The sequence below is a fragment of the [Chlorobium] sp. 445 genome (assembly GCA_002763895.1).
Classification (GTDB): Bacteria; Bacteroidota; Chlorobiia; order Chlorobiales; family Thermochlorobacteraceae; genus Thermochlorobacter.
In genome coordinates, this window is record NSLH01000024.1 from 1 (window position 1) to 40565 (window position 40565).

Genomic DNA, 40565 nt, shown 5'->3' on the forward strand with positions numbered 1-40565 from the left:
TCGGTGTAAGACCCGTGCAAGACAAACAGCGGTGGATTATTTGGGTTGCCGAACGTTTCTAAATGCACTGCGCGCGTCTTTCCTGCCACCGTGATGGAAATCTGAGGTAATTGCCGGTCCTGGTCAGCAGTAGGGGGCACAAGCGCACCTTGTTCGTCAATTTCGCGGCAGGAATACAGTAGCAGCGACCAAAGCCAGATATACCACTTTGGCCATTTTGAGATGTTCATAATTACTCCTTTCTCAATTAGATTAAAAAAACAACTTACATCTGCACGCGTGCCCTGTTCAGGATTTTCCAAGCAGTGCGATGCAGAGCATCAAGAGACTGATTATTCCCATCGATGCGAAAAAAGTGTTGCGATGCCCTTCAGTGTCGCTGCAAGTCTGCCATGCACGATAACTCTGCGCAAGTGTTATCGCAAGCGCTGCAACACCTAGATGCATCCACGAGGCGAGTCCAAGTTCAACGCCTTGCGAAAAGAAGCACACCAAATACACAGTTCCTGAAAGACCTTGCAGAAGTAACACCCACCCAAACATAGACAAAAGCCAATGTGCAAATCGTGTGTAAGTCGACTTTCCTATCCACGCAATAGCAAATTTGAGCGAAACTGTAATTCCTAAAAGAAGCGTCAAACTGCCCAGCAAGCCATGTATGAGCCGCGCGTCGTTCATTTTAATTTCACTTTTTTAGAGAACAGCGTTCGCTATAAATATACGAACAAAAAAGAGAACAGTGTTCTCTTTTTTAGAAAAAATTATTGTCTCAGTCCACTCAGCAAATTGTTGAAGGAGTAAAAGTAAAATGTGGAAAATTCGTCGTTATTCTGTGGGGCAAGGCCCGTTAGGCGCAAAGCAACCGCACCGTGTGCATGTGTCCAAATTGTGTAGGCAATCCCGGTTGCATTTCCCGGCTTGAACAGCCCTGCATCCAGACATATTTGCACCACATTTTCCAAAATTTGAAATGTCGTACGTGAGTGTGCGCGCACACTCTCAGGTATTGTTGAACTCTGGAAATACTGATGTGGATTGAGAAAAATCACTTCGTAATACTTAGGCTGCTCTATTGCAAAGGAAAGATATTCAGAGATGGTGCGATGCAGTTTTGCCTCAGGTGTGGGTTCTGTTAGCGCACGCTGCAAATACGATGTAAACACACTGTAGCCTTCCGTAATGATTGCCCAAACCAGTGCATCTTTGTTCTCATAATGCTTGTAGAGCGACGAGGGCACTACCCCTAACTTGCGTGCAATGCGCCGCATTGATAGCGATTCAATTCCTTCTTTCAGATAGAGCTCGAGACTGACTTTCAAAATGCGCTCGCGTGGGGCAAGCGGTGTGCGAGAGTGCCGTTTCTTTTGCTTTGGCTGCGAGACTTTCATCGTGAGCGGTCTTCACTGAGCACAGTATCTTGAAGAATCAGCAGGCAACTGATGCAGAGTGCTTACCATCCCAGTTCATAGGGTGCACTTCCGCCATTCAGATTTGTTCGCCACGGTTGTAGCGCTCACCTTGCGCTTTGTTTGGGGCTCTTTTGTCAAATTCAGGCAAAGGAATGCTACCCGGCACGCCAATGAGCGGAAAATCTTTACGCAGCGGATAGTATTCAAAATCTTCGGGCATATACATGCGTCGCAAGTCAGGATGCCCTTCAAAGCGAACACCGTACATGTCGTAAGTTTCGCGCTCATGCCAATTTGCGCCGCGCCAAACACTGGTAACGCTGGGCACAACAGGATTATCTTCTTCGACGCGCACCTTCAAGCGAATGCGCCAATGCTTGTCGAGATTGGTAAGGTTGTAAATCACTTCGAAGCGTTCTTCTTCGGTGAATCGGTCGGCACCGCAAATCTCTACGCAGTAGTTAAAGCCATGATCGTCTTTGAGCGTGCGGCAGATTTCGACAATCGACTTTGTTTCAACCAGCAGTGTGGTTTCACCTCTGAACTCTGTAACTTCTTTAATCGCCCCGTTAAATTTGGCTTGCAGGGCTTGGACAATCTCTTTCATACTGGTTGCTTTTTAGTTCGTTTTCGCACTATGGTTTTTGGGCAATCATTACCATCTCATCACCAATCCTGAGCCACTCAGATAGCTTAATGACTGCGCTGTGAGCATTTGCTATCACTGCCGTCTTGAACTTGCCACCCTTAGTAATCGCATTAAAGGCGCGCTGCGCATCAGCATTTGTGTAAGTGGGCTGTGCAGTTCGCCTCTTGAAACCATGATGCAGATTATTTCTGCAAGGTAAGTTGGTTTTGTTCTGCTTCAGTTAGCCGCTCAAGTTTAGCTAATCCTTCTTCCGAGAGCAAGGCATCGCGGAAAGAATGACGCTGGTGCTTGATTTTCTCTTGAATATCCATTAAAGCGTGCAGCACTGCGTCTGGTCGGGGCGGACAGCCGGGCACATAGACATCGACGGGAATAAATTGATCGACACCTTGTACCACAGGATAGGAGCGAAACATGCCACCTGATGAACTGCATGCGCCCATTGCAATGCACCACTTGGGTTCAGGCATCTGGTCCCAGATTTTTTTGACCACATGTGCCATCTTATAGGTAACTGTGCCAGCGACAATCATTAGATCGCTTTGACGTGGCGACATACGAAAGACCTCTGAGCCGAAACGTGCGACATCATACTTTGGTCCTGCCATCGCCATCATTTCAATTGCGCAGCATGAAAGCCCCATTGGCATGGGCCAAAGCGCATTGGAGCGTGCCCAGTTGGTAATTGCATCCATCGTGGTCGTCAAAAAACCATCGCCGAAAGGATTGTTTTGCGTCATACTTCTCAAGATTTAGTTTATAGAGACTCGCTCTTTGAAAACGCTAAGGCGAAATTAGCCGTTTTAATCCCACTCGAGTGCGCCCTTTTTCACAATGTAGAGATAGCCTGCCAGCAGCAGCAGTGCAAAGGTCAGCATCGGAATAAACCCAGCGAGTCCAAGCTCACGAAAACTTGTCGCCCAAGGATACATAAAGACAACCTCTATATCAAAGACAATAAAGAGCATGGCGACAAGGTAATACTTGATGGAAATGCGTTGCTTACCTGTGCCCACAGGTTCCATGCCTGATTCATAGGTTGTGAGTTTTTGTGCGGTTTTACGTTTAGGTCCAATAGCGATGCCTAGTGCCGAGAGTGCAATGCCTGCAGTTACCGCAAGGCTAATCATCGCAAAAATCGGTAGGTAGGCTTCAATCATACTGTGCTTCTTTTTGATGTGAGATGTAAAGATACAGCACTGTATGCGCTCTCTCAAATCTCCAGTGCTGCCGAGCATGTTGTCAAAGTTGCTGCATGGCTTGCGGTTCTTTTCGTATCTTTGCCGCTTCATTTATTTTGTCAGCTCAAAAATCGCTATGAAAATTCTCAAATTCGGTGGCAGTTCCGTTGGCGTGCCGCAACATATCGAGCAAGTTGTACAAATCGTCTTGAATGAACGCAAGCAGAGCAAAGTGGCTGTTGTTGTCTCTGCTTTTAGCGGTGTAACCGATACGCTCTTGGAAGTAAGTCACATTGCTGCGCAAGGTGATGAAAACTACCGCATGCTGCTGCAAGCACTTGAATTGCGGCATCTCGATGCCGTCAAAGCCTTGGTTGATGTGCATCGCCAAAGCGGAATTTTGGCAGGTGTTAAAAAGATGCTCAATGAACTTGAGGATGTGCTCAATGGCGTTTTCCTTATCAAAGAATACACGCCACGCACACTAGATTTCATTTTGAGTTTCGGCGAGCGTCTTTCCGCTTACATTGTGAGCGAAGCCTTTCGTGAACAAGGTATTGATGCCGAGTATCTTGACGCACGATTGCTTGTGAAAACAGATGAACATTTTGGCGCTGCCCATGTGGATCTTGAGACGACTTATCAAACATTCGTTCCTATTTCGGCTTGCGCCCTGCATTGCAAATTATCACAGGGTTCATTGGCTCTACACAGCATGGACAGACAACCACACTCGGACGCGGCGGCTCGGATTATACAGCTGCACTTTTCGCTGCAGCACTTAGCGCCTCAGAAATTCAAATCTGGACTGATGTCAATGGCTTCATGACCGCTGATCCACGCAAAGTGCCCGATGCCTTTTCTATCCCACAGATGACTTATGACGAAGCCTTAGAGATGTCGAACTCTGGTGCAAAAGTGCTTTATGCGCCTACCATTCAACCTGCCATGACCGCAGGCATTCCTATCCGAGTGCGCAACACATTTAATCCGACATTTGAAGGCACACTCATTTCAAGCAATCTGCCTGCACGCCGATTCCCTGTCTGTGGAATTTCTTCACTGGATGATGTTGCACTTCTTCGCGTTGAAGGCACTGGGCTTGTACGGACAATGGGCTCAGCTAAACGCCTCTTTAGTGCTCTGGCGGAGGCAAAAATTAATGTCATTTTTATCTCACAGGCTTCATCAGAGCACTCGATTTGTGTTGCCGTCTCACCAAAAGAAGCCAAACTTGCCAAGCAGGCTATTCACAAAGAGTTTGCACTGGAAATCAATGCTGGCAAGCTCAATGAAGTTGAGGTTGAGACGAATCTCTCCATCATTGCAGCGGTCGGTGAAAACATGCGCCATCGCACCGGCATTGCAGGCTGGTTTTTTCAGACGCTCGGCAAAAATGGCATCAACATTGTCGCAATTGCTCAAGGCTCATCGGAGCTTAATATCTCGGTTGTCATCGACAAGCGCGATGAATCTAAAGCACTCAACGCCCTGCACGAAGCCTTCTTTCTTTCAGAGAAAAAAACGCTCAATGTGTTCTTGGTTGGGACTGGGCTTATCGGTGGTACATTTCTGCGCCAACTGAGAGAGCATCGTGAAAACTTGCTTAAAGAAAAGTCGCTTGATATTCGCGTCATTGCCTTAGCGCGTCGCTCACAGATGCTCTTTCAGGAACGCGGCATTGACCTTGCACATTGGCAAACACATCTCAAAGAATGTGGCGAGAGCACGAACCTTAAAAAGTTCGTCGCTAAGATGAAAGACTTGAACTTACCGAACAGCATCTTTATTGATTGCACTGCAAGCGATGAAGTTATTGAGCACTACGAAGAAATTCTCTCAGCAAGCATTTCTATCGTTACGCCAAACAAGCGTGCTAATTCAGGCAAATATGAGGCGTATCGCAACCTGAAACTGCTTGCCATCAAAAATGATGTGAAGTTTCTCTATGAAACTAATGTTGGAGCAGGCTTGCCTGTCATCAATACGCTACAAGATCTGCTCAACAGCGGCGATAAAATTTTGAAAATCGAAGCAGTGCTATCAGGTTCACTTAGCTACATTTTCAACAATTTCGTTGGCACCCGCAAGTTCAGTGACGTGGTGCGCGAAGCCAAAGAAAAAGGTTATACTGAACCTGACCCGCGCGATGATTTGAGTGGTATGGATGTAGCTCGCAAAATTCTGATTCTTGCACGCGAAGTTGGCTTGCCGCTGGAATTGCATCATGTTGAAGTTGAGAACCTCTTGCCACAAGCCTGCCTTGATGCGCCATCGGTTGAGGATTTCTTCAAGGAGCTCGAGAAAGCTAACCCTATCTTCGAGGAAAAAAAGCGACATGCCGAACAGCACAAACGCAAGCTCTGCTTCATTGCTTGTCTTGAAGGCACAAAAGCGCAAGTCAAGTTGCAAGAAGTCGATGCACATCATCCTTTCTACACACTCTCAGGCAGCGATAACATTATTTCTTACACCACTGAGCGCTACTGCGAGCGTCCGCTTGTTGTTAAGGGTCCCGGTGCAGGTGCAGAGGTTACGGCTGCTGGAGTGTTTGCAAACGTGGTGTGGATTTCAAATTATTTGTCGTAGTGCTCTTTGTCTTTTGAATAGACGCAAAATCTGGTCATACATTTATGAAAGATGACTGTTTTGTTGCATTTGCGCCTGCTACAGTAGCTAATGTTGGCGCAGGCTTTGATATTCTCGCTTTGCCCTGCATGCGCCCGGCGATGAAGTCGTGGCACGATTCAATGAAAGCAGCAAAGTTAGGATAACGCGCATCATAGGAGACAATGGCAAACTGCCGACCGATGCAGCACTTAACACCGCAGGCATTGCGGTGATGAAACTGCTTGAGCATTTACATCTTGAGCAAGGCATTGATCTCGAAGTACACAAAAAAATGCCGTTAGGCAGCGGATTAGGTTCAAGTGCTGCAAGTGCAGTTGCTGCTGTTGTCGCCGCAAATGCCTTACTCGGCTCGCCGCTCAAAAAAAGTGAACTTTTGCCCTTTGCACTTGAAGGCGAACGCGTAGCATGCGGCACTGCACATGCTGATAATGCTGCGCCCTCTCTTCTCGGTGGATTTATTTTAATTCGCAGCTACGCTCCACTGGATATTGTTGAACTCAATACACCTGCGCATTTGCACGCCGTTGTCGTGCACCCACACATTGAAGTCAAAACCAAAGATGCACGTGAGATTCTAAAAAAAACGATTTCACTCAAAGATGCTATCGTACAGTGGGGCAATATCGCTGGCTTAGTTGCCGGTCTAATGAAATCTGACTACGACCTCATCAGTCGCTCACTGAACGATGTCATCATTGAACCCATACGCTCTATTTTGATTCCGGGCTTCAACCAAGTGAAAACCGCTGCAATGCGCCATGGCGCACTGGGCTGCAGCATTTCAGGTTCTGGACCTTCTATCTTCGCACTGACTGTCAATGCAGATGTGGCAATGCGTGTTGCTCAAGCCATGCAGGAGGCTTTTGCAGAACAAGGTATCGTAAGCGACAAGTTTATCTCTAAAATCAATCCAGAAGGCGCACGGCTTGTGCCAAGTTCTCTGTATGCGACTTTATAGCTCTCATCGTCGGGCATCAGAAGTTGGTCTACGCGAAGCGGTCTTGCAAGGTCTGGCGCAGGACGGCGGTCTTTTCATGCCAACATCTATTCCTTTATTGCCATCAGATGTCTTCCGCCGACTGCCACATCTTTCCATACAAGAATTGGCTTTTGAAGTTGCTAAAGTCTTGCTGCAAGAGGCCGTGCCTGAAAAGGACTTACGCTGCATTATTGACGCTGCTATTACCTTCGATGCCCCACTTGTGAAACTTGATACACATCTTTACGCACTGGAACTTTTCTTAGGTCCTACACTTGCCTTCAAAGATTTTGGCGCACGCTTTCTTGCACAGTTGCTTAGCTACTTTTTGCAAGATGAGCCTCGTGATTTGCTTGTTTTAGTTGCCACATCCGGAGATACTGGCAGCGCAGTCGGTTACGGATTTTTGAACCTTCCCAGAACACGCGTGGTGTTGCTTTATCCAAGCGGTCAGGTAAGCCATATTCAAGAGCAGCAACTGACAACGATTGGCGGCAATGTCATTGCACTTGAAGTGCAAGGCACCTTCGATGATTGCCAGCGGCTCGTAAAGTCTGCTTTTTTAGATGAGGACATCCGCACACGCTGGACACTCTCATCAGCAAATTCTATCAACATTGCGCGACTGCTGCCACAAACCTTCTACTACTTTCGTGCTGTAGCACAACTTCCACAAACTGACTTACCGATTGTCTTCTCTGTGCCCAGCGGTAACTTTGGCAACCTAACTGCAGGCTTACTTGCTAAAAAGATGGGTCTTGCTGTTCAGAAATTTGTTGCTGCCACAAATACAAATGATATTGTGCCTAAGTACTTGCATACAGGTCTCTTTGAGCCGAAGCCCTCGCAGCGTACACTCTCAAATGCCATGGATGTCGGCAACCCGAGTAACTTTGCACGCATGCAAGAACTCTATCCTACACACTTGCAAATGCAGCAAGATATTTTTGGTATCAGTTTCTCTGACACAGAGACTGCTGCCGCAATTCAGCACATTTATCAAAAATATGCTTACATCACGGAACCGCACGGTGCAATTGGCTATTTAGGTCTGCACGCTTATCAGCAAACGCAATCAGAGCCAACCCATGGTATCTTTTTGGCAACAGCTCATCCTGCCAAATTTGCAGATATCGTTGAGCCGCTATTGCCTGTCCCTATTGAGATGCCAGAGCGTCTGCGCCATGCCATCAGCAAACCTAAGATGTCGATTTTGATGCAAAACAACTTTGAGCACCTTAAAGCCTTCCTGCTTGAACTTTCATAGGGTTATCATTTCTCAACTCCTTTTCCTAAAAGAACTTACAAGCACTTCCTGCACTTTGAAATCTTGCTAAAAAAGCACGGTTTCAAGCCGCAATTTTCGTATATTTAAAATCTCGAGCAGTAATTTTTTAGCTAACGCAAATTCCATCTTCAATGGTAGAGAAGAGTCTCGATTACGCTAGCGCGCCCACAAAGGAGTATAGTGCAGAGAGTATTCAAGTTCTGAGCGGCATTGAGCATGTACGCAAGCGCCCTGCAATGTATATCGGCGATGTTGGAATTCGCGGTCTGCATCACCTTGTCTATGAAATCGTCGATAACTCCGTCGATGAAGCTCTTGCAGGCTATAACGATTTCATCTATGTCTCTATCAATGCTGACGGCTCGGTTACGGTCTCAGATAGAGGACGCGGCATTCCTACGGCTATCAAGAAAGACACTGGCAAATCTGCATTAGAACTTGTCATGACTGTGATTGGCGCAGGCGGCAAGTTTGACAAAAATTCTTACAAGGTCTCTGGTGGTCTGCATGGCGTTGGGGCATCGGTTGTCAATGCGCTCTCGGAGTGGTGCGAAGTTACCGTCAAGCGCGAAGGTAAAATTTTCTATCAAAAGTATCACCGCGGTGTGCCTGAAGCACCTGTAAAAGAAATCGGCAAAACCCGAGAAAAAGATACGGGCACGAAAACAACCTTTATGCCCGACCCGCTTATCTTCAAGAATCGAGAGTTCCGCTATGAGACACTTGCAGACCGCATGCGTGAGCTTGCGTATTTGAACCGTAACCTTCACATCGTTATTGAAGACCTGCGCGAGAAAGAACCACGACGCGATGAATTCCACTTCAAAGGCGGTATCGTGGAGTTCGTCTCGTTTGTTGATGCCAATCGACTCGCGCTGATGAAAAAACCCATCTACATCGAGGGCGAGCGTGATGGCACATTCGTCGAAATCGCTTTCCAATACAACGACTCCTACCAAGAGAACACACTGTCGTATGTCAATAACATTAACACGGTAGAAGGCGGCACACATCTGACTGGCTTTCGCAAAGCCTTGACACGCACGATGAATCAATATGCTACTAAAAACGATTTGCTCAAATCTGCCAAGAATCTTCAACTGACTGGTGATGACTACCGTGAAGGACTAACGGCGATTGTTTCTGTCAAAGTGCCAGAGCCACAGTTTGAAGGTCAAACCAAAACGAAACTTGGCAATAGTGAGACGCAGACGATTGTTGAAACCATTGTCAATGAAAAGCTCAGCGAGTTTATTGAGCAAAATCCGGGCACAGCGAAAATCATCATTGAAAAAGCCCTGAATGCGGCACAAGCACGTGAAGCGGCGCGCAAAGCTAAAGAAATGACACGGCGCAAAAATGCGCTTGACGGCGCAGGCTTGCCAGGCAAACTTGCTGACTGCTCTATCAACGACCCTGAACTGTGTGAATTGTACATTGTCGAAGGTGATAGTGCGGGTGGCTCTGCCAAACAAGGTCGCGACCGACGCTTCCAAGCTATCTTGCCTCTCAAAGGCAAAATTCTCAACGTCGAAAAAGCGCGCCTCAACAAGATGCTCGAAAATGAAGAAATCCGCACGATCATTATGGCACTTGGCACAGGAATTGGCGATGATGAATTTAACGCTGAGAAATTGCGCTACGGCAAAATTATCTTGATGACTGACGCAGATGTCGACGGCTCACACATTCGCACATTGCTCTTGACCTTTCTCTTCCGCTATATGCGCGGTCTAATTGAAAGCGGTAGGGTCTATATTGCGCAGCCGCCACTTTACCTTGTCAAATCAGGTAAAGAATCAGTCTATGCATGGGACGATGAAGAGCGTGACGCTGCCATCAAACGCTTTGAAGAGAAAGGCAAGGAAGTTACGGTGCAGCGCTACAAAGGACTGGGCGAGATGAACCCTGAACAACTCTGGGAAACCACAATGAACCCAGAGAACCGCACACTCTTGCAAGTTGGCATTGAAAGTGCCATGGAAGCTGATAAAATTTTCTCGACCTTAATGGGCGATGCAGTTGAGCCACGCCGTGAGTTTATTGAGATGAATGCAAAGTATGTGCGCCGTTTAGATATCTGATGCGTTGTTGATTTCTCAAAACCGTTTATCCAAAAAACTGTATCATGCGATTTATTTTTATCTCTTTGTTTGCACTCTTTTTCTTTGCAGCAAGCGCGTTCGCACAGAAGCCGGACAGCAATTACATTCGTTCTCTGGCGCCGCGTCAAAGTCCCATGGCGGTCGCTAAAGTCAATATCGGCGATGCATACATCAAGGTTGTCTACTCGCGTCCGTTCAAGAAAGGGCGATTGATTTTCGGCTCAAAAGAAGAGAAAGCTCTTGTGCCCTATGGTGAGGTCTGGCGTACAGGTGCCAACGAAGCCACAGAAATCACACTGACAAAGGACATTAAAATTGCAGGGAAGCCTCTCAAAGCGGGCACGTATTCACTTTTCACGATTCCACAGAAAGATAAATTCACCGTGCTCATCAATAGCGAGCTGGGACTTTGGGGACAGTTCCGCATGAATGAGAAAAAAGAAGTGTTGCGCTTTGATGTTCCAACAGGCGAGACCGAAGGAGAGTTTGAAGCCTTCACGATTTTCTTCAAAGTACCAGAAGCAAATACGACCGAAATGATGCTGGTGTGGGATAGAACTAAGGTAGTTATTCCGATTACAGTAGATTAGATTGGCTGCGCGTTGGTAGGCTGAGCACTGGTGGATTGAGCTTCAGAGCCGCACCTGAGTTGGGTTTTCGATGTGTGGCACTCGTCGCTTCTCGCGCGTGAGATTGAGTTTTGTTGCCGCCTCACGTGCCGCACATTGTTCAGCTTCTTTCTTGCTGCGCCCTACGCCTTGTCCCATCACTTCATCGCCTAACTTCACAGCAACAGTAAAAATTTTGTTGTGCGGCGGGCCTTCCTCATTTGTAATCGTATAGACAGGCAGTGGGATGCGCTGTGCTTGTGCATATTCCAACAGCACACTCTTATAGTTCTGCTCTGTGCTCAGCAGTGTGTCAAAGTTGGTTTTACTCAGCACATTTGCGTAGAGAAATTCTTTTGCGCGCATGTAACCTCCATCGAGATAAATGGCGCCAATTAACGCCTCAATCGCATCGGAGAGTGCCATGTCGCTGTTACGTACGCCCATTGATGCGGCTGACTCACTGATGATGAGCAACTTGCCAATTTGAATTGCACGCGCATAGCCTGCAAGTGTTTTCGCATTCACAACCAGTGAGCGCAATTTTGTGAGTTCTCCCTCGTCAAAATCAGGATAGGATGTGTAGAGATACTCGGCTACAATCAAATCTAACACAGCATCACCTAAAAATTCCAAGCGTTCATTTGAGACGAAAGTTACCTTGTTAGAAAAATCAATTGCAGAACGATGCGTTAGTGCAACCTTGAAGAGATTTAAACTTTTTATAGGATATTGTACGAGTTCTTCGAGATGTTCTTTGAGGCGGCGGTCTTCCTCTGAGAGGGCAGGTGTAGATGCGGCGTGCTGTCTACGAAAAAGTTTCTCTAGTAGCGTGTTCCAAAACAACATCGATCGCCTCAGGTTTAGGTTGCAATCAAATCATCCTTGCTACTTCTTGCTGCTGCGGTAGGTTGCCATAAATTGTTACAAGATACTATTTTGTCGTGTATTTCTTAAAAATCAGTGTGCAATTGTGTCCACCAAAACCGAACCCGTTGTTTAGCACATAGTTAATTTCGCGTGGCTTAGGTTTGTTTGGCGTTACATCCACATCTACAGCAGGGTCTAAGTTGAAAATGTTGATTGTCGGCGGCACGCACTGATGCTGAATTGCGAGGAGACAGGCTACCGATTCCACGGCACCTGCTGCACCAAGCAGATGCCCAATCATAGACTTTGTTGAGCTGATGCTCACGCCTTGGACATCCTCACCGAAGACTTTCTTGATTGCCACGATTTCAGCGATATCGCCCAGTGGTGTGGAAGTGCCGTGAGCGTTAATGTACTCAATGTGCTTGGGCGAAATTCCCGCTTCATCAATTGCACGCTGCATGGAGAGCATAGCACCTGCGCCTTCAGGGTGCGGTGCAGTAAGATGATAGGCGTCTGCACTCATTCCAACGCCAGCTAGTTCAGCATAAATGTGTGCCCCGCGTCTCTCGGCTGATTCTACAGTTTCTAGCACCAGCGCCGCTGCCCCTTCGCCCATCACGAAGCCATCCCGATCTTTGTCATACGGTCGTGAGGCATGTTCAGGGTCGTCGTTGCGCGTAGAGAGCGCGCGTGCAGCATTGAAACCTGCAACAGCCAGCGGTGTAATTACAGCTTCGGAGCCACCGCAAATCATCATGTCTGCATAGCCCATCTGAATCATCATATAGGCATCAATAATCGCATTGAGCGACGTAGCGCAGGCAGAGACCGTCGCATAGTTTGGACCATGCAGCTTGTGCTTGATGGAAATGTGCCCAGCAGCAATGTCGGGAATCATCATAGGGATAAAGAACGGGCTGATACGGTCGGCACCGCTTTGCATATAGGTGCGGAATTGTTGATCGTAGGTAATCATACCGCCAATGCCTGTGCCAAAAATGACCCCTACACGGGTGCGGTCAATGTTCAGACGCTCAAGCTGTGCATCTGCAATCGCCATTTCTGCAGCAGAGACACCCAGTTGGCAGTATCTGTCCATACGCAGCGCGGCCTTGCGGTCGATGTAGGTGTTTGGGTCAAAATCTTTGACTTCGCAAGCAAATTTGGTTTCAGTCTGCGTGGCATCATACTGGGTGATGGGTCCTGCGCCGCTTTTGCCTGCCATCATCGCCCCCCAAAATGCTTGCAGTCCAATGCCAATTGGCGTAATTACACCCACGCCCGTAATTGCGACACGCTGCCGTTGTGGTCTCATATACACTTCAAAGTTAAACCCAACTCTGTCAGCGTGTGAGAACTTTTGCTGTGCAAAGTTGGGCTTTTTGCCAAAACTGGTTTAGAGGGAAATTAGACTTATTTCTTTTTGCTTAAAATGTAATCAATCGCATTCTTTACCGTCGAGATGTTTTGTGCATCTTCATCAGGAATTTGAATGCCGAATTGATTTTCAAACTCCATCACAAGCTCGACATTATCGAGCGAATCGGCGCCTAGGTCGTCTGTGAATTTGGCGTCATCTTTAATTTGGTCGCGGCTGACGCCCATTTTTGTGACGATGATGTTGTAGACTTTATCTCTCACTTCATCTACGGTCATTTGTTCCTCCATGAAAGGTGGTTTTGGTTAAAGAGAATCCAAAAGATTTTTATCAGATTTTTGATATTTTGAACAAAACGGGGCGAATATACAACGGGCTTTTGCCTCTCCCAAATAGCTTACATGGCTAAGCCGCCATCCACGCGTAGCACTTCACCCGAGATATATCCTGCAAGTGCACTGCACAAGAAGAGTACAGCATCGGCAACTTCTTTAGCAGAACCTGTCCGTCTCATTGGAATCATGCTCTCAATGGCTTTGCGCTGTTCTTCGGAAAGCGCACTTGTCATTTCTGTATCAATGAAACCGGGCGCTACGGCATTGACCAGCACATTGCGCGAAGCCACTTCTTTTGCTACCGACTTTGTAAAACCAATGATACCAGCTTTCGAAGCCGCATAGTTAGCTTGTCCAGCGTTTCCTGTTAGCCCAATCACTGAAGTAATGTTGACAATGCGCCCATTGCGCTGCGACATCATCGGTCTCAGTGCCACTTTCGTGTAGTTAAACACACTCTTTAGGTTGCTGGCGATGACCTCATCCCACTGTGCTTCGCTCATGCGCATCAATAGTGTATCGCGCGTAATGCCTGCGTTGTTGACGAGAATATGCAAATTCCCAAATGCTTGTAGCACATCTTGCACGACTTTTTCAGCTTGTGCAAATTGTTCAGCGTCTGCTTGCATCGCTATTGCTTTACGCCCTATCGCTTCAATTTCTTGTCGAAGCGACTCGGCTTTATCGGCTGAAGATTTGTATGTAAATACTACTGATGCACCCGCCTCAGCCAGACGGAGGCAAATCGCCCTGCCAATGCCTCGTGTGCCGCCCGTTACCAGCGCGATTTGCCCGCTTAAGTCTAACGTCATTGATGAGATGAATTATGCTACTTGCTCCACACCAACAGGAACACGCAGTTTCTCGACATCTTGCACAGTATCAATGCCAAATACCGTAACATTTGGGTTGATACGCTTGATTAGCCCTTGCAAGACGCGCTGCGGACCCACTTCAATGAACTCTGTGACACCTGCTGCAATCATTTCCTCCACGGACTGTTGCCAGAGCACCGAATTGGTGAGCTGACGTACCAACTTTTTGCGAATCTCCTCGGCGTTGGTTGTCAGGCATGCATCCACGTTCATGCAGACAGGAATCTTGGCATCTTGGATATCGACTTGATTGAGCATCTCAGCGAGTTCATCTTTTGCTGGCTTCATCAGCGGCGAGTGAAATGCTCCTGAAACACTTAGTTCTTTAGCAAGTTTTGCACCGTACTTCTTTGAAATTTCAATTGCTGTTTTGATTGCTGCAATTTCGCCAGAGAGCACGATTTGCCCAGGTGAATTGAAATTTGCAGCTTGAATGATACCTTGCTCTGAAGCTGTAGCTAAAACAGCCATGAGCTTGTCATCAGGCAAGCCGATAATCGCTGCCATAGAGCCGGGCCATTTTTCACCGGCTTCTTGCATCAATTCGCCACGTCTGGCTATCACGCGCAGTGCATCTTCAAATGAGAGCGCGCCAGCGTAACAAAGTGCTGTATATTCGCCAAGACTGTGTCCAGCGGTCATGGCAATTTCATCGCTATCGATGAACCGAAAGAGCAGGTAGCTGTGAAGGAAAATCGCGGGTTGTGTGTGGCGGGTCTGACGAAGCAGATTTTCATCGCCAGTGAACATGATCTCCGAAAGCGGGTAGCCGAGAATTTCATCGGCTTGCAAAGCGATTTCGGCGCACTCCGGATACTGTTCGCAGAGTGTCTTTGCCATGCCCACATACTGCGAGCCTTGTCCTGGGAAAACGAGAGCTGTCTTCTTCATAATTTTATATTGTTTGGTCAGTAGCGCGAAGTGTGATTTGTTTTTGGTTATGAGACTACTGACGGTTAAACAAAATAAAATTCATAGCTCTGTGCTCCTGCGGCGCAAATGTTACTTGGGCTTACGCCCTGCGCCTGGTCATCTTGTTTCGTGCCTTAAATACCGATAACTGTTTCATTCTGTCATCACAAAGAACAGCGGGGCTTTCAAAGAACACTCGGCAAACACCCAAAACGGGTAGTAAGTTAACAATTTTGTGCGCAAAATCACAACTGCCATTTCAGGTAGATACCGCCCCAAGTGTATCCAGCGCCATAGCTTACCAAAATCAGGTTCGCACCATCGCGCAGTTTCTTTTGTTCATCTAACTCTGCAAGGCAGATTGGAATGGTTGCCGCTGTCGTATTGCCGTACCGATCTATATTCACCATGACTTTGTCCATGCCGATACCCATGCGTTCTGCTGTGGCACTAATGATGCGCAAATTTGCTTGATGCGGTACAAGGTAATCGACATCCTCGCTGCTCAGGCGATTGCGCTGCATCATTTCAGCAGCAACTTCTGCCATGCCCACGACAGCTGCCTTGAAGACTGCCCTGCCATCTTGCACCACATAGTGCATCTTTTTGTCGACCGTCTCATGTGTAGGTGGATTGAGACTGCCCCCGCCGTGCATGTAGAGGTAATCTTTGCCCGCGGTGCCGTCAGCATAGAGTCGTGCATCCAAAATGCCGTAACCTTCACGTGCAGGCTCAAGCAGCACCGCACCTGCCGCATCTCCAAAAAGGATAGCCGTATTGCGGTCAGTGTAGTCGACAATTGAGGACATTTTGTCGCCCCCTAAGACCAGCACTTTCTTATGCATGCCTGTCTCAATGAACTGTGCCCCCACACACAAGGCATACAGAAAGCCTGAGCACGCCGCAGAGAGGTCAAACCCCCAAGCGCGTTTTGCGCCAATCATATCTTGAACCAGGCAGGCTGTTGAAGGAAAAAACATATCGGGCGAGATGGTCGCTACGATGATGAGCTCAATTTCCGTTGCCTCAATACCTCGCTTTTCAAGCAGCGATTTCGAGGCTTCAGCGCACATGTAAGCTGTAGCTTTTGTCGGATCTTTCAAGATGCGTCGTTCGCAAATGCCGGTGCGCGTGCGAATCCACTCATCACTGGTATCGAGCATTTTCTCGAAATCGTGATTAGTTAGCACGTCGGTCGGCAGATACTTTGCGGTAGCAGTAATTGCGGCTTTCATTGCGCTGATGCAGCAGCAGGGTTAAGACGATTTATAGTGAGTGGTCTGAACAGATTATTCTGCTGCGGATTCTTTCTTCTTAGCGATGATTCGACCGCGATAGTAACCGCAGTTGTAGCAAGCACGGTGCATGATTGTAATCGCACCACAGTTTGGGCAAGTAATCATCGTGGCAGGCTTGGTACGCGCATTGAACTGCGCCCGACGCTTGTCCGTGCGCGAGTTAGACATTCTGCGTTTCGGATTTGGCATATCTGGTTCTGGTTTCTGGTCTGGTTTCTGTGTTTCTTTTGTGTTGCTCCTCTGCTAGCGCAGGTTTTCATTAAACTTCTGTTTCAATTGGTGCAGCGCTTTTTGCCACTCCGATTCAGGCACGCTGTCTGATTGCTCTGGATGGCTTGACAGTAGCTTTGCTTGATTCATACAAGCTGGTTCACAAACATTTTTCATGGGCACAGCAAGCAGCAGTGTATCACGCACATCGTCCGTAAGGTCAATTTCAAAATCGTTTCTGCCGAGCCATCGTATTTCATCTTGCCAGTCCTCGACTTGCATGGATTTCGCTTGCGAATAAAAAATGCGATACTCCCCAGAAATATGCCGATGTAGCGTGGCTAAACACCGATCGCACTCCAGGATCGCAACTGAACTTACCACAATATCAACTGTGATGCCTGACAATCCCTTATCCAGAGAAAGGCTCACTTCTACTGGATTTGGAAATACCTTCGTGCTTACCGCTGCATCTTGAAAATCCGCACTTGCTAGCACAAAATGATAACTGTGCTTGCCTTGCGAGAGATGCGAAATTTTTGATTTTCACAAGCGGCTCACGCCCCACCTTCCCATCACCATTCATTGCTATCCTTAAAAAGAGCGGCAAATATAGGATAAAGGCAGTAGAAATGAAAATTTTTTTAATTTGGAAATCAGCACGCGCACTGTTATCTTTGCAACCCTTGATTTTGCATAGCACACAGCTGGACACGACTGATTGCTTGTGCGAAAGTTCTGTCTTTTATGCATTCCGCGATAGCTCAGCGGTAGAGCAATCGGCTGTTAACCGATGGGTCGCAGGTTCGAATCCTGCTCGCGGAGCAACATCATCTTCTTCTGGTTAAGTCCTGATGTGCCGTCAGGACTTTTTCATTTGTGCAAACTCGGCACCCCCAGCGCGCCCATCCTGCTCCCTTGTTGGACTGCTGTGGGAGTCAGGCAAGTAAATTCTTCGACGACGGTGAGTCATCCTGCCCGGGCGACACATCTGGCTGAATATCAGAGTCGCTGGAGCGCAAGGGCGAGAGAATTTCTAGCTTGTGCTGCGCTGCTGTCAGACGGTCTTGACAGATTTGTGCAATGCGACGGCCCTCCTCATAGAGTTTAATCGATTCTTCTAATCCGAGTTGACCTTCTTGAATGAGTGTCGCAATTTCTTCTAGACGCGCTATCAAGGCTTCCAAAGATTGCGCCGTGTCTGAGGTTTTGTTTTCTTCGTCCATTGATGTCCAAATTGAGTTAGGAAGATAACGCAAGACGCATGTAAAATGATCAGAGCGAGAGAATTTCAAGACGCTTTTTGATTTCAGCAAGGTCGCGCCGCAGTTCAGGCGATGTTTGCTGCTCCTGCTCAATGCTAGTTACAGCATGAATGACCGTGGAGTGATCGCGTCCGCCGAAATGCAGTCCAATTGTCTTGAAAGAAGAATTGGTCAAGCGCTTTCCAAGATACATCGCCACTTGACGCGCCATTGCAATTTCTTGTTTACGCGATTTGCCCTTGATATCGTTGGGTGAGATGTTGTAGTACTCACATGTAACTTTTTCAATCATCTCGAGCGTGATATTAACACTGCGGTCGCGAATGATGTCTTTAAGCACCAATTTAGCAAGTGCCAGATCGATTTCTTTGCCTTGCAGCGAGGCGGTAGCAAGCAAGCGCACAAGACAGCCTTCAAGCTCACGCACGTTCGTGGTTACATTAGTTGCAATAAAATTGACGACATCATCTGGCAGCGTTGCGCCATTGTCCTCAAGTTTGCGGCGCAAAATCGCAAGCCGAGTTTCGAAGTCAGGTGCCTGCAGATCGGTCATCAGCCCCCACTGAAAGCGCGAGAGCAGGCGTTCTTCCATGTCGCGCAGTTCTTTGATGGGACGATCGCAAGAGAGCACAATTTGTTTGTTGGCTTGGTGCAGCGTGTTGAAAATGTGGAAAATTTCCTCTTGCGTTTTGCCTTTACCTGCAAAAAACTGAATATCATCAATGATGAGTAAGTCAATGTGGCGGTAGAAGGCTGAAAACTCGCTAATGCGGTTGTTTTGAATCGCTGTAACAAAATCAATTGCAAATTTTTCACTGGAGACATAAAGAATAAACTCGGCTTTACGCTTGATACGTGCGTAGTTGCCAATGGCTTGAATCAGATGCGTTTTGCCCAATCCTACACCGCCATAAATTACCAGCGGGTTGTAGGCGTTTTTGCCCGGCATTTCAGCAACAGAACGCGCCGCCGCTAAAGCAAAAGCATTGCAATCGCCTTGAATGAAGTTCTCGAAACTGTGCCGCGGATTAAGGTAACTCTCAAAGCGTTGCACATTTGCTTTGTAGAAATCATGTGCAGCGCGCGAGACCGCAATCGTGTGCACTTCAGGCGTAATTGCAGCAGGCTGCTGCGGGAGTTTTATCGTAACAGGTTCAACCGGAGATTGCTGCACAACGACAGAATAGGTTAGTTTGGCTTGGTGACCGATGACTTCTAAAATAGTGCGTTTGAGCAGTGAGTAGTAGTTCTCTTCTATCCACTCGTAGAAAAACTGGCTCGGCACTTGAATCGTGAGCTCACCGCCTGAGAGCTTGAGCGGCACGATAGGCTCAAACCAAGTCTTAAAACTCTGCGGATTAATGTTGTCTCGAATGATATTGAGACACTGCTGCCAAGCCTCTTGAGCAGCGCGCGCCTCTTCTCCTATAGTTTTGCTCTCTAAATCACTCATAGAGTGATACCTTGTTTTAGACAAAAATCCACATCACCAGCCCTACTTATCCACACGCCCGTTTATCAAGAACATTCTACACAACAGACTTTGTGCAGTTCTGCCGACAAATTGCACATCACTTCCTAAGTTATCCACATAAATTTCACTAAGATAAGTGCTTTTATTAAAAAGGCTTAAGACAAATAAGACAAACTTTTCCACATTTTTACATCAAATCCTAAAAGTCATTAATAACTTTTATGAACAAGCACACATTTTTTTCACATTTTATCCACACACCAACATCTAAAGCTGGTAGTTACCTTCTTGAAACAAACAACATTGCCGTAATGCTCAATTCCTGCGTTGAAGTGTGGTTACTGACAAAAAAATGGGGGCTAAATCTACAATAAAGGGCGCAAGGCACAAACTTGTTTTTACAGAAAAAATGTAATACTTTTGCCGCTCATTCTGAAACTATGAATTTTTTTAGGCTATGAAACGCACCTTTCAACCAAGCAATCGCAAACGACGCAACAAGCACGGCTTTCGTGCAAGGATGGCAACAAAAAACGGTCGCAAAGTTCTTGCACGTCGGCGTGCCAAAGGACGGTATAAATTGACGGTCAGCGATGCGATGAGCCATAAGCAACGCTAAGCCTTTTTCTGATGCCTTGTCGGCTCAACCATCTGGCGAAGCACCACGCCGCCGAGCCTTTCTAAAAAAAGTGAGATTCTGCGTCAGAAGCGCGCCATACAACTCTTGTTTGAGACAGGGCGCAGTGTGCAAGTGCCGTACCTGCGGCTTTTCTTCCATGTCGTGCCCTCGTGCTCCTCGGCAAAAGCAATGGTACTGTTTTCTGTCAGCAAGCGCACCTTGAGGCACGCCACAGCACGTAACCGCATTAAGCGACTCCTGCGTGAAGCCTACAGGCTACAAAAATGGACACTGCTCGACGCACTTGCTCAAAAACTCAAGCCCGACGAACAACTTCATCTTGCGCTGCTTTATCAACCCCAGCGAAAGCCGCTAACACTGGAGCGTGCGCTGCACGCAGTTGCACTCGCTTTTGCTAAGCTCCTTGAACAACTTTGAGCTTGCATTAAGGCTCTGCTAAACTTTGCTTAGCTCTGTGATTGCACAGTTACATGAGCCTTTGGCAAGTAAATCTCCCGCTGCATTGAAGACATGGCACTCTGCATGCACGATGCGTCGACCGCGACGCACTACTCTGGCACGAGCTGTAATGACTTCACCTAATTTTGCGCTGCGCAAAAAATCTGTCACAAGATTGATAGCTACAAAAAAGTTGCTATCGTCCAGAGTGTAAATCGCAATGCCCATAGTTTCATCCATAATCGTGCACATAATACCACCGTGCAGAATCCCTACAGGATTGGTCATATCGGGGCGCACAAGAAAATCAGCTTCAAACTCACCTGCTTGAACCCTACGAATCGTCCCATTGAGCCATCTGCCAACAGGTGAAGGATGCTGGTCGCCGAACGGCTGACCAATGCGCAATTGCAAGTGCTTTAACGCTTGATTCATAGAAAGATGATGTTTAGTCACATACAAGTGATTTTGCAAAAATACCTGACCTGATCCGTATTCTCTAACCTGATTACCTTCAGCTTTGTGACGTTCAACACAGTTGCACACATTTTGATTTGGAGCAATGTAGCAACCTGAGTATATTCAGCTTCGACGGTGCCCAGCACCACATTCGCACTGAGCAGGATAGCTGGGAAGTAAGTTGTATCAAAGCTCTCTAGATACGCCATCCCCTCCTTGCCGCTGTACGTATGACATCCTGAGAAATAGAGTTTCTTTAACTTAACTATCCTCAAAAAAATGCACAAGCTTTACCGTCCATTCGTCATCCTGCTCCTCTTTGCCTGCACATCGCATGCAGCGCAGCTTACTGTAAGCAACACAAACAATGCTGGCACAGGATCGCTTCGTCAAGCTGTGCAAGATGCTACGCCGGGGGACACGGTGTACTTTCAAACGGGGTTTAGTGGCACCATCACGCTCACATCGCCGATTACCATTGATAAAAACTTGTTGATTGACGGACATCATGGTACAAACGGAATGGTTACGATTAGCGGCGGCAGCAACACCCGCATTTTTGAAATTACAGCAGGCAATGTCGAGCTCTTCAATCTCATTTTTGAAAATGCAAGCGGTCCTACTGCAGGCGGTGCAATTCGCGCAACTGCTGCAGGTTCACTTGTGATTGACACCTGCACATTTCGCAACAACTCAAGCACTTCTGGCAGCGGAGGCGCAATTTTCAGCAATGCGCTTGACACACTCACTGTCAAGAATACGACTTTTTCTAACAATGTGAATGCTGTTGAGCACGCTGGTTTTGTAACCATGGAAAATGTAACCCTCGCAAATAATCCTGGCACACAGGTCATTACAACTGCAACAGGTGGTGTGCTCTCACTGATGAACTGCACTGTTTTCGACAATCCTACCTCAAATGAAAATCTCTTGGTTGCCACTAGCGGAACAGTAACTGCGACCAACACAATTTTTCAAAGTATGCGTGTTAGCGGGACCGTCGATGTCTACAACTGTGTTGTCTTCCTTGCCCCAAATGTACTCTCCGGCGGAGTTTATTCGCCTAGCCAGACCATTCAAGGCTATAACCCGCTCTTAGGACCACTTGCAGATAACGGGGGTAAAACCGAAACAAAAGCCTTGCTATCTGGCTCACCTGCATGGCGCGCTGGCTCTGCGTCTGGACCTACTACCGACCAACGAGGCTTTTCACGCCCTGACAACCCCAGCATTGGTGCGTTTGATAGCACAGATCCAATTTCCATCTATGTGTTGAATGACAGTGACAGCGGTCCCGGCTCGCTGCGCAGCACTGTAACGAATGCGCTTGAGAACGATACGCTGATTTTCAACCCTGCGCTCACTGGACAAACCATCACGCTCACCAGTGGACAAATTGTGATTGATAAATCGCTCACGATTATAGGATTGGGCGCAAATAATCTTGCCATTAGTGGCAATAATGCTAGTCGTATCTTTAGTATTCAGGGTAGTATTAATACCGCATCTTTTCCCGACTTCCGCCTGAGCCGCGCACAACCCAGCAGTTATGTTGCGACTACTATCGCTGGTCTCACGCTTCGTAATGCACGCTCAACTTCAGCTACCGAAAACGGACTTGGAATTCTCACATCAGCAGAGTTCTTGCGCCTCAATAGCTGTGAAATTCGTGATTGCGAGAACACAGCAGGTGGCAAGGGCATTGGTCTCTATGTGCAGAATGGAACATGTGAAGTCTTCAATTGTACATTCTCAGGCAATTCTTGTGGTACAGGTGGTGAGGGCGGCGCTCTTGCTGTAGACAACAATGCTTTTGTTTATGTAGCAAACTCTACTTTCTCTGGTAATCAGTCTCCAAAAGGCGGCGCTCTTGCGGCACTCGATGGGCTTTGCAGTATCTCCAATAGCACCATCGCAGGTAACACAGCAACAACTGAAGGGGGTGGAATTTATGAAGATGGTAGTGAACTCTATCTCAACAATACGCTTGTGGCTACGAACACTGCACCCAATGGACCAGATGTGTCAGGTACGATTCAGAATTCTTATCCGAATCCGAATCCGAATCCGAACGCAAGCGCATTCTCGGTCAACGAGCTCTTCAGGGCAAAAAACTCTCGCCTCAAAATTAAGAATAGAGTCGCAAGCGAGCTCTTTTCAATCAACAGTGGTGGAGCAAGCCGATATAACCTCATCGGTAACGGTTCTGGTATGACAGGTCTCGTCAATGCTGATGCAGACAGCAACCTTGTTGGAACGAGCAGCAATCCTATTAACCCCAATCTTGGTGCACTTGCTAACAACGGCGGGAGCGTGCGCACATGCGCATTGAATGCCAGTAGCCCTGCCATAGACAAAGGCAATCCAAGTCCCAGCGAAAATGCACTGGCTAATGATCAGCGTGGCGGTCTCTTCGTGCGCGTCTCGGGCGGCAGAATGGACATTGGCGCCTTTGAAGTACAAGTTACAAGCAGCATCATCGTACGCGATGCCGTCTATGATAACACAACTGCGCTCCCTGCAAGTGCAACAGGCATCACAATTGACCTCTCTGGTGTTGAAAGTCAGCTCGGGTTTATTGAGCGCATTCGTTTCAATGCCGCTGCACCAAACCTGAATGCTATTGCATCTATTGCAGCAACACCGCAAACAGGCAGTGCGTTCATTCCTGATAAGGTCTCGCCAGAGCGCTATTGGACAATTTCCAATAGTGCTGTTTCTTTCGGCTCTGTTACACTGAATATTGATCTTACAGGGATTAACGGCATCACGAACCCAGACCGCCTGCTTATTGTGCGTCGCGAATCTCCCTTGCATCTTTGGCAAGCTGTGAATACTTCGCATAGTAGCAGCATTCTGAGTGCAACCTTTGGCATGGAGGACTTCTATGGTGATTTTGCTATTGCTTCACTTGCCGCTGAAAACCCTCTCCCTGTCGAGCTGAAGTCATTTGAGGCTCAACCTGTTGCACGTGGCATTGAACTTCGCTGGAGTACAGCCTCTGAACAGAATAACGCCGGCTTTGAAGTGCAAAGACGAAGCGAGAACCGCAGCGTGAGAAGTGAAGAGTGGCAAGTGCTGGGCTTTGTCAGAGGCAACGGCACCACATCAGCAGCACAAAGTTATGCATTTGTAGACCAGACTGCATCAGGCAAAGTGCACTACCGCCTCAAGCAAGTGGATTTTGACGGCACCTTTGAATACAGCCCCACCATTGAAGTTGAAGCCGGTCTGCCACGCACGTTTGAACTTTTGCAGAACTATCCTAATCCGTTTAACCCGACGACAGTGATTAGTTATCAACTGCCTGTAAGCAGCGAAGTAAGTTTGAAGATTTATGATATGCTCGGTCGTCAGGTGGCAACACTGGTAGAAGGACGCCAAGAAGCGGGACGGTATCAGGTATCGTTTAATGCTGTGCAATTGGCAAGTGGTCTGTATTTCTATCGCTTGCAAGCAGGGACATTTACGCAAACTAGAAAAATGATGCTGCTGAAGTAAGATGGTCATCATCAACTTGCCTCGGTGACAGCGTCTTGCACAAACCTACAGGACGCTTTTTTTACTGTGTGACCTCAATGCAAGCATTATCACAAAGCTAAACGGCAGGGTAGGGACAGAGAGATGCTTGTGCAGACTTGTTCAGACTTTGAAACTCGTGTATTTTTGCTTACTGCTGTTTTGCGCCCGTAGCTCAACTGGATAGAGCGTTGGTCTCCGAAGCCAAAGGTTATGGGTTCAACTCCCGTCGGGCGCACTTGTGAGCAAGATGCCTTAAAAATGCCTTAAAAATTAGGGCGAAGACATAACTTCGCCCCAAATTCTTTAACCCCTGAAAAGGATATAGTTTTTTGAGACAGGTTTACTCGCTTGCTTCAGCTTCGACTTCAAGCTGAAGTTTTGCGACCACATCGGAGTAAAGTTTCACGGCAACTTCGTGTTTGCCGACCTGCTTGATGGGTGGGTCAATGGTAATTTGCTTGCGATCAATCTCAAAACCTTTGGATTTGAGAGCGTCGGCAACCATTTGGGTTGTAACTGTACCGTAAAGCCGTCCCTCTTCACCCGCCTTGACTTTGATATTTAGCAAGAGCCGTTCCAGCGATTCTGCCAGTTCTCGTGCAGCTTTGCGTTCGCGCTCAATCTTGAAGGCTTTTTGCTTCTTTTCTTCTTCGAGCGCTTTAAGCATGCCATCGGTGGCCCGCACAGCTAAGCCACGCGGAATGAGGTAATTGCGTGCGTAGCCATCTTTGACCTTGACGACTTCGCCTGGCTCGCCGAGTTTTTCCACCTGTTTTTTCAGAATCACTTGCATAGTTGAATCGTTACTTGATTTGGTCAGAGACAAAAGGAATGATCGCCAGGTGCCGTGCCCACTTGATGGATTTGGTTAGAAGTCGCTGCTCTTTGGCAGAAAGCCCCGTGATGCGGCGCGGGATAATTTTGCCCTGCTCATTGATAAAACGACGAAGTTTTCGCTCATCACGGTAGTCGAAGAATACGACTTGATTTTTTGCAGGTACGCTCGCTGCGCGGCTGCGTGCTACAATAGCGCGCTGCGCAGGGCGACTCGAGACTGGACTTTTAAGTTGCATGGCTCAATACATCATTTGGTTTTGCGTAGGTTATCGACTGTCTGTTGCAAGCTCACTATCCCCATTGAGATATTTGTATTCGTAGAGGTCTTTGCTGGTTACCTGCGAATCATCGCTGTATTCTTCTACGACACCAGAGTCATCGTCATTGCGACGGCGCTTGTTAAGGAATTGAATTCGGCGAGCTTTAATTTCAACCACAGTACGCGTAGTGTTATCTTGCAGTTTCCAAGTTCGGCTTTGAAGTTCGCCATCAACCAGCACCGCACTGCTCTTGTGTAGATTATCGCGGCACGATTCTGCAAGTTTATTCCAGGCAACAACACCGACGTAGCACACATCTTCCTGCCATTCGTTATTGCTGTCACGGAAGCGACGGTTGCACGCAATTGTAAAATTCACGACAGGCGTACCTGTGGTGGTTTGTCTGAAAATTGGGTCTTTGGTTAGGTTGCCTGCGATAACCACGCTGTTGATTTCTGGCATTTTTAACTCTGCCATTGCTCTCCTCCATAAGTTGGTTTTATTACAAAGACATAGAACGCTAAGAAAAGAATTTTATCATCCTGCGCAGTCTCAGGCTTAGACTCAGTGGAGGGTTGCGCTGTGCCGTACTTAGCTACACGCTCGCGGATCTCCAAGAGCGGCTTATCTAAAATGATGGTGAGGAAACGAATAATCTGCTCGTTGAGCCGATACTGACGCTCCAACTCTGCTAGCATCGTGGGTGGGGCTGTAAACTCGATATGTATATAGTAGCCGATTGTGTGCTTACCAATTTTGTAGGCGAGCTTCCGACGACCGTTATCCGTAATGTTTTTGATATTACCTCCGAGCGAAGTAATAAGCTGCTTTACTTTCTCAATCGCACTTTGGGTGTTTTCGTCATCTAAGTTCCCGTCAAAAATGACCGTCGTTTCGTAAAGTTTCTCGTTTTTGCCATACTTGAAAAAGCGTTAAGCGTTAGAATTTCAACCTTGCCTTGCTTTGAAACTGTTTTGAGTTGTATTTCTGAACTGAACCGTGTTAAGAAATTGTTGATTAAAATTAGGACTGCAAAGATAAGTTTCAGCACCAATTTTCCAAAAGATTTTCGTCGATTTTTTGTGCATCTCGCACTACTGGTCATTTCTGCACTCTGGCGCTGCAGGCACTCTTTTACTTGAAGACAATGCCTTTCACCAAGTTGCGCTGCAGCTTTGAATTAAGCTGCGCAATGATGCTTTGCTTCTTGAAGGAGAGTTCATTTCGCCATGCTGAGTTTTTAACTTTCACATAAAGCACGCCATTTACAACTTTCTCGACTTCTGAGATGCGCGCAATGTGGCCACCTACGACCTGCGACCACATTTTGATAATCTCAAACTCTTCAGCAGCATCAAAATTCAAATCATGATACAGTGCGCTAAGTACTTTCTCAAAGCGACTTGGAACCCTCGTGTAGGACATCTCTCAATCTGATTTAGTAAGTTTTCTTTTCTTGCATACGCTACTGCGCAGCATGACAAACATACGCCACATCAATTTGACTCACCCCACTAAACGATTTGCGCTCTGTTGTCGTAATCAGCGATTGACCCAGTGATTTCAAAATCTCGATCAAGTCATTTGCACGCTCACGATCAAGCTCACTAAACACATCGTCGAGCAGGAAAATCGGCATTTCGCTAAGTCGTTCTCGAATATAAGCATGCTGAGCAAGTTTTAGACAAACAAGAAATGTTTTATGCTGTCCTTGCGAAGCATAGCGTTTGAGCGAATTACCGTTCATGAGAAACTCTAAATCATCGCGGTGCGGTCCGAGCAAAGTTTGACCCCGCCGACATTCTTCGGTGTGCAGAAGTTTGAATTTGAGCTGCAAGCCTGCCGCAATTTTATCCCTTTCTGCTGCATCCCCAATTTCAATCTCCACGTCCATCTCGTAGTGCAATTCAGGCTCTTCGCTGAACGAGGCAAACTGTCGGTAAGCTGTTTTCAAATAACTTGAAAATTCTCTTGCAAACTTTATGCGCTCACAGACGACTGCTGCAGCAAGTCGGATCAGTTGCTCTGTCCACACCTCAAGCGACGAAAGTTGTGCTGAATTTGGACGCAGCTGCTGTTTGATTTCCGCAAGTAATCGATTGCGTTGATGGAGTGCACGCCTATAGGCAAGCAAGTCTTCAAGGTATGCACGATTGGTTTGCGAGATAGTATTGTCAAGAAAGCGTCGACGTTCTTGCGGTGCGCCTTGTACCAGCGCAAGGTCGTATGGAGAGAGTGCTATACATGGATATTCACCCACGATTTTGGAGAACTGTTCAAGTTCAGTACGATTGATGAACACGTGTTTGCCGGCTTGTTTTGAAAAATACACTCTCACACTGGAGTGCACACCCAAGTCGCTTTGCATCTCAGCTTCCACTTCAAAATGCTCGGCTCCAAATTGCAGGCATTCTGCATCGCTTGCGTCAATCAAGCTCTTTGTAAGGCAGGCAAAATGTGCAGCCTCCAAGATGTTCGTCTTGCCTACACCATTGCGCCCATAGAGGATATTGACGCCTGAATCCAGCGAAAGCAGCAGCGACGTATGCCGGCGAAAGTTTGTGAGATGTAAAGAAAGCAGTTTCAATGTCAGACTCTGAAAATTTTACCAAGGCTTCTTTTACTACAATGTCTTTCTTACGTGTCTATACATTTAAAACGTTTGAAGATATTGACTATGTGGAAATGTGGAGAAAGTCTTTTTTATTACCACAACTCCTTGAAAAATAAGAGCTTGCGCGTAAAAACGACTGAATCGTCCTTGTGGATAGGATGTGAAAAGCAGGTTTCTTTTCCACATACCATAGATTACAAGATCAAAATAACAATTGGTATTCACACCTGCATGGCTGTTCTTAACAGTCTATGCACGTAGATTTCACAGAGTTTTACACGTGGATAAAAGGGAAAGTTTTCCACGTGTTATCAAGAGTGTTTGCTGCCGATGATGTTCGGGAGTCTGTTAAACTAAGTAAGAAGTAGGAGTAACAAAATGACAGGCAAATATGAGTTTAAACCCGGACTAGCAGAAAACTTCAAGTACGATTTCCCCGCTGGTATTGTTGTTTTTCTTGTTGCTGTCCCACTGTGTTTAGGAATTGCGCTTGCCTCAAATGCGCCGCTCTTCTCTGGTCTAATTGCAGGGATTGTTGGGGGAATAATCGTGACGCTGTTTTCGGGCTCTGAACTTAGTGTGTCAGGACCTGCAGCAGGGCTAACGGTCATTGTAGCCTCTTCTATTGCAAAGTTAGGATCATTTGAAGCCTTCCTTGCAGCGGTTGTGATTGCTGGGGGCTTGCAAATTCTCTTCGGGGTAATGCAAGCAGGCGTGATTGGCGACTATGTACCAAACAGTGTTATCAAAGGCATGCTTGCAGCGATCGGTATCATTATCATTATCAAGCAATTTCCCTACGCGCTTGGGCATAGCACAGGGCAATACGACGACCGAGAAGATATTGAGTTCCTGCAGCACTATGGAGAAGATAGTGCATTTGCTCAACTGATCGCGACGCTCTTTGATATTTCTCCTACTGCGACGCTGATTACCCTAATTTCCATTATCCTGCTGGTGGTATGGGAAAAGCCATTTCTGCAACGCTACTCATTTTTCAAAATTGTGCCCGGACCATTAGCGGTGGTGTTTCTGGGCATCATCATCAATCAACTCTTCATTGCGCTTTTTCCAGAGGCGCCGAGTTTGCACCTAACGAAAGAAAAAGCGCAACTGGTGTCGCTCCCAGTGTTTGAGAATCCAACATATCTATTGCAGAGCCTGACGCTGCCTGATTTTAGTGCGCTGATGCGCAAAGATACATACATCGTTGCACTGACCTTGGCGGTCGTGGCAAGTCTGGAGACATTGCTCTCGGTGGAAGCAGTCGACAAACTTGATCCCTTCAAGCGGATATCAGATACAGATAAAGAACTGCGGGCACAAGGTATAGGTAACATTGTGTCAGGGCTGTTAGGGGGATTGCCAATGACGGCAGTGATTGTGCGTTCATCGGCAAATATCTATGCTGGCGCGCGCACACGCACTTCCGCCTTTGTGCATGGTGTCTTCCTCCTCCTTGCAGTAGCGCTGATTCCAAATGTGCTCAACATGATTCCGCTGGCAAGTCTTGCCGCAATTCTCATCACTGTGGGCTACAAACTTGCAAGCGTCAAGCTCTTCAAAGCGATGTATAAAACTGGGGGCGAACAGTTCTTAGCGTTTATCACTACTATCATTGCTATCGTCTTTACAGACTTGCTGATTGGGATTTTCATTGGTTCAGCCGTGGCAATCTTCTTTGTGCTAAGAGTATATCATCACTCCGCAATTACGATGATAAATCAAGACAATTACTATCTCATTCGCTTCAATAAAGATATGTCGTTTGTCAATAAGGCAGAACTGAAAGAGCAACTGGCAAAAATTCCAGATAACTCGCTTGTGATTATCGAAGGCACAAAGGCTGTATTTATTGATAGAGATATTTACGAAGTAGTTGACGACTTCCGAGAAGCAGGCAAGTATCGCAACATCACCGTAGAGCTCAAATACATGGATTCAAAGTCTCTCCCGCTGTTCCCAGATTTTAACAAAAATGACAAAAGGAGACTGAAAAATGGAGTCGTACAAGAAACTGCTTCTGGCAAATAAAGCATGGGCAAAGGAAAAGCTGGATATCCGTCCTGACTACTTTGAGAAGATGGCGCGTAACCAAACTCCAGAGTTCTTGTGGATAGGTTGTGCTGATAGTCGAGTGCCTGCTGAAGAGATTACGGGAACGGAGCCAGGAGAACTCTTCGTGCATCGCAATATTGCTAATCTTGTGATTCACACTGACTTTAACATGCTAAGCGTCCTGCAATATGCCGTCGAAGTCTTGAAAGTTAAACATGTGATTGTATGCGGGCACTACAACTGCGGTGGCGTCAAAAACGCGATGGGGCATCAAAGTCTAGGACTGATTAACAAGTGGTTGCGTCACATCAAAGATGTCTATCGATTTCATGCGGCGGAGCTGGAGGCAATTCAAGATGAAGAGCAACGCTATCGTCGGCTCATTGAGCTCAATGTGATTGAACAACTGCGAAACATCGCAGAAACTTCATTCGTGCAGCGTGCGTGGCACTTTGAGGGTCGCCCGTATCTACATGGATGGGTGTACGATATAGAAACAGGTTTGCTCAAAGAGCTTACAATGATGCAGCCTAATGCGGAACTCTACGACATCTATCGATATGACTTTTCAATAGAACGTGGTAAGGGTAGAGTCAATGAATTTGGGGTGTCAAACCAGATCACGAATGGGGAGAAAACCCTAAACACAGTGCCCGAACCCTCTCACCACTAAATACAATGAGCAAGGGCAGGCACGAGTCTGCCCTTATCACTTCAAAATGTAACTTTACTTTTCTGCAACCCCAATACGCTTCGTTCAAACATTAAGCCGGACAGGCATCACAAGGATAAGATGCGTGTCAAGTGGTTTACCTTGATGAATTGGTTTGACGATAGCAGCGCGCGTAGGCGTACTAAACTCAAATAAGGCTTCTTCAGTGTCGAGATGTGCCAAGGCATCTTCAAGAAACTTGGCATTGAAGCCAATTAGCAAATTTTCTTTGAAGTTGCACGGTACAGTCTCTTCTGCTGATGCGCCTTCATCGGCATTTTCAGCCGAGACCCTAACTGTATCTGCCTCAAGTTGAAGCCGCACATCGCCGCGTGAAGAAAACCGGGCGACGCGCTTAACCGTTGAAGCTAAGCTTGCCCGATTGACAATCATTTTCTTGTCGTTCTCTAATGGGATGACAGCTTCGTAGTTTGGATAATTTTCAGCGATGAGGCTTGCTGTTAATGCCGTTTCTCCAAACTTGAATTGAATGCGTGCCTCTTTTGTCGCAATAGAAATCTCAACAGTATCTTCATCGCCGAGGGACTTTTGCACGATGCTAAAGACGCGCGAAGGTACAATGACCTTAAGTTTTTCTTTTGCACCCGTCTCAATTGGTTGAGTATAGCGCGAGAGTCGATGTCCATCGGTGGAGACAGCACGAAGTTGCTGCGCTTCAAGTTCCAGCAAAACCCCCATCATGGCAGGACGCATGCTATCTAAACTCACCGCAAAGAGTGTCTTGTTGGCAATATCCTTAAACTCTTTGCTGCTTAGCGAAAAGGAAAGGTCGAAGTCAAGTTTCTTTTCGGTGCGTTCCTGACGCTCGCTGCTACCTGAAATCTTGTATTTGCCACGACCTGTATCAATCATGAAGTTGACTTCGCCTTCGGCATCTTTCTTTTTGGTTTCGAACTCTGCTTTGCTATCGGGCAAGCTGCGAAGAATGTCGTGAAGGCGTCGTGCATTAAGCAAGACGGTGCCTTTATCGCCCGACTCTGTAGTAAGAGAGGTTGCAAAAGAGATGTCACCATCGGTCGTAAAGAGTGAAAGTTTTTTCTTTTCGAGTGTGAGCAGAATGCTCTCGAACTTGAAGTCTGTAGCTTTGGGTGGAAGTGCGAGCACCGCATTACTGACGGCGTCTGCAAAAGGTTTTAATTCAACTGTAAATTTCATTGCGTTGAAATAAGCAAGATTATTGCCTGCAATGAGTGTCAGGCTTGAAATTCTTTTGCAAAAAAAGAAATGATGCGAAGATAGTGATTTATGCGCAGATTCCCAGCTAGAATGCAAGGCAGCTTATTCAATGTATGCTACGATGTAGGTTCCCAGATAAACTTGCCTGCACGATTGATGTAGCCAATGCGCCGTCCTTCGTGAACTCTCGCAATACCATCTTTGAAAGGCTCAATATGATCGAAGCGTGGAGCGAGAATTTCATTACCACCTTTGTCAATAAGTCCCCACTTCCCTTGCTTTTTGACAGCAGCATAGCCTTCAGAGAACTCTCGTGCACCTTCAAACTCAATCGGAATAACAATTTTACCGCTTTTGTTAGCATAACCCCATTTGAGTGCACCAGATGAATCTTTAAGTGCAACAGGCGCCAGCCCCTCACTGAACGAACCGCATTGCTCAAAAGTTGGTGGAATGCGAAAGGTGCCATCAGGGTTAATAAATCCCCACTTACCATTCAAATTCACCGCAGCAAGGCTATCTGAAAACTCACGCGCCAGATCGAAACGAGGACTAATTACAAGTGTGCCTGTTTTATCGATGTAACCAAACTGATTGCCGATTTTCACCCAGGCAAGACCTTGTGAGAACGACCATGCCATATCGAACTGTGGTTTAATGGCGTACAATCCAAGCGGGGTGATATAACCCCACTTGCCACCTTCCTTTACAGCGGCAAGTCCTTCGGAGAAGCGCAATCCATCTTCAAAGCGCGCGGAAATGACAATGTCACCTGTCTTATCCAAGTAACCAATATTTTTGCCAATGCGTACTTGTGCTAAGTTTTCAGAGAAATTCCACGCCGAAAGGAACTGTGGTTTAATCACCTCGCGACCGGTGCTGGCATCAATAAATCCGAACTTTTCACCGTTCTCGATGACAAGTGCTAAGCCCTCGCATACATCGCCAGCATCGGTATAAATCGGCTCAACAATTTTTTGACCTGTCTCATCAATAAACCCAAATCGGTCGCCAAGCCGAATTGGGAGCAACTTGCCGTTTGGTTTTGGGCGAGCATCGCAAGAGAGAAGAAGCGTAGAAAAAAGTATGCTAAATGCAAACCAAGAAAAAATGCGCATAGCTTGTGAAGGAATTAATTAAGCGGATAATTCACAGCTTTAAGCATCTCATAGAATTTTTCTGCAGGGTTGCTTGACTGATTTAGCTGTTGCATCACGAGTGCTTTGCCAATTGGATAGGTGAGCATATAGGTGCGATAGTCAGTGTCGCGCAGGCGTGCAATCACGCGATGCAACAGCTCATCTTCACTAGGCGAAAAGCGACGTAGATATGCAAAAACAGTATCGTCATCAGCCTGTTGTTCATGCACAAGCAAGGCAGCATTGATAATGGATTTGCGACCGAGTTCCTGCAACACGCTTAAAATCTCAGCATCACGTTCGCTCAAGGGACAATGATGCAACTCACTGTGTGCATTTAGCCAAGCAACACTGGCAGCGATATCACCAACAATAAGATGTTCTGCAGCCTCAGCAAGACCTTCTGCAAGCAAACTTGCTGGCGTGCCAAGCAAACTGATAGAAAATTCGTCATATCCTAACTTCTCAACAAGTTCTGCTTCCTTGACAATGGCTTCAGTGTGATGACCGCAAAAAGCTTCGTGAGTTGTCGTGTGCAAAAGATTCCAAATCGTGGTTGGGACATCAATGTTAAGTTCATAGAGTGAGAGAAACTTTCCTTTATACCAGTGATAGCCTGCCCAAGGTTTATTTCGCACCAAGCGGACTTCAATGTGATTTTCAGGTAATGGAAAAAGTCTGTGAGCAAGTTCTTTCGTTTCACGAATGGCGACGGTGAGAAATCGCTCAATAGCTTCTCCTTGTAACTCAAAACGTTTGCGCCAGCGAACGAACCGCTCTGAGAGTGAACCCTGACCCTCTAAGAGATGCTCAAGTGTATCGATGTGAGCAGAAAGTTCAGCGTCATCCTGCCATGCGATGTGCTGTATGCCTAAGCAAAGGCGAGCTTCCTCACGAAAGGGAAAAGTATGCCCCAGCTTTTTTTCTATCATGGTATGCAGCGCCAAGGTTTGGGCACGAAGATACTGTGCACGGTCACCTTGCTCATGCTCGAGTGCTGCTAAGATAGCTTCTGCCTGCTGATGCAAAGACTCAAGTGGAACAGGAGGAACTTGTGCGAGGCGCTCACGCCACACAGCAGCCTTGCCATAAGCGGCATCAACGACACCGGGCTGGTGCTTATCGAAGTGCAAGGCAAGCTGTATGTAAGGTGCGACGATGTCTGAAAATGAAGCGTTCATAAGATGAGCAAAATGATTGCAAGATACATCGCTACCATCTATTTTTGAAGCCTTATTGAAGATTTCAACGATACACACTCAATGGGTTTTACACTCATCACGGGTGCTTCAACAGGCATCGGAGCAGAATTTGCAAAGCAATATGCTGCAAAAAAGAAATCACTGATTCTTGTAGCACGCTCACAAGATAAACTTTGCACACTTGCACAAGACTTGCAACAAGCCTTTGGTATTGAGGTCAAAACCTTCGCACAAGATTTATCAAAGCCTGACGGTGCAGAGCGTGTCTTTGAATTTTGCAAAGCGCAAAATGTAGAGATTGACTTGCTTATCAATAATGCTGGTGTAGGGCTCTCGCAGAAGTTCCAGTATCAGCAGCTTGCAGAAATCGAGTCCATGATTCGCCTGAATCTGCTGACGACAGTCAAACTCACGCATCTACTTTTACCAGAGTTTTTGGCAAGGAAACAAGGCGGGATTATCAATGTCGCATCGGTTGCTGCGTTTCAAGGCACACCAAATATGTGCGTCTATGCTGCAACAAAAGCCTTTTTGCTTTCTTTTTCTGAAGCTTTAGCAGAGGAACTGCATGGCAGTGGAGTGCGTGTGATGGTGCTCTGTCCCGGTGGCACAGCCACACGTTTCTTCCAAAATGCAGGCTATAAACAAGAGAGATTCAAACTTCCACTGCAAACTCCGAGCGAGGTTGTCAAGGTAGGTATTGCTGCTTTTGAGCGCGGAAAGACCTGTGTCATCTCTGGCTGGCTTAACAAAGCACTGGTTTTTGCAGAGCGCTTTACACCACGCTGGCTGAATACCAGACTCGCTGGTGTGTTTGTTGGTGAGATTTGAGGACAGACAAAATAGACAGGTATCTCTACTGCAGTGTTGCAGGCATGAAAACTAATTGTGTAGTTCTGCCATGAACTCTTCTTCAATCTGTCTCATCTTTCTGCCAATAATAGCATAGTAATAAATCGGTATGCCGTCAATCGAGAGGCGGTGGCGGTATCGTTCCAAATGATACAGATTAAGGTAATCGCTTAAGATTAGCCGCTTGATGAATGTTGAGAAACCGCTGTTGTCCTTTTGGCTTAAGAATGTCTCTTTAATGTTGAAGGCGATCCAGCCGTTTTCTTCTATGAGGTTAAACGCATTTGCAAACGCCTTGGGCGGTATATCTCCAAATCCTAAAGCCGCTACCGTGGTCATACAATCAAAATGCCATTGTTGCAATTGAATCAATTCTTCAGGCTGCATCTCGGTAAGATTCACTACAAAATACTCATCGTAGACTGCAGGTCGGTCACGTTCAGCAGCATGTTTAGCTTCAGGCAGAATGTCGATACCAACCAGTCGTGCTACACCATACTCCATCAAGACCTCACCCATCATACCATTACCAGCGCCGACGTCTAAGACTCTAAGTTGTGTGAAGTATGCACCAGATTCTTCTACCGTCTTTTTAAGCAATGCGCCAACTTTTTGTGGGGATTGACATTTGAGGCGCTGATAAAAGAGCTGTTCGTAAAGTCCAGCATGTCGATATATCTCGGCGTAGTCGTGGAAGCGAACCTTTTTTTCGCCTTCGGCAGTCTCCAAGAAGAAATAAGCCTCATCTTGCGCCAGTTGAAAGGGTTCATTTGGGGGAAGTTTCAATGCATATTTTTGTCTCATTACGCTGTTAATCTTTTCAAGTCCTTCTCAAAAAAACGAAAAGCAGAGTAGGAAAGTTCAGTTTGCAGTGGTGCGCGACGTCAAAGCAGCTAGGCACAATCCTCAATCTGGCGTTACGGTTGTAACGGGCGTAACGAATTTAATTTCCAAGTGTCCATCCTCAAGCATTTGTGCTTCTTGTGGCACAAGTCCAGCTAACGAATCAGGTAGAGCAATATCACGGTATCGTGTGCCGACGCGCAAGGTAAGGGTTGCTCCTAAGCGTGAGAGTTCGATTTTGTCGGTTGGTGCAAAGGGCAGTTTCACACGCAAAACGGAGCCATGCTCTTCCTGTCGAATGGAAATCGGCTTTTCGGCATAGAGCAATTTGGCGGGGTCAATATCACCATAGAGTTTGTCAGCAAGCAAGCGCAATCGTTCAATGCCAGTAACTTCGCTTTTGAAGAGTGGGACTTTGAAGATTGGCATTGGGGAAAAATCGTTGAAAATCTGTCCAAGGTAACGCTGCTGCGACTCATGCCATTCAGCATAGTAACCATCTTTGGCTTCATCGGGAATAACGCGATTGACAATAGCGGCATCGACATGCATGCCGTAAAGATTGAGGTATGTCATCGCCCGCTGCGATTCAGCAATAACCATTTTCTCAGGGTTCATGACAAGCCGCGCCGATGTCGTAGCTTTTTTATCCATGATGTCGCGAATGTCTTTAAGGCGATCGAGCGAACGATCCCACATGGCTGCCACATGTTCAGGCGCGACGATTCTATCCAGACCAGGTGTGACTTTGGAAATCGGGCGAAGCACTGGTGCCATGATAAATTTTTCAATGACGCGCGTAACTTTCAGAAGCCATGCCAAGACTTCGGGCAGTGAGAGCAAGCGCAAGGTCTCACCTGTTGGCGCCATATCGACGACGACCACATCATACTCGCCTTTGCCATGAAAATCACGCAAGCGCAAGAGACTAAACAATTCAGCCATGCCTGGAATCGAAGCAAGCTCACCTGCGATAGTTTGCTCAGCACCAAGTGTCATCAGGAGACTGGCAACAAAATCACGAATTGCACCCCAATTTTCATTGAGTTCCACGTAGGGATCAATCTCTATGGCGCTGAGGCGTGGCAATACCGTTTGAACTTTGCCAGAGAGTGGCACGCCGAGCGAATCGGCAAGGCTGTGCGCAGGGTCTGTGGACATTACAACTGTATTGTAGCCTAATTCAGCACAACGAATAGCTGTAGCTGCTGCCGAACTGGTTTTGCCGACGCCGCCCTTACCTGTAAAAAAAATAATTCTCATCCGTAAGCTATATTTATCTGGTTTGCTATTAGCAATCTGTGAGTGCAAAGTTAGGTAAACTAAGACATCTTTGGGGATAATTTTTAGAACACGTTGAAAGCATAAAAGAACCAAAACACGATAAGTAAAGTTGCAACAAAACAAGAGGCACGCCAGCGTTACCCGGCGTGCCCCCCTCATCACCCAAAACAAAACACAAAGATAACTTGTGGTTATCTCTGCTGAATTGGGAGTATCCAAAAGCGTGCCAAATTTCAAATCCGAGTTTTTGTTGTGTTTTCAAGCGTTTTGCCCTAAAAGCACATCGGTTAAAATTACTTTTCGTAATTAGGTTATTACACTTCGTAATTCCCTCAATAAGTTCATGCATAAATGCCGCGCAATTTCAAAGTTTTGGCAACCTTATCAATGGCAAGGATGTATGCCCCAATCCGAAGGGTTTGATTGTGCGTAATTGCAGTGTGATAGACAGCTTCGAAGGCATTGCGCATAGCACGTTCTAAGCGGCGATTGACACGCTCCAGCGACCAGAAATAGCCCTGTCGATCTTGAACCCACTCGAAGTAACTGACCGTGACGCCACCAGCATTAGCTAAAATATCGGGCACAGTACGAATCCCTCTGTCGAAAATAATTGGCTCTGCATCGGCGGTCATCGGACCATTTGCTCCTTCTACAATCAAGCGGCACTGAAGTTTATGAGCATTACGCGTGGTAATTTGGTCTTCTTTTGCGGCAGGAACGAGCACATCGCATGGTAGCTCAAGCAGTTCTTCATTGGTGATATGATCGCCTTCGCTGTATCCTGCAAGCGAACCGTGTTTTGCTGCATATTCCAGCGCTTTTGGAATATCATGTCCGTTAGGATTGTAGTATCCGCCAGAGATATCGCTAATGCCAACGATTTTACAGCCTTGCTCATAGAGCAATTTCGCAGAAACAGAGCCGACATTACCAAACCCTTGCACTACGACACGAGAACTCGTCGGCGACATGCCTAATTTATCCATCGCTGAAAGTGTGCAAATCATCACGCCGCGTCCAGTCGCTTCGCGTCTTCCAAGCGAGCCGCCCAAGATGACTGGCTTTCCCGTTACGACAGCTGTTTCTGTGCGCTGCACGTGCATTGAGTAAGTGTCCATAATCCACGCCATCGTCTGTTCGTTGGTGTTCATATCTGGCGCAGGAATATCTTTGTCAGGTCCAAACACGGACATCAGATTTGCAGTGTAGCGGCGCGTGATTTTTTCAACTTCAATGGGCGTGAGTTGTGTGGGATCACACTTGACAGCACCTTTTGCACCGCCAAAGGGAAGGTTCAAAATCGCACACTTCCATGTCATCCATGCCGCCAAAGCTTTAACTTCATCAAGTGTTACATCTGGCGCATAGCGAATGCCGCCTTTTGACGGACCGAGTATATCGTTGTGAATCACGCGATAGCCTTCAAACACCTCGATCTTGCCATTATCCATCTGAATGGGGATTGAGACAGTCACTTGCTTAACAGGTGTCTTGAGATATTGATAAATCCCTTCTTCGAGATGGAGAATTTCAGCGGCGATATCAAAGCGCGCCATCATGGATTCAAAAGGATTCTCTTTATCCTTGATGGGTGCAGGTTCCTTGTACAATCCTTGTTGAACGTTCATTGCTGATAGAGGTGAGTTTGAAAAGAATGAAGTTGAAAAAAACACGATGGAGAAAGAAAGTAAGAAAGTATTATCATTCGCTGAGCATGCAGTCAAGCAAGCATCATGTAATTCAGTAGTACTCATTGTCATTAGCATAATTGGGCTGTGAAGTTACAAAAACAAGGATGAAAACAAAATCGAGTGGAACACAAGTAGAGAAGTAGAAACAACTTATGAGCTTGCAAAACAGAGACAAGAAGCAACTAACATAATTTTGGTTGAAAGTTGTAGATTGCAGGCAAAGGTAAAGCTTATGCTACAAGCGCTGTTGAACACCATCATGAAATGCACGTCGCTCTACACTGCTTGGTGCACGGAACAGTTTTGTGCAAGGCTGTAAAGTAAAACAGCTCTTATGCACAAAAACCTCTGTGAATAGAACCTTGATAAAAAAGATGAAAAGACGCGAATTCTTAAAGTCAGCAGGTCTTGCGGCTGTAGTGACCTGCTTTCCAATCTCTGCATTTGCGCGCCGTGCTGAAGCGCAGTGGATCACGCCTGTGCTGGAGCGCAACGAGAAAAAAGCACTGGTAGACATTGCACTCAATACTGCAACGAGGTTTGGCGCAACCTACTGCGATGTGCGTATCGGACGCTATCTCAATCAGGCGATCTCAACGCGAGAAAACCGCGTGCAAAACATTCAAAACTCAGAGTCGTTTGGCGTCGGCATTCGTGTGATTGCAAAAGGCACATGGGGGTTTGCCTCAACCAATAAGGTTACACCCGATGGCATCAAGGAAGCTGCTGAGCGCGCTATTGCCGTTGCAAAAGCCAATTCGCGTTTGCAAAAAGAACCTGTCAAGCTCGCGCCGCAACCAGCACAAGGCGAACAGACTTGGAAAACCCCAATCGAAAAAAACGCCTTCGATATTCCGATTAAGGACAAAGTCGACTTGCTGCTTGCTGCAAATGCTGCTGCAATGAAAAACGGGGCGCGCTTCGTTAGTTCACAACTTTTCCTCGTCAACGAGCAGAAGTACTTTGCCTCTACAGACGGCTCTTACATCGACCAAGATATTCATCGCATCTGGCCCGACTTCACCGTTACCGCAATTGGCATCGGGACATTTCAAACGCGCAATGCACTTTCTGCGCCTATGGGAATGGGCTACGAATACCTTGAGCCGAAGCCTGCAGATAAAATCATCTCTGAGCATCTCATACTTTACAAAAATTCTTACGACATTATTGAAGATGCTGCACAAGCTGCAAAACATGCGCAAGAAAAAATTGCGTGCAAAGTCCGTCGAAGCAGGCAAATACGATTTGGCACTGGAGCCCTCTCACCTTTTTCTGACAATTCACGAGTCGGTCGGACACCCACTTGAGCTCGATCGTGTGCTGGGCTATGAAGCGAACTAC

At 46.8% G+C, this 40565-nt stretch carries 39 protein-coding genes, 2 tRNA genes and 3 pseudogenes; 14 read left to right on the forward strand and 30 right to left on the reverse strand.

Translation table 11 applies throughout. The annotated features are described in order from the left end of the window. From CMR00_09575 to CMR00_09600, 6 genes are all read right to left on the reverse strand, one after another. A partial coding sequence (locus CMR00_09575) for a hypothetical protein (GenBank protein ID PIO47543.1) occupies positions 1-302 on the reverse strand: 302 nt, incomplete at its 3' end. Continuing rightward, the gene (locus tag CMR00_09580; protein ID PIO47544.1) at positions 289-678 is read right to left on the reverse strand and encodes a hypothetical protein; all 390 of its coding nucleotides are present in this window, start codon (positions 676-678) and stop codon (positions 289-291) included. The genes CMR00_09575 and CMR00_09580, both read right to left, overlap by 14 nt. Positions 679-761: 83 nt before the next feature. After that, the gene (locus CMR00_09585; GenBank protein ID PIO47545.1) at positions 762-1388 is read right to left on the reverse strand and encodes a hypothetical protein; all 627 of its coding nucleotides are present in this window, start codon (positions 1386-1388) and stop codon (positions 762-764) included. Positions 1389-1485: 97 nt separating this feature from the next. Further along, positions 1486-2016 (reverse strand): NADH-quinone oxidoreductase subunit C, encoded by a 531-nt coding sequence (locus CMR00_09590; GenBank protein ID PIO47546.1) that lies wholly within the window; start codon positions 2014-2016, stop codon positions 1486-1488. A gap of 224 nt (positions 2017-2240) precedes the next feature. After that, the gene (locus tag CMR00_09595) at positions 2241-2798 is read right to left on the reverse strand and encodes an NADH-quinone oxidoreductase subunit B (protein PIO47547.1); all 558 of its coding nucleotides are present in this window, start codon (positions 2796-2798) and stop codon (positions 2241-2243) included. A gap of 63 nt (positions 2799-2861) precedes the next feature. Beyond that, on the reverse strand, positions 2862-3218 hold the full coding sequence (locus CMR00_09600) for an NADH-quinone oxidoreductase subunit A (protein ID PIO47548.1): 357 nt from the start codon (positions 3216-3218) through the stop codon (positions 2862-2864). A 157-nt stretch (positions 3219-3375) separates the two neighbouring features. On the opposite strand from CMR00_09600, the pseudogene CMR00_09605 reads away from it, so the two are divergent. The 5 genes and pseudogenes from CMR00_09605 (at position 3376) to CMR00_09625 (ending at position 10832) form a co-directional block, all read left to right on the forward strand. Next, a pseudogene (locus CMR00_09605) lies at positions 3376-5828 on the forward strand (bifunctional aspartate kinase/homoserine dehydrogenase I). Positions 5829-5872: 44 nt separating this feature from the next. Next, positions 5873-6828 (forward strand): annotated as a pseudogene (locus CMR00_09610) (homoserine kinase). Then, entirely contained in the window at positions 6815-8116 is a 1302-nt protein-coding gene (locus CMR00_09615) for a threonine synthase (protein ID PIO47549.1), read from the forward strand. The pseudogene CMR00_09610 and the gene CMR00_09615 overlap by 14 nt, the downstream one beginning before the upstream one ends. 152 nt (positions 8117-8268) lie before the next feature. Continuing rightward, positions 8269-10221, forward strand: coding sequence for a DNA topoisomerase (ATP-hydrolyzing) subunit B (gene gyrB / locus CMR00_09620; GenBank protein PIO47550.1), 1953 nt, complete (start codon positions 8269-8271; stop codon positions 10219-10221). A gap of 44 nt (positions 10222-10265) precedes the next feature. Beyond that, positions 10266-10832, forward strand: a complete 567-nt coding sequence (locus tag CMR00_09625) for a hypothetical protein (protein ID PIO47551.1) — start codon at positions 10266-10268, stop codon at positions 10830-10832. A gap of 42 nt (positions 10833-10874) precedes the next feature. Here CMR00_09625 and rnc read toward each other — a convergent pair whose 3' ends face one another. The 8 genes from rnc to CMR00_09665 form a co-directional block, all read right to left on the reverse strand. Beyond that, positions 10875-11699 (reverse strand): ribonuclease III, encoded by an 825-nt coding sequence (rnc, locus tag CMR00_09630; GenBank protein ID PIO47552.1) that lies wholly within the window; start codon positions 11697-11699, stop codon positions 10875-10877. An 85-nt stretch (positions 11700-11784) separates the two neighbouring features. Beyond that, complete coding sequence (fabF, locus tag CMR00_09635) at positions 11785-13038, reverse strand: beta-ketoacyl-[acyl-carrier-protein] synthase II (protein ID PIO47553.1); 1254 nt, start codon at positions 13036-13038, stop codon at positions 11785-11787. Positions 13039-13136: 98 nt separating this feature from the next. Then, positions 13137-13379: an acyl carrier protein gene (locus tag CMR00_09640; GenBank protein PIO47580.1), complete on the reverse strand. Its 243-nt coding sequence runs from the start codon at positions 13377-13379 to the stop codon at positions 13137-13139. Between the two features lie 119 nt (positions 13380-13498). Then, complete coding sequence (fabG, locus tag CMR00_09645) at positions 13499-14248, reverse strand: 3-oxoacyl-[acyl-carrier-protein] reductase (protein PIO47554.1); 750 nt, start codon at positions 14246-14248, stop codon at positions 13499-13501. Between the two features lie 12 nt (positions 14249-14260). Continuing rightward, the gene (fabD, locus tag CMR00_09650) at positions 14261-15202 is read right to left on the reverse strand and encodes a [acyl-carrier-protein] S-malonyltransferase (GenBank protein ID PIO47555.1); all 942 of its coding nucleotides are present in this window, start codon (positions 15200-15202) and stop codon (positions 14261-14263) included. A 266-nt stretch (positions 15203-15468) separates the two neighbouring features. After that, positions 15469-16458 (reverse strand): 3-oxoacyl-ACP synthase, encoded by a 990-nt coding sequence (locus CMR00_09655; GenBank protein PIO47556.1) that lies wholly within the window; start codon positions 16456-16458, stop codon positions 15469-15471. A 54-nt stretch (positions 16459-16512) separates the two neighbouring features. After that, the gene (locus CMR00_09660; GenBank protein PIO47557.1) at positions 16513-16710 is read right to left on the reverse strand and encodes a 50S ribosomal protein L32; all 198 of its coding nucleotides are present in this window, start codon (positions 16708-16710) and stop codon (positions 16513-16515) included. Positions 16711-16764: 54 nt separating this feature from the next. Further along, a complete protein-coding gene (locus CMR00_09665; protein ID PIO47558.1) occupies positions 16765-17268 on the reverse strand; it encodes a hypothetical protein in 504 nt (167 codons plus the stop codon). 216 nt (positions 17269-17484) lie between these two features. On the opposite strand from CMR00_09665, the gene CMR00_09670 reads away from it, so the two are divergent. Further along, positions 17485-17559: transfer RNA gene (locus tag CMR00_09670), tRNA-Asn, on the forward strand. A 110-nt stretch (positions 17560-17669) separates the two neighbouring features. Here CMR00_09670 and xseB read toward each other — a convergent pair. Both xseB and CMR00_09680 read right to left on the reverse strand, forming a co-directional pair. Next, positions 17670-17957 carry an exodeoxyribonuclease VII small subunit gene (xseB, locus tag CMR00_09675; GenBank protein ID PIO47559.1) on the reverse strand — a complete coding sequence of 96 codons (288 nt, stop codon included), beginning with the start codon at positions 17955-17957 and terminating at the stop codon, positions 17670-17672. Positions 17958-18006: 49 nt separating this feature from the next. Continuing rightward, a complete protein-coding gene (locus CMR00_09680; GenBank protein PIO47560.1) occupies positions 18007-19449 on the reverse strand; it encodes a chromosomal replication initiator protein DnaA in 1443 nt (480 codons plus the stop codon). A 478-nt stretch (positions 19450-19927) separates the two neighbouring features. Between CMR00_09680 and CMR00_09685 the strand changes: the two genes are divergently transcribed. Beyond that, positions 19928-20089, forward strand: coding sequence for a 50S ribosomal protein L34 (locus CMR00_09685; GenBank protein ID PIO47561.1), 162 nt, complete (start codon positions 19928-19930; stop codon positions 20087-20089). 30 nt (positions 20090-20119) lie between these two features. After that, positions 20120-20527 carry a ribonuclease P protein component gene (gene rnpA / locus CMR00_09690; protein ID PIO47562.1) on the forward strand — a complete coding sequence of 136 codons (408 nt, stop codon included), beginning with the start codon at positions 20120-20122 and terminating at the stop codon, positions 20525-20527. A gap of 18 nt (positions 20528-20545) precedes the next feature. Here the strand turns inward: rnpA and CMR00_09695 are convergent, their stop codons facing one another. Together CMR00_09695 and CMR00_09700 are read right to left on the reverse strand one after the other, a co-directional pair. Further along, positions 20546-20983 carry a thioesterase gene (locus CMR00_09695; protein ID PIO47563.1) on the reverse strand — a complete coding sequence of 146 codons (438 nt, stop codon included), beginning with the start codon at positions 20981-20983 and terminating at the stop codon, positions 20546-20548. A 17-nt stretch (positions 20984-21000) separates the two neighbouring features. Beyond that, positions 21001-21294: a hypothetical protein gene (locus tag CMR00_09700; protein ID PIO47564.1), complete on the reverse strand. Its 294-nt coding sequence runs from the start codon at positions 21292-21294 to the stop codon at positions 21001-21003. Here CMR00_09700 and CMR00_09705 point away from each other — a divergent pair. Together CMR00_09705 and CMR00_09710 are read left to right on the forward strand one after the other, a co-directional pair. Continuing rightward, entirely contained in the window at positions 21287-24508 is a 3222-nt protein-coding gene (locus CMR00_09705; GenBank protein ID PIO47565.1) for a hypothetical protein, read from the forward strand. The two genes, CMR00_09700 and CMR00_09705, sit on opposite strands and share 8 nt — an antisense overlap. Before the next feature lie 182 nt (positions 24509-24690). Beyond that, positions 24691-24764: transfer RNA gene (locus CMR00_09710), tRNA-Arg, on the forward strand. 105 nt (positions 24765-24869) lie between these two features. On the opposite strand, the gene CMR00_09715 is transcribed toward CMR00_09710, so the two are convergent. The 6 genes from CMR00_09715 to CMR00_09740 form a co-directional block, all read right to left on the reverse strand. After that, positions 24870-25322, reverse strand: coding sequence for a 50S ribosomal protein L9 (locus CMR00_09715; protein PIO47566.1), 453 nt, complete (start codon positions 25320-25322; stop codon positions 24870-24872). 10 nt (positions 25323-25332) lie between these two features. Further along, on the reverse strand, positions 25333-25602 hold the full coding sequence (gene rpsR, locus CMR00_09720; protein ID PIO47567.1) for a 30S ribosomal protein S18: 270 nt from the start codon (positions 25600-25602) through the stop codon (positions 25333-25335). Positions 25603-25632: 30 nt separating this feature from the next. Next, positions 25633-26088, reverse strand: coding sequence for a single-stranded DNA-binding protein (locus CMR00_09725; protein ID PIO47581.1), 456 nt, complete (start codon positions 26086-26088; stop codon positions 25633-25635). Between the two features lie 2 nt (positions 26089-26090). Continuing rightward, the gene (locus CMR00_09730; GenBank protein PIO47568.1) at positions 26091-26510 is read right to left on the reverse strand and encodes a 30S ribosomal protein S6; all 420 of its coding nucleotides are present in this window, start codon (positions 26508-26510) and stop codon (positions 26091-26093) included. A 250-nt stretch (positions 26511-26760) separates the two neighbouring features. Continuing rightward, on the reverse strand, positions 26761-27051 hold the full coding sequence (locus CMR00_09735) for a hypothetical protein (GenBank protein PIO47569.1): 291 nt from the start codon (positions 27049-27051) through the stop codon (positions 26761-26763). 40 nt (positions 27052-27091) lie between these two features. Continuing rightward, positions 27092-28219: a DNA replication and repair protein RecF gene (locus CMR00_09740; protein ID PIO47570.1), complete on the reverse strand. Its 1128-nt coding sequence runs from the start codon at positions 28217-28219 to the stop codon at positions 27092-27094. A gap of 399 nt (positions 28220-28618) precedes the next feature. Here CMR00_09740 and CMR00_09745 point away from each other — a divergent pair, with 399 nt between their 5' ends. Both CMR00_09745 and CMR00_09750 read left to right on the forward strand, forming a co-directional pair. Continuing rightward, positions 28619-30274: a hypothetical protein gene (locus CMR00_09745; protein ID PIO47571.1), complete on the forward strand. Its 1656-nt coding sequence runs from the start codon at positions 28619-28621 to the stop codon at positions 30272-30274. Then, positions 30240-30971 carry a carbonate dehydratase gene (locus CMR00_09750; protein ID PIO47572.1) on the forward strand — a complete coding sequence of 244 codons (732 nt, stop codon included), beginning with the start codon at positions 30240-30242 and terminating at the stop codon, positions 30969-30971. The genes CMR00_09745 and CMR00_09750 overlap by 35 nt, the downstream gene beginning before the upstream one ends. 84 nt (positions 30972-31055) lie before the next feature. Here the strand turns inward: CMR00_09750 and dnaN are convergent, their stop codons facing one another. The 3 genes from dnaN to CMR00_09765 all read right to left on the reverse strand — a co-directional run bounded on the left by dnaN (position 31056) and on the right by CMR00_09765 (position 34527). Beyond that, positions 31056-32186, reverse strand: a complete 1131-nt coding sequence (gene dnaN / locus CMR00_09755) for a DNA polymerase III subunit beta (GenBank protein ID PIO47573.1) — start codon at positions 32184-32186, stop codon at positions 31056-31058. A gap of 137 nt (positions 32187-32323) precedes the next feature. Beyond that, complete coding sequence (locus tag CMR00_09760; protein PIO47574.1) at positions 32324-33325, reverse strand: hypothetical protein; 1002 nt, start codon at positions 33323-33325, stop codon at positions 32324-32326. A 14-nt stretch (positions 33326-33339) separates the two neighbouring features. Beyond that, positions 33340-34527: a hypothetical protein gene (locus CMR00_09765; protein PIO47575.1), complete on the reverse strand. Its 1188-nt coding sequence runs from the start codon at positions 34525-34527 to the stop codon at positions 33340-33342. An 81-nt stretch (positions 34528-34608) separates the two neighbouring features. Between CMR00_09765 and CMR00_09770 the strand changes: the two genes are divergently transcribed. Further along, positions 34609-35379, forward strand: coding sequence for a short-chain dehydrogenase (locus CMR00_09770; GenBank protein PIO47576.1), 771 nt, complete (start codon positions 34609-34611; stop codon positions 35377-35379). Positions 35380-35430: 51 nt separating this feature from the next. On the opposite strand, the gene CMR00_09775 is transcribed toward CMR00_09770, so the two are convergent. The 3 genes from CMR00_09775 to CMR00_09785 form a co-directional block, all read right to left on the reverse strand. Next, positions 35431-36204 carry a methyltransferase gene (locus CMR00_09775; GenBank protein PIO47577.1) on the reverse strand — a complete coding sequence of 258 codons (774 nt, stop codon included), beginning with the start codon at positions 36202-36204 and terminating at the stop codon, positions 35431-35433. Positions 36205-36306: 102 nt separating this feature from the next. Continuing rightward, positions 36307-37764 (reverse strand): arsenic-transporting ATPase, encoded by a 1458-nt coding sequence (locus tag CMR00_09780; protein ID PIO47578.1) that lies wholly within the window; start codon positions 37762-37764, stop codon positions 36307-36309. A 104-nt stretch (positions 37765-37868) separates the two neighbouring features. Continuing rightward, complete coding sequence (locus CMR00_09785) at positions 37869-39158, reverse strand: amino acid dehydrogenase (GenBank protein PIO47579.1); 1290 nt, start codon at positions 39156-39158, stop codon at positions 37869-37871. A gap of 437 nt (positions 39159-39595) precedes the next feature. Between CMR00_09785 and CMR00_09790 the strand changes: the two are divergent. Next, positions 39596-40565, forward strand: a pseudogene (locus CMR00_09790) (TldD protein).

Bases quoted from the DNA above. Each gene is read 5' to 3' on its own strand.
- CMR00_09580 (PIO47544.1), bottom strand. From the start codon at position 678: ATGAACGACGCGCGGCTCATACATGGCTTGCTGGGCAGTTTGACGCTT.
- CMR00_09585 (PIO47545.1), bottom strand. From the start codon at position 1,388: ATGAAAGTCTCGCAGCCAAAGCAAAAGAAACGGCACTCTCGCACACCG.
- CMR00_09590 (PIO47546.1), bottom strand. From the start codon at position 2,016: ATGAAAGAGATTGTCCAAGCCCTGCAAGCCAAATTTAACGGGGCGATT.
- CMR00_09595 (PIO47547.1), bottom strand. From the start codon at position 2,798: ATGACGCAAAACAATCCTTTCGGCGATGGTTTTTTGACGACCACGATG.
- CMR00_09600 (PIO47548.1), bottom strand. From the start codon at position 3,218: ATGATTGAAGCCTACCTACCGATTTTTGCGATGATTAGCCTTGCGGTA.
- CMR00_09615 (PIO47549.1), top strand. From the start codon at position 6,815: ATGCGACTTTATAGCTCTCATCGTCGGGCATCAGAAGTTGGTCTACGC.
- gyrB (PIO47550.1), top strand. From the start codon at position 8,269: ATGGTAGAGAAGAGTCTCGATTACGCTAGCGCGCCCACAAAGGAGTAT.
- CMR00_09625 (PIO47551.1), top strand. From the start codon at position 10,266: ATGCGATTTATTTTTATCTCTTTGTTTGCACTCTTTTTCTTTGCAGCA.
- rnc (PIO47552.1), bottom strand. From the start codon at position 11,699: ATGTTGTTTTGGAACACGCTACTAGAGAAACTTTTTCGTAGACAGCAC.
- fabF (PIO47553.1), bottom strand. From the start codon at position 13,038: ATGAGACCACAACGGCAGCGTGTCGCAATTACGGGCGTGGGTGTAATT.
- CMR00_09640 (PIO47580.1), bottom strand. From the start codon at position 13,379: ATGACCGTAGATGAAGTGAGAGATAAAGTCTACAACATCATCGTCACA.
- fabG (PIO47554.1), bottom strand. From the start codon at position 14,248: ATGACGTTAGACTTAAGCGGGCAAATCGCGCTGGTAACGGGCGGCACA.
- fabD (PIO47555.1), bottom strand. From the start codon at position 15,202: ATGAAGAAGACAGCTCTCGTTTTCCCAGGACAAGGCTCGCAGTATGTG.
- CMR00_09655 (PIO47556.1), bottom strand. From the start codon at position 16,458: ATGAAAGCCGCAATTACTGCTACCGCAAAGTATCTGCCGACCGACGTG.
- CMR00_09660 (PIO47557.1), bottom strand. From the start codon at position 16,710: ATGCCAAATCCGAAACGCAGAATGTCTAACTCGCGCACGGACAAGCGT.
- xseB (PIO47559.1), bottom strand. From the start codon at position 17,957: ATGGACGAAGAAAACAAAACCTCAGACACGGCGCAATCTTTGGAAGCC.
- CMR00_09680 (PIO47560.1), bottom strand. From the start codon at position 19,449: ATGAGTGATTTAGAGAGCAAAACTATAGGAGAAGAGGCGCGCGCTGCT.
- CMR00_09685 (PIO47561.1), top strand. From the start codon at position 19,928: ATGAAACGCACCTTTCAACCAAGCAATCGCAAACGACGCAACAAGCAC.
- CMR00_09695 (PIO47563.1), bottom strand. From the start codon at position 20,983: ATGAATCAAGCGTTAAAGCACTTGCAATTGCGCATTGGTCAGCCGTTC.
- CMR00_09705 (PIO47565.1), top strand. From the start codon at position 21,287: ATGCACAAGCTTTACCGTCCATTCGTCATCCTGCTCCTCTTTGCCTGC.
- CMR00_09715 (PIO47566.1), bottom strand. From the start codon at position 25,322: ATGCAAGTGATTCTGAAAAAACAGGTGGAAAAACTCGGCGAGCCAGGC.
- rpsR (PIO47567.1), bottom strand. From the start codon at position 25,602: ATGCAACTTAAAAGTCCAGTCTCGAGTCGCCCTGCGCAGCGCGCTATT.
- CMR00_09725 (PIO47581.1), bottom strand. From the start codon at position 26,088: ATGCCAGAAATCAACAGCGTGGTTATCGCAGGCAACCTAACCAAAGAC.
- CMR00_09735 (PIO47569.1), bottom strand. From the start codon at position 27,051: ATGTCCTACACGAGGGTTCCAAGTCGCTTTGAGAAAGTACTTAGCGCA.
- CMR00_09745 (PIO47571.1), top strand. From the start codon at position 28,619: ATGACAGGCAAATATGAGTTTAAACCCGGACTAGCAGAAAACTTCAAG.
- CMR00_09750 (PIO47572.1), top strand. From the start codon at position 30,240: ATGGAGTCGTACAAGAAACTGCTTCTGGCAAATAAAGCATGGGCAAAG.
- dnaN (PIO47573.1), bottom strand. From the start codon at position 32,186: ATGAAATTTACAGTTGAATTAAAACCTTTTGCAGACGCCGTCAGTAAT.
- CMR00_09760 (PIO47574.1), bottom strand. From the start codon at position 33,325: ATGCGCATTTTTTCTTGGTTTGCATTTAGCATACTTTTTTCTACGCTT.
- CMR00_09765 (PIO47575.1), bottom strand. From the start codon at position 34,527: ATGAACGCTTCATTTTCAGACATCGTCGCACCTTACATACAGCTTGCC.
- CMR00_09770 (PIO47576.1), top strand. From the start codon at position 34,609: ATGGGTTTTACACTCATCACGGGTGCTTCAACAGGCATCGGAGCAGAA.
- CMR00_09775 (PIO47577.1), bottom strand. From the start codon at position 36,204: ATGAGACAAAAATATGCATTGAAACTTCCCCCAAATGAACCCTTTCAA.
- CMR00_09785 (PIO47579.1), bottom strand. From the start codon at position 39,158: ATGAACGTTCAACAAGGATTGTACAAGGAACCTGCACCCATCAAGGAT.